The organism is Arthrobacter sp. CAN_A212, assembly GCF_015752345.1.
Lineage (GTDB): Bacteria > Actinomycetota > Actinomycetes > Actinomycetales > Micrococcaceae > Arthrobacter_D.
Genome location: NZ_JADOUT010000012.1, coordinates 55,731 through 110,158 on the forward strand (window position 1 = coordinate 55,731; position 54,428 = coordinate 110,158).

The 54,428-nt window shown below is 64.9% G+C and carries 59 protein-coding genes, 1 pseudogene and 2 riboswitches (2 of these 62 cut by a window edge); of the genes and pseudogenes, 22 read left to right on the forward strand and 38 right to left on the reverse strand.

Annotated elements, in window-relative coordinates:
* Positions 1-288: the 3' portion of an ROK family transcriptional regulator gene (locus IWX64_RS10620; RefSeq protein WP_196867094.1), read on the forward strand. 924 nt of this gene lie to the left of the window's left edge; the window shows 288 of its 1,212 coding nt (coding positions 925-1,212); its start codon lies beyond the left edge, outside the window; the stop codon is at positions 286-288.
* Between the two features lie 32 nt (positions 289-320).
* Here IWX64_RS10620 and IWX64_RS10625 read toward each other — a convergent pair whose 3' ends face one another.
* Positions 321-1,253, reverse strand: coding sequence for a DUF5996 family protein (locus IWX64_RS10625; RefSeq protein WP_196867095.1), 933 nt, complete (start codon positions 1,251-1,253; stop codon positions 321-323).
* A 160-nt stretch (positions 1,254-1,413) separates the two neighbouring features.
* Between IWX64_RS10625 and IWX64_RS10630 the strand changes: the two genes are divergently transcribed.
* A complete protein-coding gene (locus tag IWX64_RS10630) occupies positions 1,414-3,363 on the forward strand; it encodes a glycosyltransferase (RefSeq protein WP_196867096.1) in 1,950 nt (649 codons plus the stop codon).
* Between the two features lie 41 nt (positions 3,364-3,404).
* On the opposite strand, the gene IWX64_RS10635 is transcribed toward IWX64_RS10630, so the two are convergent.
* The 5 genes from IWX64_RS10635 to IWX64_RS10655 form a co-directional block, all read right to left on the reverse strand.
* Positions 3,405-4,667, reverse strand: coding sequence for a glycoside hydrolase family 26 protein (locus IWX64_RS10635; protein WP_334683249.1), 1,263 nt, complete (start codon positions 4,665-4,667; stop codon positions 3,405-3,407).
* Between the two features lie 20 nt (positions 4,668-4,687).
* Positions 4,688-4,763: riboswitch (cyclic di-GMP riboswitch) on the reverse strand.
* A gap of 149 nt (positions 4,764-4,912) precedes the next feature.
* Positions 4,913-5,335: an ATP-binding protein gene (locus IWX64_RS10640; protein ID WP_196867097.1), complete on the reverse strand. Its 423-nt coding sequence runs from the start codon at positions 5,333-5,335 to the stop codon at positions 4,913-4,915.
* Entirely contained in the window at positions 5,328-5,660 is a 333-nt protein-coding gene (locus tag IWX64_RS10645) for an STAS domain-containing protein (protein ID WP_196867098.1), read from the reverse strand. Before IWX64_RS10645 ends, IWX64_RS10640 begins: the two co-directional genes overlap by 8 nt.
* Before the next feature lie 71 nt (positions 5,661-5,731).
* A complete protein-coding gene (locus IWX64_RS10650) occupies positions 5,732-6,931 on the reverse strand; it encodes a GAF domain-containing SpoIIE family protein phosphatase (RefSeq protein WP_196867099.1) in 1,200 nt (399 codons plus the stop codon).
* Between the two features lie 77 nt (positions 6,932-7,008).
* Positions 7,009-8,319, reverse strand: coding sequence for a PP2C family protein-serine/threonine phosphatase (locus tag IWX64_RS10655; RefSeq protein ID WP_196867100.1), 1,311 nt, complete (start codon positions 8,317-8,319; stop codon positions 7,009-7,011).
* 164 nt (positions 8,320-8,483) lie between these two features.
* Between IWX64_RS10655 and pyrE the strand changes: the two genes are divergently transcribed.
* Entirely contained in the window at positions 8,484-9,047 is a 564-nt protein-coding gene (gene pyrE, locus IWX64_RS10660; protein ID WP_196867101.1) for an orotate phosphoribosyltransferase, read from the forward strand.
* Positions 9,048-9,062: 15 nt separating this feature from the next.
* On the forward strand, positions 9,063-10,064 hold the full coding sequence (locus IWX64_RS10665; RefSeq protein WP_196867102.1) for a thioesterase domain-containing protein: 1,002 nt from the start codon (positions 9,063-9,065) through the stop codon (positions 10,062-10,064).
* On the opposite strand, the gene IWX64_RS10670 is transcribed toward IWX64_RS10665, so the two are convergent.
* Both IWX64_RS10670 and IWX64_RS10675 read right to left on the reverse strand, forming a co-directional pair.
* The gene (locus IWX64_RS10670) at positions 10,058-10,792 is read right to left on the reverse strand and encodes a tyrosine-protein phosphatase (protein ID WP_196867103.1); all 735 of its coding nucleotides are present in this window, start codon (positions 10,790-10,792) and stop codon (positions 10,058-10,060) included. The genes IWX64_RS10665 and IWX64_RS10670 overlap by 7 nt on opposite strands.
* A 4-nt stretch (positions 10,793-10,796) precedes the next feature.
* Positions 10,797-11,576, reverse strand: a complete 780-nt coding sequence (locus IWX64_RS10675) for an HAD-IIA family hydrolase (protein WP_196867104.1) — start codon at positions 11,574-11,576, stop codon at positions 10,797-10,799.
* Positions 11,577-11,639: 63 nt separating this feature from the next.
* On the opposite strand from IWX64_RS10675, the gene IWX64_RS10680 reads away from it, so the two are divergent.
* From IWX64_RS10680 to IWX64_RS10690, 3 genes are all read left to right on the forward strand, one after another.
* Positions 11,640-12,275: a TrmH family RNA methyltransferase gene (locus tag IWX64_RS10680; protein ID WP_196867105.1), complete on the forward strand. Its 636-nt coding sequence runs from the start codon at positions 11,640-11,642 to the stop codon at positions 12,273-12,275.
* A gap of 172 nt (positions 12,276-12,447) precedes the next feature.
* The gene (fbaA, locus tag IWX64_RS10685; RefSeq protein ID WP_196867106.1) at positions 12,448-13,467 is read left to right on the forward strand and encodes a class II fructose-bisphosphate aldolase; all 1,020 of its coding nucleotides are present in this window, start codon (positions 12,448-12,450) and stop codon (positions 13,465-13,467) included.
* A gap of 1 nt (position 13,468) precedes the next feature.
* On the forward strand, positions 13,469-13,888 hold the full coding sequence (locus IWX64_RS10690) for a DUF3151 domain-containing protein (RefSeq protein WP_196867107.1): 420 nt from the start codon (positions 13,469-13,471) through the stop codon (positions 13,886-13,888).
* Positions 13,889-13,907: 19 nt separating this feature from the next.
* Here IWX64_RS10690 and IWX64_RS10695 read toward each other — a convergent pair whose 3' ends face one another.
* Positions 13,908-14,504, reverse strand: coding sequence for a hypothetical protein (locus tag IWX64_RS10695; RefSeq protein ID WP_196867108.1), 597 nt, complete (start codon positions 14,502-14,504; stop codon positions 13,908-13,910).
* Positions 14,505-14,549: 45 nt separating this feature from the next.
* Here IWX64_RS10695 and IWX64_RS10700 point away from each other — a divergent pair, with 45 nt between their 5' ends.
* The 4 genes from IWX64_RS10700 (at position 14,550) to IWX64_RS10715 (ending at position 18,636) form a co-directional block, all read left to right on the forward strand.
* Positions 14,550-14,936, forward strand: a complete 387-nt coding sequence (locus IWX64_RS10700; protein ID WP_196867109.1) for a DoxX family protein — start codon at positions 14,550-14,552, stop codon at positions 14,934-14,936.
* Between the two features lie 220 nt (positions 14,937-15,156).
* Positions 15,157-16,443 (forward strand): adenylosuccinate synthase, encoded by a 1,287-nt coding sequence (locus IWX64_RS10705; protein WP_196867110.1) that lies wholly within the window; start codon positions 15,157-15,159, stop codon positions 16,441-16,443.
* An 8-nt stretch (positions 16,444-16,451) separates the two neighbouring features.
* Positions 16,452-16,718, forward strand: a complete 267-nt coding sequence (locus IWX64_RS10710; protein ID WP_196867111.1) for a DUF3253 domain-containing protein — start codon at positions 16,452-16,454, stop codon at positions 16,716-16,718.
* A gap of 136 nt (positions 16,719-16,854) precedes the next feature.
* Positions 16,855-18,636 carry a putative bifunctional diguanylate cyclase/phosphodiesterase gene (locus tag IWX64_RS10715; RefSeq protein WP_196867112.1) on the forward strand — a complete coding sequence of 594 codons (1,782 nt, stop codon included), beginning with the start codon at positions 16,855-16,857 and terminating at the stop codon, positions 18,634-18,636.
* Positions 18,637-18,666: 30 nt separating this feature from the next.
* Here the strand turns inward: IWX64_RS10715 and IWX64_RS10720 are convergent, their stop codons facing one another.
* Positions 18,667-19,443, reverse strand: a complete 777-nt coding sequence (locus IWX64_RS10720; protein WP_196867113.1) for a SurA N-terminal domain-containing protein — start codon at positions 19,441-19,443, stop codon at positions 18,667-18,669.
* 108 nt (positions 19,444-19,551) lie between these two features.
* On the reverse strand, positions 19,552-20,046 hold the full coding sequence (locus IWX64_RS10725) for a DUF427 domain-containing protein (protein ID WP_196867114.1): 495 nt from the start codon (positions 20,044-20,046) through the stop codon (positions 19,552-19,554).
* Positions 20,047-20,118: 72 nt separating this feature from the next.
* Here IWX64_RS10725 and IWX64_RS10730 point away from each other — a divergent pair, with 72 nt between their 5' ends.
* The gene (locus tag IWX64_RS10730) at positions 20,119-20,925 is read left to right on the forward strand and encodes a carbon-nitrogen hydrolase family protein (RefSeq protein ID WP_196867115.1); all 807 of its coding nucleotides are present in this window, start codon (positions 20,119-20,121) and stop codon (positions 20,923-20,925) included.
* Between the two features lie 43 nt (positions 20,926-20,968).
* Positions 20,969-21,257: pseudogene (locus IWX64_RS10735) on the forward strand (ribulokinase); the annotation flags it as partial.
* A 135-nt stretch (positions 21,258-21,392) separates the two neighbouring features.
* Here IWX64_RS10735 and IWX64_RS10740 read toward each other — a convergent pair.
* The 9 genes from IWX64_RS10740 to IWX64_RS10780 form a co-directional block, all read right to left on the reverse strand.
* Complete coding sequence (locus IWX64_RS10740) at positions 21,393-21,671, reverse strand: hypothetical protein (RefSeq protein ID WP_196867116.1); 279 nt, start codon at positions 21,669-21,671, stop codon at positions 21,393-21,395.
* Positions 21,672-21,865: 194 nt separating this feature from the next.
* Positions 21,866-22,369, reverse strand: coding sequence for a CoA-binding protein (locus tag IWX64_RS10745; RefSeq protein ID WP_196867117.1), 504 nt, complete (start codon positions 22,367-22,369; stop codon positions 21,866-21,868).
* Positions 22,366-23,700 carry an O-acetylhomoserine aminocarboxypropyltransferase/cysteine synthase family protein gene (locus IWX64_RS10750; RefSeq protein WP_196867118.1) on the reverse strand — a complete coding sequence of 445 codons (1,335 nt, stop codon included), beginning with the start codon at positions 23,698-23,700 and terminating at the stop codon, positions 22,366-22,368. The genes IWX64_RS10745 and IWX64_RS10750 overlap by 4 nt, the downstream gene beginning before the upstream one ends.
* A complete protein-coding gene (gene sfnG, locus IWX64_RS10755) occupies positions 23,700-24,857 on the reverse strand; it encodes a dimethylsulfone monooxygenase SfnG (RefSeq protein ID WP_196867119.1) in 1,158 nt (385 codons plus the stop codon). The genes IWX64_RS10750 and sfnG overlap by 1 nt, the downstream gene beginning before the upstream one ends.
* Positions 24,858-24,863: 6 nt before the next feature.
* Positions 24,864-24,968, reverse strand: a riboswitch (SAM riboswitch).
* A gap of 75 nt (positions 24,969-25,043) precedes the next feature.
* The gene (locus IWX64_RS10760) at positions 25,044-25,739 is read right to left on the reverse strand and encodes a hypothetical protein (RefSeq protein ID WP_196867120.1); all 696 of its coding nucleotides are present in this window, start codon (positions 25,737-25,739) and stop codon (positions 25,044-25,046) included.
* Between the two features lie 163 nt (positions 25,740-25,902).
* Positions 25,903-27,879: an acetate--CoA ligase gene (acs, locus tag IWX64_RS10765; protein ID WP_196867160.1), complete on the reverse strand. Its 1,977-nt coding sequence runs from the start codon at positions 27,877-27,879 to the stop codon at positions 25,903-25,905.
* Positions 27,870-28,784 carry an ABC transporter permease gene (locus tag IWX64_RS10770; RefSeq protein WP_196867121.1) on the reverse strand — a complete coding sequence of 305 codons (915 nt, stop codon included), beginning with the start codon at positions 28,782-28,784 and terminating at the stop codon, positions 27,870-27,872. The genes acs and IWX64_RS10770 overlap by 10 nt, the downstream gene beginning before the upstream one ends.
* Positions 28,781-29,815 (reverse strand): aliphatic sulfonate ABC transporter substrate-binding protein, encoded by a 1,035-nt coding sequence (locus IWX64_RS10775; protein ID WP_196867122.1) that lies wholly within the window; start codon positions 29,813-29,815, stop codon positions 28,781-28,783. The genes IWX64_RS10770 and IWX64_RS10775 overlap by 4 nt, the downstream gene beginning before the upstream one ends.
* 155 nt (positions 29,816-29,970) lie before the next feature.
* On the reverse strand, positions 29,971-30,783 hold the full coding sequence (locus tag IWX64_RS10780) for an ABC transporter ATP-binding protein (protein WP_196867123.1): 813 nt from the start codon (positions 30,781-30,783) through the stop codon (positions 29,971-29,973).
* 224 nt (positions 30,784-31,007) lie between these two features.
* Here IWX64_RS10780 and IWX64_RS10785 point away from each other — a divergent pair, with 224 nt between their 5' ends.
* Positions 31,008-31,424, forward strand: a complete 417-nt coding sequence (locus IWX64_RS10785) for a CoA-binding protein (RefSeq protein WP_196867124.1) — start codon at positions 31,008-31,010, stop codon at positions 31,422-31,424.
* A 17-nt stretch (positions 31,425-31,441) separates the two neighbouring features.
* Here the strand turns inward: IWX64_RS10785 and IWX64_RS10790 are convergent, their stop codons facing one another.
* Positions 31,442-32,269, reverse strand: coding sequence for a DUF1206 domain-containing protein (locus IWX64_RS10790; protein WP_196867125.1), 828 nt, complete (start codon positions 32,267-32,269; stop codon positions 31,442-31,444).
* A 60-nt stretch (positions 32,270-32,329) separates the two neighbouring features.
* Here IWX64_RS10790 and IWX64_RS10795 point away from each other — a divergent pair, with 60 nt between their 5' ends.
* Together IWX64_RS10795 and IWX64_RS10800 are read left to right on the forward strand one after the other, a co-directional pair.
* Positions 32,330-32,725: an MmcQ/YjbR family DNA-binding protein gene (locus IWX64_RS10795; protein WP_196867126.1), complete on the forward strand. Its 396-nt coding sequence runs from the start codon at positions 32,330-32,332 to the stop codon at positions 32,723-32,725.
* Complete coding sequence (locus IWX64_RS10800; protein ID WP_196867127.1) at positions 32,712-33,266, forward strand: DUF1990 family protein; 555 nt, start codon at positions 32,712-32,714, stop codon at positions 33,264-33,266. The genes IWX64_RS10795 and IWX64_RS10800 overlap by 14 nt, the downstream gene beginning before the upstream one ends.
* Here IWX64_RS10800 and IWX64_RS10805 read toward each other — a convergent pair.
* From IWX64_RS10805 to IWX64_RS10835, 7 genes are all read right to left on the reverse strand, one after another.
* Positions 33,196-33,885: an ABC transporter ATP-binding protein gene (locus IWX64_RS10805; RefSeq protein WP_196867128.1), complete on the reverse strand. Its 690-nt coding sequence runs from the start codon at positions 33,883-33,885 to the stop codon at positions 33,196-33,198. The genes IWX64_RS10800 and IWX64_RS10805 overlap by 71 nt on opposite strands.
* Entirely contained in the window at positions 33,852-35,429 is a 1,578-nt protein-coding gene (locus tag IWX64_RS10810) for a hypothetical protein (RefSeq protein ID WP_196867129.1), read from the reverse strand. The genes IWX64_RS10805 and IWX64_RS10810 overlap by 34 nt, the downstream gene beginning before the upstream one ends.
* 8 nt (positions 35,430-35,437) lie before the next feature.
* The gene (locus IWX64_RS10815; RefSeq protein ID WP_196867130.1) at positions 35,438-35,860 is read right to left on the reverse strand and encodes a DUF2530 domain-containing protein; all 423 of its coding nucleotides are present in this window, start codon (positions 35,858-35,860) and stop codon (positions 35,438-35,440) included.
* 62 nt (positions 35,861-35,922) lie between these two features.
* Complete coding sequence (locus IWX64_RS10820; RefSeq protein ID WP_196867131.1) at positions 35,923-36,480, reverse strand: hypothetical protein; 558 nt, start codon at positions 36,478-36,480, stop codon at positions 35,923-35,925.
* A 4-nt stretch (positions 36,481-36,484) separates the two neighbouring features.
* Positions 36,485-37,036, reverse strand: a complete 552-nt coding sequence (locus IWX64_RS10825) for a hypothetical protein (protein ID WP_196867132.1) — start codon at positions 37,034-37,036, stop codon at positions 36,485-36,487.
* A 29-nt stretch (positions 37,037-37,065) separates the two neighbouring features.
* Positions 37,066-37,338, reverse strand: a complete 273-nt coding sequence (locus IWX64_RS10830) for a hypothetical protein (RefSeq protein WP_196867133.1) — start codon at positions 37,336-37,338, stop codon at positions 37,066-37,068.
* A gap of 160 nt (positions 37,339-37,498) precedes the next feature.
* Positions 37,499-38,257: a response regulator gene (locus IWX64_RS10835; RefSeq protein ID WP_196867134.1), complete on the reverse strand. Its 759-nt coding sequence runs from the start codon at positions 38,255-38,257 to the stop codon at positions 37,499-37,501.
* Positions 38,258-38,296: 39 nt separating this feature from the next.
* Between IWX64_RS10835 and IWX64_RS10840 the strand changes: the two genes are divergently transcribed.
* Positions 38,297-38,476 (forward strand): hypothetical protein, encoded by a 180-nt coding sequence (locus IWX64_RS10840; RefSeq protein ID WP_196867135.1) that lies wholly within the window; start codon positions 38,297-38,299, stop codon positions 38,474-38,476.
* 53 nt (positions 38,477-38,529) lie between these two features.
* A complete protein-coding gene (locus tag IWX64_RS10845; protein ID WP_196867136.1) occupies positions 38,530-39,816 on the forward strand; it encodes a sensor histidine kinase in 1,287 nt (428 codons plus the stop codon).
* 56 nt (positions 39,817-39,872) lie between these two features.
* On the opposite strand, the gene purL is transcribed toward IWX64_RS10845, so the two are convergent.
* The 5 genes from purL to IWX64_RS10870 form a co-directional block, all read right to left on the reverse strand.
* A complete protein-coding gene (gene purL / locus IWX64_RS10850) occupies positions 39,873-42,185 on the reverse strand; it encodes a phosphoribosylformylglycinamidine synthase subunit PurL (RefSeq protein WP_196867137.1) in 2,313 nt (770 codons plus the stop codon).
* Complete coding sequence (gene purQ / locus IWX64_RS10855) at positions 42,186-42,941, reverse strand: phosphoribosylformylglycinamidine synthase subunit PurQ (RefSeq protein WP_196867161.1); 756 nt, start codon at positions 42,939-42,941, stop codon at positions 42,186-42,188.
* A gap of 2 nt (positions 42,942-42,943) precedes the next feature.
* Positions 42,944-43,216, reverse strand: a complete 273-nt coding sequence (purS, locus tag IWX64_RS10860; protein WP_196867138.1) for a phosphoribosylformylglycinamidine synthase subunit PurS — start codon at positions 43,214-43,216, stop codon at positions 42,944-42,946.
* A gap of 158 nt (positions 43,217-43,374) precedes the next feature.
* Positions 43,375-43,935: a hypothetical protein gene (locus IWX64_RS10865; protein ID WP_196867139.1), complete on the reverse strand. Its 561-nt coding sequence runs from the start codon at positions 43,933-43,935 to the stop codon at positions 43,375-43,377.
* A gap of 76 nt (positions 43,936-44,011) precedes the next feature.
* Positions 44,012-44,986 (reverse strand): 3-methyladenine DNA glycosylase, encoded by a 975-nt coding sequence (locus IWX64_RS10870; protein ID WP_334683250.1) that lies wholly within the window; start codon positions 44,984-44,986, stop codon positions 44,012-44,014.
* Positions 44,987-45,125: 139 nt separating this feature from the next.
* Between IWX64_RS10870 and IWX64_RS10875 the strand changes: the two genes are divergently transcribed.
* Positions 45,126-45,329: a hypothetical protein gene (locus IWX64_RS10875; protein ID WP_196867140.1), complete on the forward strand. Its 204-nt coding sequence runs from the start codon at positions 45,126-45,128 to the stop codon at positions 45,327-45,329.
* Here IWX64_RS10875 and IWX64_RS10880 read toward each other — a convergent pair.
* Positions 45,326-45,970, reverse strand: a complete 645-nt coding sequence (locus tag IWX64_RS10880) for a maleylpyruvate isomerase family mycothiol-dependent enzyme (RefSeq protein WP_196867141.1) — start codon at positions 45,968-45,970, stop codon at positions 45,326-45,328. The two genes, IWX64_RS10875 and IWX64_RS10880, sit on opposite strands and share 4 nt — an antisense overlap.
* 157 nt (positions 45,971-46,127) lie before the next feature.
* Here IWX64_RS10880 and IWX64_RS10885 point away from each other — a divergent pair, with 157 nt between their 5' ends.
* Positions 46,128-46,409 carry a hypothetical protein gene (locus IWX64_RS10885; protein WP_196867164.1) on the forward strand — a complete coding sequence of 94 codons (282 nt, stop codon included), beginning with the start codon at positions 46,128-46,130 and terminating at the stop codon, positions 46,407-46,409.
* On the opposite strand, the gene IWX64_RS10890 is transcribed toward IWX64_RS10885, so the two are convergent.
* The gene (locus tag IWX64_RS10890) at positions 46,406-47,698 is read right to left on the reverse strand and encodes an aspartate kinase (protein WP_196867142.1); all 1,293 of its coding nucleotides are present in this window, start codon (positions 47,696-47,698) and stop codon (positions 46,406-46,408) included. The two genes, IWX64_RS10885 and IWX64_RS10890, sit on opposite strands and share 4 nt — an antisense overlap.
* 162 nt (positions 47,699-47,860) lie before the next feature.
* On the opposite strand from IWX64_RS10890, the gene IWX64_RS10895 reads away from it, so the two are divergent.
* Positions 47,861-48,793: an ABC transporter ATP-binding protein gene (locus IWX64_RS10895; RefSeq protein ID WP_196867143.1), complete on the forward strand. Its 933-nt coding sequence runs from the start codon at positions 47,861-47,863 to the stop codon at positions 48,791-48,793.
* Between the two features lie 8 nt (positions 48,794-48,801).
* On the forward strand, positions 48,802-49,926 hold the full coding sequence (locus IWX64_RS10900) for an ABC transporter permease (protein WP_196867144.1): 1,125 nt from the start codon (positions 48,802-48,804) through the stop codon (positions 49,924-49,926).
* Positions 49,927-50,068: 142 nt separating this feature from the next.
* Here IWX64_RS10900 and recR read toward each other — a convergent pair whose 3' ends face one another.
* The 3 genes in view from recR to gluQRS are tightly spaced (at most 44 nt apart) and all read right to left on the reverse strand, a layout consistent with a single transcriptional unit that may run on beyond the window.
* A complete protein-coding gene (gene recR, locus IWX64_RS10905) occupies positions 50,069-50,665 on the reverse strand; it encodes a recombination mediator RecR (protein WP_196867145.1) in 597 nt (198 codons plus the stop codon).
* A gap of 38 nt (positions 50,666-50,703) precedes the next feature.
* Positions 50,704-53,631, reverse strand: coding sequence for a DNA polymerase III subunit gamma and tau (locus IWX64_RS10910; protein ID WP_196867146.1), 2,928 nt, complete (start codon positions 53,629-53,631; stop codon positions 50,704-50,706).
* Between the two features lie 44 nt (positions 53,632-53,675).
* A protein-coding gene (gluQRS, locus tag IWX64_RS10915; RefSeq protein WP_196867147.1) for a tRNA glutamyl-Q(34) synthetase GluQRS crosses the window boundary here: on the reverse strand, positions 53,676-54,428 show its 3' portion. Its footprint extends 153 nt past the window's final position; only the last 753 of its 906 coding nucleotides appear in the window; its start codon lies beyond the right edge, outside the window; it ends in the stop codon at positions 53,676-53,678.

Here is a 54,428-nt window from a genome sequence, read left to right on the forward strand (position 1 = left end):
ATCCGTCAGGCCGGCCGTGATATCGGCGACGTGCTGGCGACCTGCGTGAACCTGATCAACCCCGCGGTGGTGGTGATTGGCGGAAGTCTGGCGCAGGCCGGTGAACACCTGTTGGCGGGGATCCGCGAAGTGGTCTATCGCCGCTCCCTGCCGTTGGCCACGGAGCACTTGCGGATTGTCCCCTCGGTTGCCGGGCAGAATGCTGGGGTCAGGGGTGCCTCGGTGATGGCCATCTCCCATGTCCTGTCTCCGGAGTCGATCGAGACCGCGAGCCTGGCCGCACCCTGACCCGTGCCGCGCCACGGCTCATCCCGACCGGCTCAGCCCCACCGGGCGGGGTCGGTTTCCAGCTGGGTCCTGTCCCAGCGGCCGGTCGTCGCGGCGGCGGCGTAGGTGGCCTGCAGGAATTCGAGCAGCACCCGGTCGGGGTCCGCAGCGGACCGCACCCTTTCATACGGCAGGAGAAACTGCCCATTCTCGGCCGAATAGAACGCCCCCGGCGGTCCCGGTGGCTGGTCGGCAAAACCGGACGGCTCCGGATAGGCGTACGCGTAGAACGCCCCCTCCTCCCCACCGCCAGGCCAAAATCCGCAGCTGCTGAGCTCCTTGGAATAGCCCTCCTCCATCACCCAGTCACCGCAGTTCGGGGCCCCGCCGGGGTGGACTGGCGCGTCCCGACCGGAGAAGCGGGTGCACGCCAGGTCCATTGCGCCCCAGAAAAAGTGGACAGGGCTGACCTTGCCGATGAAGTGGGCCCGAAATTGATTCATCACCCGGTCCGCCTGGACAAGCTGGCGCCAGAACAGGTGGGCGGCCACCGAGTCGTAGGAGGCGTGCACGGTGTCTTCCGCGAACGGGATCGCCGGGTCCACCTCGTTGGGTTGTGACTGGATGACCGTCTCGATGCCCAGTTCGGTGAGCGCCCCCATAATCCAGGAATGAAAATCCTTGACCGGCATGGACGCCAGGGCGAGCTCCCGGGTCTGCCCATCCCCGCTGCGGAGCCGGAGCCGATGGTCGCAGAAATCGAATTCGATGTCGAAGACGGTGTCCCGGTGGGGGATTGCCGACGTCCTCAACCCGCGGGCACTCACGTACAACGTGACCTGCCACCAGTGGTTGACCAGCGGGGCGTGGGCGAGACGGATCTTGCCGATGATCTGCGTCCACATGTGCAGGGTGTCCCGCGTGTCAGACCAGTCGTCGACCCGGAGCCGGGGCCATGCTGTTGATGTTTCCTCGCGCTGCACCATGGGCTTACCTTCCGTCCGCTCTCCTTGTGATGCTGAGCCTAATCCAGACGGGATATTCAGCCCAGGGAGTGGGTGACAGACTCATCAAGGCTGCCGGGCACTCGGATAGGCTTGAGCGGCAGGGCGGCGCATCGACGCCAAAGCATAGAAATGGGGAAATGTGCATCGATTCCTGATCCGATTGCTGGTGGTTTTGACAGTGATTCTGGGGGTCAACTACATCGGATGGCGCTGGCTGGAGTCATTGAACTGGTCTGCCTGGTGGATCGCTATTCCGCTGGTCTTAGCCGAGACCTACAGCCTGATCGACGTCATGCTCTTTGGCCTGACCACCTGGCGGACCCGGGAACGGATACCCCCGCCCGCTCCCGAGGGCTTGACCGTCGACGTTTTCATCACCACCTACAACGAGCCGTTGGACATGGTGATGGACACTGCCGTGGCGGCCCAGCGGATCAGGTACCCACATCAGACCTGGATTCTCGACGACGGCGCGAGGGACGAACTCAGGTTGCTGGCCGAGGAACACGGGATCGGGTATCTCACCCGGGGAGACGAATGGGCGAATCGGCCCCGCCACGCAAAGGCAGGGAATCTCAACAATGCGCTGATGATGACTCAGGGTGAATTCATGCTGATCCTCGATGCGGACCAGATCCCCAGGCCGGAAATCCTGGACAGGACGCTGGGTTACTTCAATAACCGCAAGGTGTCCCTGGTGCAGACCCCCCAATGGTTCGTCAACGTTCCTGAGGATGACCCGCTAGGTAGTCAGGCACCCCTGTTTTACGGCCCGCTGCAGCAGGGCAAGGACGGCTGGAATGCCGCCTTTTTCTGTGGTTCGAACGCACTGCTGCGCCGTGAAGCGCTCATGCAACTGGGCCTGGTGGGCTACGTCGACGAGGTTGAGCGCAATATCCATTCCGCGTTGAAGGGCGCTCGGACGGCGGTGCGTAAGGCGCGCAAGTCCAAGGACTCCACCGCTCCAATGGTGGCCGGCCTGCTGGACGAGGTGGAGGTTGCAACGAGGAAAGCCAGCGCCGATCTCAAGGCCGGCAGGTCGTTCAGCGAGATCACCTACAACCTGCGCCGCACGGTGGATGGTGCCGTCCAGCAGCTCGTCGCGGCGGACTTCTCGGTACTCCAGGCTGACCTGGCTGAGATCTCGGCGATGGGCCTGGACGGCGGTGTCCCTCTCACCCCTGACGACGTCGATGCTGCCGTAGCGCACCTGTCGTCGAGGCATTGGTCCCCTCTGGGCGCCCTGGAATCAGTGCAGGCGGTGCTTGAGGCCATCTCGGTGGAGCGTAATGACGAGGCCCAGCCGGTGATGCCTTTGGCCACGATTTCCGTGACGGAGGACATGGCCACTTCTATGCGGATGCACTCTCTCGGCTGGAAGAGTGTCTACCACCATGAGATCCTCGCCGTTGGCCTCGCCCCGGAGGATCTCAAGACCATGCTTACCCAGCGGCTGCGCTGGGCGCAGGGCACGATCCAGGTGCTGCTGCGGGAGAACCCGCTTACGAAGCGGGGAATGAAATGGACCCAACGGTTGATGTACTTCGCGACGATGTGGAGCTACCTCTCAGGATTCGCCGCCGTGGTCTACATCGCCGCGCCGGTCATCTATCTCCTGCTCGGCATCCTGCCCGTCAACAGCCTCAGTACGGAATTCTTCATCCGTTTCATTCCCTTCATGGTGGCCAACCAACTCCTGTTCATCGTGGCCGGACGAGGCGCGAAGACGTGGCGGGGACAGCAATATAGCCTTGCTTTGTTCCCGATCTGGATCAAGGCATGCACCTCAGCGGCACGCAACGTGTGGTTCGGCCGCCCCTTGGATTTTGCCGTCACACCCAAGGTCAAGCAAGGCAACAGCCGCGACTGGCACCTGATCCGCCCGCAGCTGCTTGCGATGGCTCTGCTGGCTGGAGCAGCGGTGGTCGGGCTGGTGCGGCTCGGGGTAGGCCTGAATGAGCCGCTCGGCACAGCAGTCAACGTGTTCTGGGTTGTCTACGACCTGGTTGTGCTCAGCGTCCTGATTAAGGCGGTTCGCTATCAGGGGTTCGCCCCCAACGAGCAACCAGTTGGCGTCCTGAAACAGTGACCGACTCCAGCATCCCCGGAAGGATCAGCCGCTCTGGATGATCAACGCCGGCTCACGAGCGCCGCTTTGAATGCGTTGGCGGATGCTTCGCTGCTGTTGATCCGCCAGTCGGCTTCCTTTGCCAGGTGGAACCAGACCAGAGCAACGATGTCTGGTTGGTTGGAGAGGTAGTCGAAAAGGGCCGTATTCCACGCTGCTTTTGACCCGCCGAGTTCCGAGGATGCTGTCTCGGCGATCATGATGGGCTTCCCCGGTGCCAACCGCCTCAGTTCTGCGAGACCCTCACCGAATAGCAGCCCAGGCTCTTGCCAGGCGCTCCAGATCTGGGAAGTGCCCCAGTTGTAGCCGTCCAGTGCGGTCACGTCGACATAGGCTGCTCCCGGGAAAAGCTCTTCCAGTGGGGTGGAACCCGCATAGGGGACATTCGGGTTCCAGATCCAGCGGATGTTCGTCGCCCCGGTGGCGGTGACGACGTCGTGGACGTGCCGGTAGGCGACCACATAGTCACCCGGCCCGTTCCCGTTGACTCCCTCAGCCCACGGGTACCAGTCACCGTTCATTTCATGACCAAACCGCAAATAAACCGGGTGACCCCACTGGCCGAGAGCCGTTCCCCATTGCCGCAGGTAACCGTCGAAATCGCCGGCGGCGATGCGGTCCAGCGAATAGGCGGGCTGTTCCACGCCGCCACCCCAGGACCACGGTTCCCAGGTCAGGATTGTCTCTGCGCCACGGGACCTCACCGCGTCAAGTTCGGTCAGCGGTGGTGGTTGACGGAAGTCCTTGTAGGAGAGCACCAGCGAGGGTGCCTCTCCGGCAATGGCTGCGACCTCGTCGAGCTCTGCCGTTGCTGCCGGACCACCATTCGTTCCGACACCGAAGCGGATAGCTTTGGGGTTTGACGAATCGGGGCTGGTGGAATGAACAGGGTCCGTGACGGTGAAGATGGAGGTGGCCGATGCAGAGCCTGCAGTCGCCCTGATCTCCACACTCGATGCCCCGGCAGGGATGATCACTGAGGCCTGGAACGAGCCAGCTCCGTTCACCCGCATCCCGACACTCGTCGACGCGGCAACTATCGAACCCTTCGTGTTCTTGGGGAAACCCAGGCCGGTAATGGTCACTGACGTCCCGGCTGGCCCCTGGGAACTGCTAAGGCTTATTGCTGCGCCTGCCTGGGCGGCGGGAAGAATCCCCGTCGATAACAGCGCAACGGCGCACATCATCAGGAGCACCCTGGTGGTAGTCCTCCGCGCATGTCTTAATGCTGGTGCGAATGAGCGAAGCGGCACGGGGAAGACCATGGCTGGCACCTTTTTTGAGAATCAGTAGCCCGGCTGACCCGTGCGGGCCCCGTGGCTTTGCGTCGCCGGCTTGCACCGGTTTGGCCCTTTACATCATGACGGTCGCCCTAATGTGCCGGCTCGGTGGCTCGATCCGGCTCCTCATTGTCCCGTGGATGCGGTCGTGAGAACCGGTGAAAACAACAAGTATTTGTGCAGGTTTTCCACAGGGTGGACTGATCCCCCGCGGGCTCTCATCATCAGACTCAGCTCTGCGGGGTCCGGGACAGTACCCAGGTATTGGTCGCATCCTGCCGCTCGAATGTGACAGTTGTGACCAGAGCCTCGATGAGCGCAAGTCCCCGGCCAGACTCCGCGTCCTCACCAGGCATGTGCGGATTCATCATGCCGAGGGGAGGCTTGGCGTGGTAGGCGCTGATCTCAGCTTTCAGCTGGGTGGTTCGGACCTCGACGTGAACGCTCAGCTCCACCGGTCCCCGACCTTCCGGCTCGGCGTGCTGGACAATGTTCGACACGGACTCGATGACCGCCGTTGTGAAAGTCATCTGGTCCATTTCCTGGACAAAAGGGGCATCGGTCCAGAGCTCGTCCAGATCGGTGTGGACCTCATCGATGACGCTTCCTACCGCCAGCCCCCGATACCGTCGGGAGGCGAGAACGTCACTCATTGCTGAACGCATCATCGGCAGATGCATAGGGTGTGAGGACCTTGTCCATACTGGTCAATTGAAGAACCATCTTCACCTGGGGTTGGACACCTGCGATCCGCAAATCACCGCCGGCCTGACGGGCCGCTTTCAGGCAACCAATCAGCGCGCCGAGCCCGGAGGAGTCCATAAACACCGCCTGTTCCAGGTTGATGACAATCCGGGAGGACCCCTCGGTAATCAAGCCGGACACGAATTCGCGCAGCTCTGGGGCGGAAACCATGTTCAGGCGTCCATCCGCCTTGACCTCGGTGTACGTACCTTTGGGCATATGACTGAACTTCATTCAATTCCTTTCGAAAACATTCAAGCTGCACACCGACCAATGCTCGTCAAAGCATCGCATGTACTGGGTTGCTAAAGACCATCTAAACCGACTGTGAGCTCGTTCCTGCGCAGGATGAGAACGGTGGTGTCGTCGGCGCCGGTGACCGCTTCGCTGGAGAGTCTGTCAATGAAGTCTCTGGGGTCGTCAGCGGAGGAAAGCTGCGCCAGGACATGCGCGAGTTCTTCCAGGTCGTCGTTGACCAGTTCAAGGACCCCGTCGCTGGGAATCATCAGGGCGTCGCCGGGGCCCAGGGTCAGAGACTCGGTGTGCCATTGCATGCCAGGAAAGATCCCCAGCGGGCCGCTGGAGGTGGGAAGCCGGATCGGTCGCCCGCCCGCAGGCAGATAGTGCGCCAACCCGTGTCCCGCATCCGAATACGACACGGTGCCCGTGTCCGGGTCCAGGTCGCCGTGGAATGCGGTCACGAAGGAATCGGTCCGCTCCAGGTTGCAGGTCAACTCGGTTGAGACTGCTGCGAACGCGCCGGCGGGATCCAGGTTTGCGTTGGCTCGCAGGCCAGCTCTCACGGTGGCAGCCAGAATGGCCGGGCCAGTTCCCTTGCCCATGACATCGGCCAGTGTGAACCGGAACCGCCCTTGTACAAGGTCCCAGTCATAGAAGTCACCTGATAATTCGCCCGCCGGACGAAAAGCCGCGGTTACCCTGTAGCCGGGGAGGGATGGTGCGTGCTGAATTCGTGCGCCGTTCTGGAGATCCGTGCGAACGTTAATCTCGCGCTGCACGACGGCGGCAAGGTCGCGGAGGACTTTTTCCTGTTCACCGTTGAACGTGCGTGGCTGCTGATCGCTGATGCAGAGAGTGCCGATATTGTGTCCCCCTGGGCCCTGCAGGGGCTGCCCGGCGTAGAAGCGGATATTGGGGATGCCCAGGACATAGGGGTTGGAGCTGAAGCGGTCATCTTCCCCGGCATCCTCGACCACCAGGGTGTCCGGGGTCATGATGGTGTGGGTGCAGAAGGACGCCTTTCGGGGGCTGTTGACGTCGAGGGTGCCGGCGACTGATTTGAGGAACTGTCGGTCTTCCGCGATCAGCGACACCGAGGCGGAGCTGACCCCGAAGAGCTTCTGAGCCAATCGGGTGATCCGGTCAAACCCCTCCTCGGGCGGGGTGTCGAGCAGTGCTGTCTCTGCGAGGGACTTGAGCCTCTCGGTTTCGTTGTGAGCAGACCCGGCAGATTCGTTGAAGAGGTTAGGCGATGGTTCGTTCATGCGTACACCTGTTCTTTCACTTGCCAGTCTGTGCTGGCGGTTGAGCTGGGACTCACGCCGGTGAGTTCCCCTCCGTGTCAGGCAGCGCCTACCTGGAGGGTTTCGCTGTGGGCCGCGTTAGGCGATGCTGTCTGGTGCGCGGACCTTCGGACCGCGAGGATGGTCACGTCATCAGGGTTGACAGATCCTGACGCGAGGACCTGAACAGTTTCCACGATATCTTTCGCCGAAGAGGCTGAGATGGCCAGCAGGGCGAGCTCGTCGATGGCGCTCAGAGTTCCGTCATAAAGGTCCAGCACTCCATCGCTGAAACTGACGATCATATCGCCGGGCTCAAGCCTGATTTCGAACGAATGCCAGGTGGATTCCGGGAGGAGGCCTACCGGCAGTTCCCGGGAGGCGAGCCTTTCCCAGCTCCCATCTGCTCTGATGCAAAGCGTTAGCCCATGTCCCGCATCACAGAAGGAAAGGCGACCATCCGCTGCGCGGAGTCTTGCGTGGAAGAGGGTTGCAAAGGATGCGGCCTGGCTTAGCTCCGACGTAAGACAATCTGAGGTTAATCTGAGCGCTACCGCCGGGTCCTCGTTGTTTCGGGCGCTGCGGATCACCGCCCGGGTAGTGGCGGCGATCATGCCCGCCCCCGCGCCCTTGCCCATCACGTCGCCCAGGGTGAACCCAAGACCCCCGTCGATTTCGTACCAGTCGAAGAAGTCGCCACCGACAGCTTTCGATGGCACACAGGCCCCGGCAGTTTCGTATCCAGGTAGTGGAGCTGCTTCCTGGGGGAGGAGATAGCGCTGAATTTCGGCGGCCCGGCTGAGCTCCTCTGCTGAAGCCGCTGCCTGCGCACGCGCCGAAGACAGTCGTCGTCGTGACCTCGAGGCGAGCTCATTGACAATTCCGGCGGCCAGGGCGAACACGAGGAGGCTGTACATGCCTCGGAGCAGTTCGTTGGGATTTTCGTCCGTCCCGGCGCCCAGGGCGAACGGCACCAGGATGGCCACTACGCCACCGAGGATGGCGTAGAGCACATGACGTCGCCCTTCGATTGTTGCCAGCCACAGAATGGGTAACAGCACCAGGGAAGCGTAGATCGACTGGCTTTCGCCGGTCGCGTATCGAAGCATACCCGCAGCGAGCAGATCAACGGCCGGGATGAGTACCGAGAAGCGCGATAGCGTTGGTCGCGAAAAAGCTAAGGCAAACAGGGTTGCGGCAATGGTTAGACAGACGCCGATAATCAATACTGGTCTGCTGCTGACCGTCAGAGTAGGTACCAGGCTGCTCATCACCGCTGCGGCAACGAAGAGGACAGCGATCGGAAGCTGTTTGACGAGGGGTGAAATGTCATCCGGTCCCGTCAAACGTCGAACGGGACCGAAAGTCATGGTGGTTCCTCTCTAGGGCTGCTCGTTATTGCTCCGGGGGCAAGACCAGGTGCTCTTTCTGCAATGGTATCCGGCGGCCGGTGGACGCGCCGGACCTCCGCTGTCGGCCCGGTGGGTCGCATGCAGCGCAGGTCGCCACCGGAGGAGAGATTAGGATTGCAACCATGACCGTCGATACCGCCGCCCGCGACCGCCTGCGTGAACTCATCCAGGAACTGGCCATCGTTCACGAGAAGGTGACCCTGTCCAGCGGTAAGGAAGCCGACTACTACATCGACCTGCGCCGGATCACGCTCCACCACGAGGCGTCGCAGCTGGTGGGCCGGGTCATGCTGCAGATGCTCGACGACGCCGGCATCGCCTTTGAGTGCGCTGGTGGGCTGACCATGGGCGCCGACCCGGTGGGAACCGCCGTCATGCACGCCGCGGCCCGCGACAATCGGGGCATTGACGCGTTCGTGGTGCGCAAGACCCAGAAAGCCCACGGCATGGCGCGACAGGTGGAGGGCCCCGACGTCGCCGGCCGGACCGTCGTCGTCCTTGAGGACACCTCAACCACTGGCGGGTCGGCACTGACCGCCGTGGAAGGTGTCCGGCGGGCGGGTGGCAACGTGCAGGCCGTGGCGGTCATCGTCGACCGGGACACCGGGTCCAGGGAACGCATCGAGTCGGAAGCAGGGGTGCCCTACCTCTACGCGTTCGGTAAAGATGAGCTCGGCCTGAGCTAGCACCTGAGCAGACCGATGACTGAGGACGCCGAACGGCTGCTTCGCTATGCGCACGGGATCAAAGGCATGTCCCGCCGCTCCTTCATCGCTGGCTCAGCGTTTGGGCTCACCCTTGCTGCCGACCTGTTCCTGACCCGGCAGGTCCAGGAGGAACGCGAGGAACTGCAGATCCTTCCGGTCGAGGACGCGGAAGCCGCACGCCGGTTCCCGCGAACACGGTGGATCATCTTCCCTGGCTACAAGACTGGCTGGGAAGAGGGCGGCTGGATCGCGAACTCACTCCAGCCAGCCCTGAGCCAGCGTGGGCAGATCGCGGTGATGGGATATTCGAACCGTGGGCTGAACATCGCGAGCATCGTCGCAGCGCTGAACCGGTACGTGAGGATCTTCCAGGTTCAGACCCTCTACTTCTACGGCCACAGCTTCGGCGGGATGGTGGCGGTCGAGGTGGCTTCGCAGTTGCGCGGGCTGGGGATCGCGGTGGAGCTGATCATCCTCGATTCCAGTCCGCACTCCCGTGATGATGTGCTGGACCAGGCCGTGTTCGAGGGCGTGGTGTTCCTGTATGACGCCGGCTACCGGGTCCCCACCGTGCTGCGCGGCGGCTATGAACTGGGGGAGCGGATTGTCAACAAGAACGAGCGCACTTGGCGGCAGGTCCTGAACCAGAGCCTTGAGCAACTCTCCCCGTTCGCACCATCGAGCGTCCTGATCCAGTCGCAGTCTTCGTACATCTACCACTACAACGTCACCCGCTTCCAGGGGACGCTGGGCGATACGCAGATCGCTTTCATCGGCAACCCCAACGACGGTACGGTCAACTACGCCCGGGCCAGGCCCGGCTGGGCGGAAGCCTTCCCGGACAACCTGGTGTCGGCCGACTACGTCACCGACGGCGCCCTGCCCGCGCACGCCAGCCCGCAGTGGAACCCGCTGATTTACCAGAGCATCGTCGTCGCGCTGCAGGACGAATTCCTGCCCGTGCCGCGGGGCGGTTCCCGGCGAAGCGCCTACTGACCCCTGAGGGTTCTCCGGAGTTGACCCAGGTCGCGGCGGTCCATCCCGGCGCCCTCCAGGAACGAGTCGACGGTGCCGAACTGGCGGCGCATCCCCTCAATGAACGTGGCCATGGCGCCCGCCGGTGAGGTCAGGATCACCGGCGGGTTCTCGATCGACAGCCGGCCCGACCCCGCGGGCGCGTCACCCATCCATAGTTTCGCCAGTGCCGGCAGAATCTCCGGCAGGGCGCCTGTCGTGTGGGCGTAGTCCTTGATGATCAGGTCATCGGAGACCCCGGCAGCCAGGAGAATCACCGCGGTGATCACTCCCGTGCGGTCCTTGCCTGCGGCGCAGTGCACCAGTGTGGTCCGGCCCGCCACAATCGGCTCGAGCGCGTCGACCACCACCGCGGGCCGACTGTGCAGCCAGCCCAGGTAGTAGTTCCCCAGGTCCGCAGCGGTCAGTAACCCCATGGTCGACGCCGGGTTGGCCTCGGAGGGGTCCAGCGGGGCGGCAACGACGTCGATTCCCGTATCGGCGGCCACCTGCCAGGGTGCCATTCCGGCCTCGCGTTGACTGCGCAGGTCAACGATCGATTGGATCCCTTGACCCGTGAGGAAGTTCATGGTCGACTCACGGTCCCAATCGAACGGCTGGCTGGAGCGGAACACCTTGCCCGGCACCGGGGCCCGGGGGTCGGCGGCGGTGAGCTCCGCGATGTCGCGCAGGTTGAGCACCCCCGGCACGGGACTAGACCTGGTCGATCAGGTCCGCCACTGACTCCATGATTTGGGCGGGCCGGAACGGGTAGGCGTCGATGTCGGCGCGCTGGGTGATGCCGCTGAGCACCAGCACCGTGTGCAGGCCCGCTTCCATCCCCGCAATAATGTCGGTGTCCATCCGGTCGCCGATCATCGCGGTGGTTTCGGAGTGGGCGTCGATCTGGTTCATGGCCGAGCGGAACATCATGGGATTGGGTTTACCCACAATGTAGGGAACACGGCTGGTAGCAGCGGTGATCAGGGCCGCGACTGCCCCCGTCGCAGGCAGCGGTCCTTCCTTCGACGGCCCGGTAACATCAGGGTTCGTTGCAATGAACCGGGCCCCGCCCTCTACCAACCGGATGGCCTTGGTGATCGCCTCAAACGAGTAGGTGCGGGTTTCCCCGAGCACCACATAGTCGGGCGCCTGGTCCGTGAGTACAAAACCGGCCTCATGCAACGCCGTCGTCAGGCCGGCCTCCCCGATCACGTACGCCCGGCCCCCCGGCAACTGCTCCTTAAGGAATTGCGCGGTGGCCAGGGCCGAGGTCCACAGGTTCTCCTCGGGGACTTCCAGGCCGGAGGCCTTCAGCCGGGCTGCAAGGTCCCGCGGAGTGTAGATGGAGTTGTTGGTCAGCACCAGGAACCGCTTGGACGTGGCTACCCAGCGGTCAATCAGCTCTGCTGCGCCCGGGATCGCCTGGTTTTCATGCACCAGGACGCCATCCATGTCCGTCAGCCAGCACTCGATATGTTCGTTCTCACCCATGTGATATCTCCCTGCCGTCCGGCGGTGCTCTAGGACCCCAGTCTTTCACCTTAGGCTGGGAGCGTGAAAGAAAATCCCGAAATCCCGCTGGTCCCGGTCGGCGTGGGCCCCTGGGAGGGGCAACTTCCAGAGGGAGAGCACTGGGATGCCGACCTCCTTGCTGCTGGGGACACCCGCAACGTCGTCGACCGGTACCGGTACTGGACCCACGATGCGATCGTCGCGGACCTCGACTCCCGCCGCCACAACTTTCACGTCGCCATCGAGAACTGGCAGCATGACCTGAACATCGGTTCGGTGGTGCGCACGGCGAACGCCTTCATGGCCAGGGAAGTCCACATCATCGGACGACGGCGGTGGAACCGTCGGGGTGCGATGGTGACCGACCGCTACCAGCACGTCCGGCACCATCCCACGGTCGAGGAATTCGTCACGTGGGCGGCAGGGGAGGGGCTGCGGATCATCGGGATCGACAACTTTCCGGATTCAGTGCCCCTGGAAACCTATGAACTGCCGGAGAACTGCGTGCTGGTCTTCGGCCAGGAGGGGCCGGGCCTGACACCCGAGGTGCATGCCGCCGCCGACGCCACCCTCTCCATCGCCCAGTTTGGGTCCACCCGGTCCATCAACGCATCTGCCGCTGCCGCGATCGCCATGCACGGATGGGTCCGCCGGCACGTCTTCGGGCAGGGGATCTGACCAGCAGTGCACCTGCCTGGGTCAGAAACGTCTGGACAGTCAGAACTGCCGCGCGCAACCGGCGAACCCGACCCCGGGGGCCGTTTCTGCTGATCGAGCAGTCGAATAGGATGGCTTAAGCGGTCAGTTTTCATCCCGCCTGTTTACGCACGCATTCCACAAAGGAGTCCTTATGCCTATCGCAACACCTGAGATCTATTCAGAAATGATCGACCGTGCCAAGGCTGGGGGCTTCGCGTATCCGGCCGTGAACGTGACCTCCTCCCAGACCCTCAACGCTGCGATGCGTGGGTTCGCCGAGGCCGGTTCCGACGGCATCGTGCAGGTGTCCACGGGCGGCGCTGCCTACTGGTCGGGCGCATCGGTGAAGGACATGGTGGTCGGTTCTCTTGGCTTCGCCGCCTTCGCCCACGAGGTGGCCAAGAAGTATGACGTGAATATTGCGCTGCACACCGACCACTGCCCCAAGGACAAGCTGGACGAGTTTGTCCTGCCGCTCCTCGCAGCATCGGAAGAGGCGGTCAAGCGCGGCAACAACCCGATCTTCCAGTCCCACATGTGGGACGGCTCAGCGGAAACCCTTGAGGAAAACCTGCGGATCGCCAAGGACATCCTGCCCCGCGCAGCCGCAGCGAAGATCATCCTTGAGGTTGAGATCGGCACCGTCGGCGGTGAGGAGGACGGCGTCGAGAACGCCATCAACGACAAGTTGTACACCACCGTCGAAGACGCGCTGGCCACTGTCGAGGCGCTGGGCTCCGGCGAGCACGGCCGCTACCTGACCGCCCTGACCTTCGGGAATGTGCACGGCGTGTACAAGCCCGGCGGCGTCAAGCTCCGCCCCGAGATCCTCAAGGACATCCAGGACCAGATCGGCTCACGGCTCGGCAAGGACAAGCCCTTCGACCTCGTGTTCCACGGTGGATCAGGATCCTCGGACCAGGAAATCTCCGACGCCGTCTCGTACGGTGTCATCAAGATGAACATCGACACCGATACGCAGTACGCGTTCACCCGCCCGGTGGTTGACCACATGCTGAAGAACTACGACGGCGTGCTCAAGGTCGACAACGAGGTAGGCAACAAGAAGGTTTATGACCCCCGCGTGTGGGGTGCAGCCGCCGAAGCCGGACTGGCCGCCCGCGTGGTGGAAGCCGCAGCATCCCTGGGCTCCGCCGGAAAGAAGCTCTAACATGTCCGATGAATTCCGCCGGAACCTTCTGGGCCCCGAGCCCACCCTCCTTCCCGAGGAGACGGACCTCGGCGTCCGGATCGACGCCGGTGACGAAGCGGTAGATCTCGCCGCCAAGTACCCGACGTCGTCGTTGGTGTGGGCCATCCTGGCCGACGAAGCCTACGCCGATGGCCGCACCATCGAGTCCTATGCGTACGCCAGGACCGGCTACCACCGTGGTCTTGACGCGTTGCGGCGCAACGGCTGGCGCGGCACCGGGCCCGTGCCCTACTCGCACGAACCCAACCGTGGATTCCTCCGCTCGCTTTATGCGCTGGGCAGGGCAGCGGCCTCGATCGGCGAAATCGACGAGGCCGAGCGGATCGCGAAGTTCCTCGGCGAATCCGACCCGGAAGCCAGTAAGCAACTGGGCAATTAGGTCCAGGTAGGCAACTGGCTCAAGGACGCCTGATGCTGGTCACCACGGTGACCAGCATCGGCGCGGCAGGGGCAGAGCTGAACCCAAACCGCACTGGCGGTGTCAACGGTGCCAGGATCCCCAGGTCCTTGCCGTGCCAACGCACCGACGCGGCGGTGATTTTCACCGCCGTCGTCACCCCGTAATATTCAGTGCGGCCATTGCCAGCCGATCCCGCCGTGCTGACCCCGGGCATGAGCAGCCCAGCCACCGGATTGATGAGGCTCAGCCAGCGCGGCGACGTCGCGAGCCGCGCCGGAATGAGGCGCAACATCCGCCCCAGCCCGGTTACCGCGCCGAGCTGCGCGGTGACTGCCAGCCCTCCCGCGGTCACGGTCAGTTGCCGGTCGTCGAGCGTTGAGTCCACATCCACCACCCGGACCACATCGAAGCTGTAGGTAGAGCTGACGTAGTCGGCAACCGCCTGCGACGGGGCGAGCAGGGTCCGCTCACCGTTGGCATCCTCCATCATGACGTCGGTGAACGCCCCCAACGGCGACGTGTCCCACCTGCCGATCACCAGCCGTGTTCCCGACGCCGTGCCCAGCCCTGCAATGTTGCCCGCGAAACGATCCATGAGGACATTCTCTCCTCCTTGGGGGCCCCATGGCATCATGGCGGTATGCAGAAGAGCCGGAGTGAACTGGTGTGGTTGGGGCTGGCAGCGATCCTGGCGTTCTTTTTTGTGCGGGCCGGGATCGAGAAGGTGATCGGCGAGCCTGCTGCGCTGCTTCCCTTCCAGAAGTCGGGGCTGCCGGAGTGGACGGTGTACTTGACTGCGGCCGGCGAGTTCCTGGGCAGTGCCGCGCTCTTCGTTCCCCGGCTGCGCACCCTGGGAGCACTGGTGCTGGTGCTGGTCATGCTGGGTGCCGCAGTGACCAACATTGTCAACGGCGACGTCGGATACGTGTGGACCAACGTGCTGCTGGGCTCCGGTGCACTGCTGCTGGCCTGGCAGGGTCGTGGCCACCTACCGGGCCGTGGCCGGCGAGGCTTACCCCGCGACTGAGGTGGAGGCGAATCCCACACCGGCAGGGTCCCTCGAGGAGCCTCCCGTCCACACCGATTGGTCACCAAGCTGAGGGTCGGCGGGATCTCTTGCTAAACTTGGCTGGTAAGAGCCCCAGATCTCTTGCGCGCACGCACTCGCAGGTCTTGGGGCATTCTCATGCACTTCTGGCGGCATCGCGTGTTGTGCGGGTGCTGCCGCAACGATGGGGGAGGATCCCATGCCAGCGATCGTTATTGTCGGAGCCCAGTGGGGCGACGAAGGTAAAGGCAAAGCAACCGACCTGCTCGGCGGACGGGTTGACTACGTCGTCAAGCCGAACGGCGGAAACAACGCGGGGCACACCGTGGTCGTCGGCGGTGAAAAATACGAGCTGAAGCTGCTGCCCGCAGGCATCCTGAGCCCCAACGCGATCCCGATTATCGGTAACGGGTGCGTCATCAACCTCGAAGCACTGTTCGAAGAGATCGAAGGGCTTGAAGCCCGCGGCGCCGACACCTCAAAGCTGCGCATTTCGGCGAATGCCCACCTGGTGGCGCCGTACCACCAGGTACTGGACAAGGTCACCGAACGATTCCTCGGCAAGCGGGCGATCGGCACCACCGGGCGCGGTATCGGCCCCGCCTACATGGACAAGGTGGCCCGGCTCGGTATCCGCGTCCAGGACGTTTTCGACGAATCGATCCTGCGGCAGAAGGTTGAAGGCTCCCTCGCCCAGAAGAACGAACTCCTGGTCAAGGTATACAACCGCCGCGACGTGGAGGTGGAGGAGGTGGTCGAGTACTTCCTCGGCTTCGCCGACCGCCTCCGGCCGTTGGTCATTGACTCCACCTACGTGCTCAATGAAGCGCTCGACGCCGGCAAGGTGGTCCTCATGGAGGGCGGCCAGGCCACCTTCCTCGACGTGGACCACGGCACCTACCCGTTCGTGACGTCGTCGAACCCCACCGCCGGTGGCGCGTCGGTCGGCTCGGGCATCGGCCCCACCCGGATCAGCCGCGCCGTGGGCATCATCAAGGCCTACACCACGCGGGTGGGAGCCGGACCGTTCCCCACCGAACTGTTCGACGACATGGGCATGTACCTGCAGACGAAGGGCGGCGAGTTCGGTGTCAACACCGGCCGTCCCCGCCGCTGTGGCTGGTACGACGCCGTTCTTGCCCGCCACGCTGCCCGGGTCAATGGCTTCACCGACTACTTCGTGACCAAGCTTGACGTACTTACTGGGATCGAACAGATTCCGGTGTGCGTGGCGTACGACGTCGACGGCGTCCGGCACGACGAGATGCCGATGACCCAGACCGACTTCCACCACGCCAAGCCCATCTTCGAGTACTTCGAGGGCTGGACCGAGGACATCACCACAGCACGCACCATCGACGACCTGCCGGAGAACGCGCAGGTCTACGTGAGGGCGCTGGAGAAGATGTCGGGCGCACGGTTCTCGGCCATCGGGGTCGGCCCGGACCGCGACCAGACCATCGTCATCAACGACCTGATCTGGTAAAACGGCCAGTGGACCCCGCCAGCGCCAGCACTGGCCTGCTCCTTGAGGCCGCCATCCGGCGGTTGCTCGACGAGCGCGCGCCGGAGGCGACGATCTGCCCGTCGGAGGCTGCCCGTGCCGTCTCTGACGGGCAGTGGCGCGACCTGATGGACGCGTCCCGCGACGCCGCCAGGCGGTTGGTGGCGGCGGGCGAAGTGGAGATCACCCAGGGCGGGAGGGTCATCGACCCGACGACGATCAAGGGTCCCATCCGGATTCGGCGCCGGCACCCGTAGGCCCCTTACATTTCCAGCGCACCCGCCGACAGTTCAGTGAGGAGCCGACGGCCACAGACCGACCGTCGCACACACTTTCCTAGGTGGCAGCAATGGCGTTTCATGAGCGGGCACAGCCCGCGCCCCGGCGCTCGCCGTGAACGGCGACGGGCTGGACTACGAGGCGTTGTTCCAACAGGCTCCCTGTGGGTATCTGCTAACCGACGACGACGGCACCATCACCGCCGTCAACGACACCTTCCTCTCCTGGTCGGGTTATGCCCGCGCGGACCTGCTCGCCACACCGCTGCACCAGTTGCTGCCCGCCAGCGACCAGTTCCTGTACACCATGCACTGCGTCCCGCAGCTGCACCTGATCGGTTCGGTCGAGGAACAGGCACTGGAGGTGATCGGCAGGGACGGAGTGCGGCGTGCTGCACTGCTGTCCGCCACCCGGGTGGCCCCGACCGGGTGCACTCCGGCCCTGGTGCGGGTCGGGATCTTCGGGGCGCACCAGCGGCGCCGCTACGAAGAACACCTTCTCGAAGCGAGGCGTCAGGCTGAAGAGTCGGAGGCGCGGTGCGTTGCGACCGAGGCAGTAATGCGGCGTCTGGCCTCCCATGACCCCCTGACCGGGCTGCTGAACCGCCCCGCGTTGATCACCGCGTTGGATGCCGCTCTCTCCGGCGTCGCACCTGGACGGCGCACCGTGGTGTTCTTCGTCGACCTGGACCATTTCAAGGCGGTCAATGACAGCCTCGGCCATGCCGCGGGCGACGAACTACTCAGCTCGGTGGCGCGACGGCTCCAGGACGCTGCCAGTGATCCCCTGTGCGTAGCCCGGCTGTCGGGGGACGAGTTCGTCGTCGTCGCGGCCGTCAGTGGCGCGACCGCGGTCGACGAGGTGGGTCAAATGGCAGAACGGCTGCTGGGCGCCCTCCAGGAACCGCTGGTGATTGAGGGCCTTGAGGTGGTGGTGAGCGCCAGCATTGGTGCGGCGGTCTGCGAGGACGGTGACGCCGCGGAACGCTTGCTGCGCCGGTCCGACATCGCTATGTACCAGGCAAAGGCCAGTGGGCGGAACACCTGGGAACTGCACGATCCCTCTCAATCGGATCCCGCGGTGGATCGGTTGCAGCTCGTGGGGGAGCTCCGCCACGCAATCAGCGATGGCGAGTTGCGCGTGTACTACCAGCCCCGGGTGAACCTGCGGGACGGACGGCTGACGGGAGTCGAGGCACTCGTCCGGTGGGAGCATCCCCGCCGGGGACTGTTGCCGCCGTCGGAGTTCATCGGCCTCGCGGAGGAGTCGGGTTTGATTCGCGAACTGGGGGCGTGGGTGCTCAACGAGGCGGTCGCCCAGGCAGCGCGCTGGGCCGACGAGGATCCCAACCGTGGGCCGGTGGAGATGGCCGTAAACCTCTCCACCCGTCAGCTGGCCGACCCGGAACTGCCACGACGGGTCGCCTCGGTGTTGGGCCGCCATGGCTTCGACCCGTCGCTGCTGACCCTGGAATTGACCGAGACCTCGCTGATGGTGGGACCGGAGGCAGCCCTGCGGGCGCTCTGCGCGTTGAAGGCTCTCGGTGTCGGGTTGGCTGTCGATGACTTCGGGACCGGTTACTCAAGCCTCACCTACCTGAGGCAGTTCCCCATTGATGAGCTGAAAATCGACCGATCCTTCGTTTCGGGGTTGGGCATCAACAGTGGCGACTCGGCAATCGTGGCCAGCTGCGTCCAGTTGGCCCACGCCGTCGGTATCAAGGCGGTGGCTGAGGGCGTCGAGACCGAGGGGCAACGAGAGGCCCTGATCGGCCTCGACTGCGACCTCGCGCAGGGCTACCACTACGCCAGGCCGCTACCAGCCGAAGAGCTGGCGTCCTGGTTCGCGATGGAGTCAGTCGTACCGGTGCAAGCTGTCGGCGGCGCCGCGGGCTGAGTGCCTTGGCGCCGCCTGACGGTCCCTGGGCTACAGGTTGACCGTCACATCAGCAGCCTCACGGAGGCTGGAGACCAGGGACTCGGCGGCAGCCGACTGCTTCTGCGTCTGGAGCTGCTCCTCGAGAGCGGTGCGCACCTCTTCAAACGGGGGAATCTCGGTGTCCTGTTCGCTGGCGGCGTTCTGCTCCTCCTGCTGTGCCACTGCCTCGTCGTAGGCGGCGGTGAGCTCCTCCTCGGTGGGCGCGGTGTCGCCGGCCTCTTCCTCTATCAGCTGCTCCACCTGAACCTGGGTGGCGAGCTGCTCGTTGACGGTTTCCTCGTCGGTGCCCTGTTCAGCCAGGGTCGCGTAGAACTCGTCGGCTGAACTGAGCTGGTAGGTCGCAACGAGCTCGTCGAGTGCGGTGGCGATCGCTTCGTCGGTTGCCTCGATACCCCGCTCGGACGCTTCCTGGATCAGCAGTTCGGTACCGATCATGCCCTCGATGGTCTGGCTCTTCAGCGCGTCCTGATCGACGGGCTCACCTGACATCTGGGACTGTGTTGCTGCCGTCTCGTACTGGGCGGTGTACACAGCCTCGAAGTCGGTCTTTGGAATATCGGTCCCGTTGACCACCGCCACCACGTCGGGCACACCTTCCAGGTCAGGGTCGGCTACCTCTGGTGCTGCCTCGGGTGCCGCGCTCTCATTGGCGGGCGCCTGCGACGTCTCGGATCCCGACTCACTACCGTCATCCGCGGTGCCGCATGCCGACACCACCGAGACAATCCCGGCCAAAGCAATACTCAGTAACAACTTCTTCCGCACAACGATCTCCTGCCAGTTGGTTAACCAACCTGCGAAGCTATCAGGCTTGAATGGGTGTTAGCTGGGCGTCGCCCGGCCAGCGCCGCAACGACACGCTGCACCGGCGGTTCACCACCCCCAGGTGCCGGGCGCTCCCTTGAAGGGCCCGACAATGCGCTGGGTAATCCAGCCACCGTAGAAGTCCCCTTCCTGCGCCTGGACCTCCTCGCCGTCGATCAGGCATTTGTCCATGGCACCCGGGTAGATGGCTATCCGGGTGCGTAGGGGTTCGAACCCTGCGGTCGGGATGGGATAGGTCCACCCGGCCCGCGGTGCCCGGTGGCGCCGGCTGACGACGTCGTAATAGGCGGCCATCCCCTTGTACTCACACAGGGATGAGCCTTCCGCGGGGACCAGCGCGCCACCCTCAAAATCGGAGATCGGCACGTAGTACACCGGCGGGTGGCTGGTTTCCAGGACTCGGACCGCGTTGGTGGTGTCAGCGATGACCACCCCACCAAACTCGATCACCACCCGCTCGGAGGTGGTTTCCAACCGTGGCGGTCGCGGGTAGTCCCAGACGGATTCCTGGTCAGGGCCAGGGACAATACGTTGCAGTCTCATAACCCAACGATAGGACCTGGCGGCATTCGGTACGCTGTGAGGGCACCTGTTTCTTAACTGAAAGCGGAAACGATGAAGATCAGTGTTGGGCAGTTCCGCCCGAGTGGGGACGTTTCGGAGAACTTGTTGACCATGCGCAGGCTTTCCGAGCAGGCCCGCTCGGAGTCCTCGGAGCTGATCGTCTTTCCGGAGGAATCCATGTTCTCCATTGGGAAGGTGGAAGGGTCTCTCGCTGCCGCCGTCGACGAAAACTGGTCCAAGTTCGTGCAGCAACTTTCCTTCATGGCCGTCGAACTGGGGATCGCGGTGGTTGCTGGCGGGTACGAAGCCAGCGGCGAGGATCGCCCCTACAACACGCTCGTCCTGGTCGATGCCACCGGCCGGATTGTCGATACGTACCGCAAGCTGCACCTCTACGACGCGTTCAGCTATCAGGAATCCACCCGGATCAAACCGGGCGACGGCGGCATCAAGGTGGTCCAGATCGGCGACCTGTCGGTCGGGCTGATGACCTGTTACGACATCCGCTTCCCCGAACATGCCCGCGCGCTCGCCGACCGTGGCGCGGACCTGATCCTGGTGCCGGCGGCCTGGTTCAAGGGCGATCACAAGGTGGACCACTGGGAGACCCTGCTGAAAGCACGTGCCATCGAGAACACCGTGTGGATCGCTGCTGCCGGTACCTCCAGCGGACACACTATCGGCCACTCGGCCATCATTGATCCGATGGGCATCCCCCAGGTCTTCCTGACCGACGAGGATGAGTCGGTGGTGACCACTGACGTATCCCGACGGCGGATCGCCGACGTCCGGGAGTTCCTGCCGGTCCTGAAGAACCGCCGCTTCGCTCGCAACGAGGAGATCGTCGAGTCGCACTGAGGCGGATCCCGGTGTAGCCGCGTCAAGACGGTGGCCGTGGGTAGTCCTGGAGTACCCGCACGCGGTCATGGACCGGGTGCTCGCCGCCACCGGTGAGCGGCTGCCACCGCAGTGGGCGCTCCAGGTACCCTCTGACTACGTGGACGTGCTCCGCACCGCAGTGCCCGAGGCCGTGCGGGCCGCAGGAATCGACCCCGGGACGTTATCGGATCGTCACCGACTTCACCGCCTGCACCATGGTCACGACGACGACGACGACGACGACGGCGGCACGCCCGCTCAACGAACTTCCCGGTCTTGAGACCCGGCCGCATGCCTACGTCAAACTTTGGACGCCGGGAACGCGCTGAAATAGCTGCGGTCGCATCTGACCCCACGCACAAAAGGCCCTGAGGCCAAGGATCGCCGGTTCCTACCGGCGTTCCTTGGCCTCAGGGCCGTTTCTGTGAGGGATGGAGTCGAGTGGTTTACCTGGCCCGCGTTGCCCGGACGGCGTCCATGATGGTGGCGTCGGGATGTTCCTCACGGTATTGACGCACCTTCGCGGTGTCGGCTGGTCCGGTGCCGGTTGGTCCGGCGTTGGCGCCGCCCGGTGTGGCGCGTCCGGCGGTGGTGGCCGAATAGGCCCAAAGCCCGAGCGCCAGGGCGACCCAAGCAAGGCCGGTGAGAAGGTTCGAGAAGACCACGCCAACGGTGATCCCCGCGGCGGCAAGCACCAGAATGGCGATCGGTAAGAGCTTCTTCATGGATTGCCCTTTCGCGTCGGTAGCCAAGGTAGTTTTCGCTCCGGTGATCAGGCTAGTTGAAGCACGTCGACGGGTTCAGCCTGGATACGCAAAAACGGCCCTAAGGCCAAGGAGTGCCGGTTCCTACCGGCGTTCCTTGGCCTCGGGGCCGTTTCTGTGAGTCGCTAACCGAGCTAGCGGCGTGTTTGCGGGAGTTAGGCGGTGACCTGCCGCTTCGAGGAAATCACGCCGGTGTTGAAGCCGGCCAGGTTCAGCCCGCCGTGGAACCGGGCGTGTTCAATCTTGATGCACCGGTCCATCACCACGTTCAGGCCAGCCTCCTCGGCGTCGTGAGCGACGTCCTCGTGCCAGGAACCGAGCTGTAGCCACAGGGTCTTCGCGCCGACGGCTTTCGCCTCCGTGAGGACACCTGGCAGGTCGTCGTGCTTCCGGAACACGTCAACAATGTCGGGCACCTCCGGCAGGTCCGCCAGTGACGCGTATACGGGCTGGCCCAGAATCTCCTTCGCCACCGGGTTCACGAAGTACAAGCGGTACGGCGATGACGACTGCAGGTAGGTCGCCACGAAGTAGGACGCGCGGGACGGCTTGTCGGACGCCCCGACAATCGCCACCGACTTGGCATTACGCAACAGGGAGAGCCGCTCAGGGGCTGATGGGCCCTCCCAGGTACGTGCCGTTTCCAGGTCAGCGCTCACGCCTTCACTCCATCAACATTCGGGTCCAATTTATCCTCCAGGTTCGGTGCCGTAGCGAGGTCCAGGGCTTGGTCGAGGTCCCACAGGATGTCCTCCAGATCCTCCAGGCCGATCGAAATCCTCACCAGATCCTCGGGGATGCCTGCCGTGACCAGCTGCTCGGCGGAGAGCTGCTGATGCGTCGTCGACCCGGGGTGGATAACCAGCGTCCGTGCGTCGCCGACATTCGCCAGGTGGGAGGCCAGCTGCAGCGACTCGATGAACGTCTGCCCCGCAACGCGGCCGCCCTTCACCCCGAAGCTGAACACCGAGCCGGGGCCCTGCGGCAAATACTTGGCGGCCCGCTCGAAGTGCCGGTGGGAGGGCAGCCCCGCATAGTTGACGTACTCCACCCGGGGATCGTTCTCCAGCCACTCGGCGACTGCCTGCGCGTTGGAGAGGTGTTCATCCATCCGCTGGGCCAGCGTCTCGACCCCCTGGAGCAGCTGGAACGCGGACATGGGGGACAGCGACGGGCCGATGTCCCGGAGCTGCTCGGTGCGCAGCTTGGTCAGGAACCCGTACTCCCCGAAGTTCGCCCACCACTGAATGTTGCCGTAGGAGGGCACCGGTTCGGTCATGGTGGGGAACCGGCCGTTACCCCAGTTGAAGGTGCCGGCCTCGACGACGACGCCGCCCAGGGTGGTCCCGTGCCCGCCGATGAACTTCGTCGCCGAGTGGATCACAATGTCGGCGCCGTGCTCGATCGGACGAATCAGGTAGGGGGTGCTCAGGGTGGAGTCGATGATCAACGGCACACCGGCGTCGTGAGCGATCTTCGCCAGCCCCTGAATGTCGGCCACCTCGCCCGATGGGTTGGCGATCACCTCGGCGTAGACGGCCTTCGTGTTGTCCTGGATGGCGGCCGCATAGTCGGCTGGGTCGGTGCCCGGGACGAAGGTGGTGTCGATGCCAAACCGGCGCAACGTCACGTCGAGCTGGGTGACGGTGCCGCCGTACAGCTGCGACGCGGCGACGATATGGTCCCCGGCCTGGCAGAGCGCAGCGAAGGTGATAAATTCGGCGCTCATGCCCGACGCCGTCGCGACCGCCCCGATGCCACCCTCCAGCGACGCGATCCGCTCCTCGAAGGCCGCGACCGTGGGGTTGCCGATCCGTGAGTAGATGTTGCCGTACTTTTGCAGCGCAAAGAGGTTTGCGGCGTCGGCCGTGTCCTTGAACACGAACGATGTCGTCTGGTAGATGGGGACGGCCCGGGCACCATGTGCCGAGTCGGGGGTGCCCCCTGCATGGAGTGCACGCGTACGGAATCCGAAGCTGCGGTCAGCCATTAGACACCTGCCTTAATGTTCTCGTGAGTGACGTCGTTGACGATGAAATCCAGGCCCTCTTTGCGGGCGAGGTCCGCTTCAAGTTCGCGGACGATGGGGAGGACGTCTTGGCCGAAGGCTTCGACTTCCTCCTGGAAGTGGAGGTAGCAGGTCAGCATCAGGTTGACGCCGATCTTCTTGTACTCGACGATCCGCTCGGCAATCTGCTCGGGCGTGCCGATCAGCTGGGTCTTGAAACCGTCGTTGTACTGGATCAGGTCCTCAAAGGAGGAATCTGCCCACATGCCCTTGCCGTCCTTGGTGGAGGCACCGGCTTCCTGGACGGCGCCACGGAACCCCTCGACCGCTGGCTTGTGTGCCTTGGCCACAATCTCGCGGAGGGTTTCGCGGGCTTCCTTCTCGGTGTCGCGGGCAATCACGAACCCGTTGAGTCCGAACCGTGGCTTGCGCCCGGCCTCGGCGGCGGAGGCCTGCACGCCGGCGATGTTCTCCTTGAACCCCTCAAGGTCCTTGCCGTTGGAGAAGTACCAGTCGGCCACCCGGCCAGCGGTGGCCTGTGCCGCGGTGGAGTTCCCACCGAAGAAGACCTCCGGGTGCGGCCGCCCGGGCACGTCAACGGGTGGTGGGTTGAGGGTGAAGTCGGTGATGTTGTAGTACTTGCCGGACTGGGAGAAGTTCTGCTCTGTCCAGAGGCCGCGGAGGATTCTGATGAATTCCTCGGTGCGGACGTAGCGTTCGTCGTGCTCCAACCAGGGGAGGCCGAAGCCCGTAAACTCGCTCTTCAACCAGCCCGAGACAATGTTCACGGCCGCCCGGCCCTGCGAGATGTGATCAGCGGTGATGATGAACTTCGCGAGGACACCGGGCTGCCACATGCCGGGGTGGACGGCGGCAATCACCTTCAGCTTCTCGGTCGCGCCGAGCAGGGCCAGCGAGAACGCCGTCGCCTCGTGCTGCTTGTCTGCCCCGTAGCTTGCCGCATACCGGGTTTGCGAGAGGGCGTACTCGAACCCAGCGTTCTCCGCGATGCGGGCCAGCTTCTTGTTGTACTCAAAGTCCCAGCCGGTGCGCTGCTCAATAGTGGAGACCACCAGGCCGCCGCTCACATTGGGAACCCAGTACGCAAACTTCAGGGGTTGGGAAAGGTCAATAGCCATATTTGTCCTCCATCGTGCCTGGCATTAGCACCCTAATGTCACTGCCGTGGGCAGTGGCCAGGGTTGCTGCGGTGTCAATGAGCCAGATCTCTCAACCGCTCGGGATGGTCCCCACCAGTGTGACAGCACGATCGCGGTGCACCAACATTGTTGCTCTCCGTTGCAGTGGTTGGCGGAGTGGCGACCTCACAGCTGGCGGCGGACGCCCGCCTCCCGGGCTATCCCTTCGACCTGCTCGCCCATGTCGTCGGCCAGCGGCTTGGTCCCCGATCCGCGGCGCAGCAGCGGGACATGGAACGGCCCGCCTGCTTCCTCCGTTTCGAAGCCGATCGCTGCGTAGATCGCCAGGGCGCCGAGCGCGAACCCAAAGATCCCGGCGGCGGTCTCCCAGCCATCCGCACCCGTCAGGTGGGCGACGCCGGTGAAAGCGAACCGCAGCGCGGAACCAGCGAGCACGGCGGCGGCCACCAGCTTGCCCTTCGCGCCCAGGATCGGTGCCAGCATAGCTACCGCCGCGGTAATCAGGAGCACCCCGAGCGCGGAAATCGATGCGCCCCCCGGGGTGACCAGCATCGCCACCGCGATCAGCGCCCAGGTACCGGCAACCATGGCCATCCCTGTCCCGGCAATCGGATCACGGGCGCCGAAGCCAATGACGGAGGAGAACAGTTGCAGCGGTACCGTGAGCACCAGGATCCCCAGCGCAACGATCTGTTCCTCTTGAGCCGGAATGATCCCCAGTTGCAGCGCGCTGACGCCGATGGTCGCCACTGCCAGCGCCATGAACGCCAGCGGGAGGGGTGTTCCGGTGGGCCGAAGCACGATCCGGGTAATTGCCAGCCGTTCCTCGCGCCGCTTCTGTTCATCCTTGTCAATGCTCATGGCACAACCCGATCACACGCGCGTAACAACCGACAAACGCTGCGTCGGGGCGGCCCGATGCCCGGGAAGGGTGAGCAACCTGGACCGGATGGGTCAACCTGGACATCCGTGAGGGACATGGTGATCACCGATGTCCAGGTTGCTCACCGGAAGGAGGTGCGGGTCACCGGACCGGGCGCGCGGCGAGCACTGCCGCGATGCCGGGCACGCACCCCTCGTTCTGGAGCGACGTGGTGTCGCCGAGCGCCGTGTTCTCGAACAGCTGGGTCAGGAGCCGCCGCATGATCTTCCCGGACCGGGTCTTCGGCACGTCGTCGACGACGACGACGGCGGTCGGTTTCGCGATCGGCCCGATCACTGCGGCGACATGGTTCCGCAGCACCCGGTCCACGTCCTCCCCGACGGCGGGACCGGTGCCCTCCGAGGGTGACAGGACCACGAACGCGGCGATTGCGTGACCGGTCCGCGGATCAGCAACAGGGCAGACACCGGCCTCGACCACCCAGGGGTGGGCCACGAGGGCCGATTCGATCTCGATGGTCGAGAGCCGGTGCCCTGACACGTTGAGCACGTCGTCCACCCGCCCGAGGATCCAGGTGTCGCCGTCGTCGTCGTACCTCGCGCCGTCCCCGGCGAGGAACCAGCCCTGCGCAGCGAACTTCCGCCAGTAGGAATCGAGGTAGCGCTGGGGGTCGCCCCACACGGTGCGGGCCATCGCCGGTCCGGTCCGGTCCACGACGATCAGGCCTTGTTCGCCGACGGGCACGGGGTGGCCGGCGTCGTCGACAATCCGGGTGCTGACACCGGGCAGCGCACGTGTTGCGCAGCCAGGCTTGAACGAGGGGTCGGTCGGTCGGGGGGAAAGGATGGTCGCGCCGGTCTCGGACTGCCACCAGGTGTCCACCACAGGTGCGGTGCCCGCCCCGAGGTGTTCCCTGAACCAGCGCCACGCCTCGGGGTTGGTGGCCTCGCCGACGGTGCCGAGAAGCCGGATCGAGGACAGGTTGTAGTCGTTGGGCACCCCGTCCGGGAACCAGCCCATCAGCGACCGGATCAGCGTGGGCGCCGTGTAGTAGCTGGTGACGCCGTAGCGTTCGATGATCTCGAAGTGCCGGCCCGGGTGCGGCGTGTTGGGGGTGCCCTCGAAGATCACCTGGGTGACGCCGTTGGAGAGCGGACCGTAGATCTCGTAGGTGTGGGCGGTGACCCAGGCCAGGTCGGCGGTGCACCAGTGGACGTCGTGCTCCCGCAGCTCCGGGTCGGGGTGGCTGAACAGGTACTCGAAGCTCCAGGACGCCTGGGTGAGGTAGCCGCCGGAGGTGTGGACCAGACCCTTGGGCTTACCGGTCGTCCCGGAGGTGTACATGATAAACAGGGGGGTCTCGGCGTCGAACGCCTCAGGAGTGTGGTGCGGGGAGGCGGAGCCGACGACGTCGTGCCACCAGACGTCGCGCCCCTCGGTCCACTCGACGTCGTCGCCGGTGCGGCGGATCACGAGGACGTGCTCGATGCTGGGTGAACCGGACACGGCCTGGTCAGCATTGGCCTTCACGGGGACCGCAGCGCCGCGACGATACTGCCCGTCGGTGGTCACCAGGAGCTTGGCGCCGGTGTCTTCGACGCGGAAACGGAGGGCTTCGGCCGAGAAACCGCCGAACACCAGCGAGTGGACCGCCCCGATTCGGGCGCACGCCAGGGTGATCACCACCGTTTCCACGAGGACCGGGAGGTAGATCACCACCCGGTCGCCCTTGCCGACTCCGAGGGACAGCAGCGCGTTGGCGGCCCGTGACACCTCGTCCTGCAGGTCCGCGTAAGTGACGGTGCGCCGGTCTCCCGGCTCGCCCTCGAAGTGCAGGGCCACCTTCTTCCCCAACCCGGCATCGACGTGCCGGTCCACGCAGTTGTGAGCCACGTTCAGGCGGCCGCCGGCGAACCATTCGATGACCGGGACGGTCAGTTCGACGTCGTCCCCACCGTCGTCCCCACCGTCGGCCCCTCCCGGAAGCGGGCGGGCGGGGTCGAAGCTGTGCACGGCCGACCACTCGGTGTCCCAATCCAGCCGGCGGGCCTGCCGGTCCCAGAAGTCGAGATGCTCTGCCTCGGTGAGCGGGTCGGCGTCCTGCAGGCTTAGGCCCATCGTCGTACCGCCCACTTCTCGGCGATCCCCAGCAAGGCGTCGGTGGTCTTGCCAATGATGGCCAGCAGGATGATGGCCAGGAAGATCCTGTCCACCCGTCCATTGTTCTGTGAATCACTGAGCAGATAGCCGAGCCCCAGGGAGGAGGCAATCAGTTCCGCGGCGACCAGGAACAGCCACGCCTGGGCGAGCCCCAGCCGCAGGCCCGAGAAAACGGCGGGAATCACCGCCGGGAGTTGCACGGTGGTCAGCAGCTTCAGGCCCTTGAGGCCGAACGCCCGGCCGGCTTCGACCAGGTTCCGGTCCACGTGGCGCAACGCAATGTAGACGGTGGTGAACACCGGGAAGAAGGCGCCGATGAGAATCAGGGTGATTTTCGAGTCTTCACCGATTTTCATCCACAGGATCAGCAGCGGTACCCAGGCCAGGGAAGGGACGGCCCGGAGCGCGCCGATGGTCGGTGCCAGCAGGGCGTCGGCGATCCGGGACAACCCCACCAGTGAGCCGACCACCAGTCCCAGGGCCGCGCCGAACGTGAAGCCCAGCAGCACCCGTTGGGTGGAGATACCGATGTGGGTCCACAGCTCGCCGCGCTGAATGAGTTCGACGGCGGCGTTGAACACCGCAGCCGGCGGCGGGACCTGGACGGAGCTGAACAGGCCGGTGACCGAGTTCAGCTGCCAGACGGTGATGATCAGCGCCGGCAGGAGCAACCCGAGGAGCAGACGCACCCAGCCACGCCGCAGCGGGCCGGTCTGGGACCATCCATGTGCCGGCCCGCCCCGTTCGGGCGGCGGCTGGGTGGCGTCTGCCGTTGTCACGGTGGAGCCTGAGGCCTCTAAACCGGCCTTGCTCGCTGCCGTAACACTGTTCCCGGTCACGTACGGGTTCCCCAGATGGGTCATGAGGAGGCCTCAATCGCCGCGGGGTCCGCGTTGCGCACCAGGGAGTCATCAAAGAGGGTGTCCAGCGCTTCATCGACCTGTTCCTGGCTGGAAACATCACCGGATTCGACGAATACCGGCCCGATCTTTTCCAGCACGGCACGCTGCGCATCCCCCGGGGCGGGGTCGACGGACAGGTTGGTGCGGTCGATGATGACGGCGTTGGCGATCTCGACGTCGATTCCAGCGACTTCGGCGAGGATTTCCGCTGTCTCTTCGGGGTTCTCGGTAGCCCATTCGCGGGCCTTTTCGTAGGCATTCACGACGGTCTGGGCCAGTTCGGGGGATTCTTCAAGGAACTCCTCGGTGGCGTTGAGGAAACCGTAGGTATTGAAGTCGATGTCCCTGAAGAAGAGGGTGGCGCCATCCTGCTCGGCGGAGGCCATGATCGGGTCGAGTCCGGACCATGCATCGACCGACCCGTTGGCCAGCGCAGCCCGCCCATCGGCGTGCTGCAGGTTCTGCACCGTCACCTCGGAGGGATCTACCCCGCCGGCCTCCAAGGCCTGCAACAGGAAGAAGTACGGGTCAGTCCCTTTGGTGGCGGCGATTGACTTGCCGCGCAGGTCCCCGATTTCCTCGATCCCGGAATCCGCGTTGGTTACCAGGGCAGACCATTCCGGCTGGGAGTAGATGTCGATGGTCTTGATGGGTGAGCCGTTGGAACGGGCGAGCAACGCGGCCGAGCCGGCGGTGGACCCGACGTCGATCGCCCCGGCACGCAGGGCCTCGTTGGCTTTGTTGGACCCGGCGGACTGGATCCAGTTGACGGTGACGTTCTCCTCGGCCAGTTCAGCCTCGAGCCAGCCCTGTTCCTTGATGACCAGGGACAGGGGGTTGTAGGTAGCAAAGTCGATGTTCAGTTCCCCGCCCGCCGGACCGGCGGCGTCCTCGCCGGCCATGCACCCGGTCAGGGCGAAGGAGGCGACGACGGCGAGGGAGGCCGCGCCCAGGGCGGTGCGGCGGGGGAGGTGCGATGGGTGGCGGTTCATGGGGGTCCTTTGGTGAGACACGTCGTGGGGGACGGGGTGGGTGGGAATGGGAAAAAACTGGGTGGTTCTGGGTGTGGCGCGGGTGCCGGGGGTGCAGGAAACTACTGCAGCGCCGGGAGGTGGGTGGCCGCGGAAGAAGGACAGGAAGGCGCGGCCTAGTGGCCGGTCACTCCCAGGGAAGTCAGCAGGGAACTGCGCATTCGGCCGAGATCGGCCGAGTTGCGGTCGCGTGGCCGGTCCCCGGGGACGGTGAGGACCTCGGTGATGGTGGCGCCGGGTTGGTCGCCGTCGGCGCCCAGGACAATGATCCGGTCGGCGAGCTGCAGCGCTTCATCGACGTCGTGGGTGACCAGCAATACCGTGGTCGGTTGGGCCTTGTGGATGTCGAGCAGGAGGTCCTGCATTTTGATCCGGGTGAGGGCGTCCAGGGCACCAAACGGCTCGTCGAGGAGGAGGACCCCGGGGTTCCGGGCCAGCGCCCGGGCCAGGGAGGCCCGCTGTGCCATTCCGCCGGAGACCTCCCTCGGGCGGTGCTTGGCGAACTGGTCGAGCTCGACCAGCTGCAGCAGCTCAGCCACTTTCGCCTTGCCCTCACTGGCGCTGGACGCCTTGGGCAGGCCGATCGCGACATTGGCCTGAAGGGTGTGCCAGGGCAGCAGTCGTGGCTCCTGGAAAGCCACCGCGCAGCGTTCGTCGATGCCACGGACCTCGGTGCCGTCGATCACCACCGAGCCGGCGTTGAGGGCGTCCAGGCCCGCTGCGGCCCGCAGGAGGGTGGATTTTCCGCACCCGCTGGGCCCGAGGATGGCGAGGACTTCCCCCGCAGCGACGTCGAAGTTGATGTCGCGGAGGACGGTGCGCCGGTCAGCGGCGGGTCCGAAACTGCGGCCCAGGCCGGTGAACCTCACGTTGAGCGCCTGCTTGGCGGACACGGTGGTAGGGGACTGTGGTGATGCCAGAACGGTCATAGGATTAACTCCATCGATCCTGGCGGTAGCACCCTACTGTCACCGGCTGCCCTCTGCACTGATGCTCTGCAAATGGTCAGCCGGATGGCCAGGGTTGCTGCGGCTTCATCGATCCAGGTCTCTCGGCCGCTCGGGATGGTCAACCACTACTAAACTCCTGTGCAGGGGTTCCCCGCAAGTGGTGGCGTAACAATCCGACCGATTGCAGCGAAAGGCATAGCACCGTGACTCACAGCAACGATCCTGAAGTGATCCGCAAACTCCTGACCACGCCTGGACGCTGGGCGGTGGTGGGGCTCTCCAACAACCCCCGGCGTGCGGCGCTCGGGGTCTCCCGGTTTCTGATCGACAACCTCGGCCTGGACGTGGTTCCGGTCAGTCTCAAGGGCGACGACGTGCACGGGCGCACCGGGTACCAGCGGCTCGCTGACATCCCCGGAGCTATCGACGTCGTCGACTGTTTCGTGAACTCGTCGAAGGTTGGAGCGGTGGTGGACCAGGCCATCGAGGTGGGCGCCAAGGCGGTCTGGCTGCAACTCGGGGTCATTGACGAGGCCGCGGCGGAGCGGGCCAAGGCGGCAGGGCTCGACGTCGTCATGAATACCTGCCCGGCCATCGAGGCCCCGGGAATGCGTCGCTAAGTGGTGGCCTGTAACCGCTACATCTTCTGGTAGCGGGACCGGATCACCATAAACACGCCGTAAGCAATCAACCCGAGAGCCACTACGCCCAGGATCCAGGCGCCGTACGGCTGACCCTGCAGCGACTTCAGCGCGCCGTCCAGGCCGGTGGATTCCTCGGGGTCATTCTGCACCGTCGCGACGATGAACAGCAGGCCCAGCACTAGGAGGGCAACCCCCTTGGCAATGTAGCCCACCACGCCAAGATTGACGACGGCGGCCCCGGCACCCTTTCCGGGCAGCGCCTTGAGGTTCTCCTTGAACTTCTTCGTGGCACCGCTGTAGACGAAGTAGCCGCCGACCACCATGACACCGGCGCCGACCGCCATCAGCAGCACCGAACCCGCCGGGTTGGACATCAGGGAAGCGCTCACGTTCTGGGTGCTCTCGCTGCTGTCGCTGCTGCCACCCGCAGCATAGGTGGCGAACGTTCCACCAATCACGCCGTAGGTCACGGCCTTGGCCGCATTTTTGGCGCGGAACTTGAGCTTGTCGGAGTCCTTCATGCCGCGGGCACCGAAGAACACCTCACTGAGCATGAACAGTGCCAGGGCGATCGACCCGATCGAGCACGCCCACAGGAGGAGCGAACCGCCGGGGCCGTCGCCGAGGGCGCTGATCGCACCGCTCTGGTCCGCGCTGCCGGAGCCACCCACGGCGACGCGGAGGGCGATCACCCCGATCAGGATGTGCAGGAGCCCGGCAGCGATGTAGCCGGCCCGTGCAGCGACCTCGAATGCCTTGGAATCCGATACGTCCTCGGCGGCATCTGCTGCCTTGCCAGCCTGGCGTTTTGCCTCGCCCATGGTGTGCTCCTGCGGTTGGTTTTCTCCTATCCTGCCACCTTTTGGCGGTAGGCTCGGCCCATGGATCCAGTTGTTCTGCGGGAGTTCTGTCTTGCGCTGCCTGGAACCTACGAGGACTTCCCGTTCGGTCCGGACGCCTCGGTGTTCAAGGTGAAGGCGCCGGGCGGCGCCGCGAAGATGTACGCCCTGTCAGACCTTTCCGCCCCTGACCTATCGGTGAGCCTCAAGTGCGACCCCCTCCTCGCCGAACAGCTGCGTGCCGCGCACCCCGAGATCGTGGGTGCCTACCATCTGAACAAGACCCACTGGAACGGTGTCTCGTGCACCGGGGAGCTTCCGGATCCGATGATCCGGGACATGATTGAGGATTCATACGACCTGGTGGTGGCGTCCTTGCCCCTCCGGGACCGCGTAATGCTCGGCTGGAGCAGATTGGCAGCAGATGACGACTCCTGAATTCACCTATCCGACCGTTGGCCTGAGCCAGAGGGGCGAATCTCCGGCGGGGTTCCGCCTGGTGACCCGGCGGGTCCGGGTCGGAGCGGGTTACGCCGCCTACGCCCGGCTCGCCGAGGGGATCCTGTCCTGGCAGCTGCACCGGGGGGCCGGGTTGAGCGTCCCGGCGGGCCAGGCCAGGGCCGCCGTCGGCGTTGAGGTGGTACCAGCGTTTGGGATCGGCCCAGTCCGGCTACCCGCCCCGTGCCGGGTGGTGTGGGTCGAGGAACCGGGCGACGACGACGGCGGACCGCAGCGTGCCGGGTTCGGGTACGGCACGCTGCCGGGCCACCCGGAACGGGGTGAGGAGGCGTTCATCGCCGTTCTCGATCCGGAGGGTGCGGTGTATTTCGAGGTCTTTGCCTTCAGCCGGCACGCCAACTGGTTCTTCACCCTCGGCGCCCCGGTGGCCCGTTTCTGCCAGGAGCTGGTCACCCGCCGGTACCTGGCCACGGCCCGGGCGCTGGCACTCCAGCCTGGACCGGGGGTACACCCGGTCTGAGGGCTACCCGGTGGGAACGAGGGAGACCATCGGGTGGGCGGTGGGCCACCACCAGCACCGAACGGGACCCGGACCAGGCCGTGAGCTCCTCCAGCAGAAGGGCTGTTCCGTCGCCGTCGAGCCCGTTGAAGGGCTCATCAAGCATGACCAGGCTGAAGTCACCAAGGGTGCAGAGAATCAACCACAGTTTCCTGCGGTTGCCGGTTGAAAGCGAACCGGCCTCTGTCTCCAACCACTGGCCCATCCCGTAGTTTTCGGCCCGAATCACCCCTGCAACGGGATCGGCTCCGGCCCACCGGGCTGCGAACACCAGATGATCCCGAGCGGTCATGGCGGGGTAAAGAGCGGGTTCAGTCCGACAGATCCGGCGCACCTGCGACGCCCTGGGAGACGAAGCATTTAGGCCGCAGACGGTTACTGAGCCTGACAGGACGGGGAGGTAACCGCTGATCACTTCCACCAGGGTCGATTTCCCGACGCCGTTTCCCCCCTCGACCAAGGTGATGCCGGGGCGGCGGATGTCCAGGCTCAGGTCCGTGATCACCGGGTCCGATGCGTGGTATCCGGCGCTGACGCTGTCAAGAGTCAGGAAAGGCTGGTGATGTGCTTGCGCAGACATACTGTGGCACCTCCTAGAAGGGCCGCTACCCCCAGTGGCATGAACCAGGGATCTGCGGCAGGGAACGAAAGGGGTATTGCTGCGGGGAGCGCGGCAAGAACAAGTGTTGCGAGGCCGGTGAAGATGCTTTCGGCTGCCGTACCGTCAGCGGCGCGGGGCGGGGGGAAAAGCGTTTCGGCGATCAAGGCTGCCGCTACGGCCCCCACCCCGAGGACAAATGGCGAAAAGACGGCGAAGCCGAGCAGCAGCGAAGTTCCGCCAGCGAGAAGAGCCGATAGGGCTGCCACCGGTGCCACCACAGCCAATAGCTGGGCTGTCACAGCTGTCCGTACCTCGGCACCGGATTCGACCGCCGTGCGCAGGTGACGACCGTACGCGTGCGGGCCAATATCGTTGATCGTCAGATCGGCCAGGGTCACGCCGAAGAGGACTGCTGAGAATGCGATGGTGGGCAGAACGAGGTCCTCAAACAGCCCGGGCTCGAGCAAAGATGTTGTGCTGAGGGTGGGAGCCCCGGAAAGCAGTGCTGCACCAAGTGCCGCAATCCCGCCGAGGAGAGCAGCTGTGATCCGTACTTGCACCAGATAACGCCATCCGGACAACCTTTGGTCACTGAGGATTCGGGCCCACCTCATCCCCGCCGGCCCGAACCTGGGGAACTTGTGGGATTGGGCGGGGTGCGCCTCGGCGGGAAACGAGATCCGACGAAGTCTGCCCCAGAGCGGAATCATCGCCGAAGCGCACGTTGCCAGCAGGATCAGCGCCGGGAAGGTCAGTGCGGGCAAGGACAGTGGGCCAGAGCCTTGGGAGGCTGCTGTGGACTGCAGCAACGGCAGAATGAGCCAGGTGACGGCGGCCCCCAGCGTGAGTCCCGCGGGGATGGTCAGGGCTGCGGCCTTCCACAACCGAGGTTGTGTTGAGCCGCGGTGGCTCGCAGCGTAGAGTCCAGCCGCGGAGGTGGCCAGGCCCAGCGCCACCGGTACACAAAGGAGGGCGGTCCAGATCATCGCCGGCGCATTGCTGCTGCCGTCATAGGCATCGGACAGCGAGAACCCGGCACCGACGCCTGCCCCGACCAGGAGCCAGAGCAGGCCCGGGCCGGCAGTCCGGGGCAAGGCATAGACCAGGTAGATGGTGGTGGCAGGAATGTCCAGGGCACGGAAGAAGGACCGGTTGGGGTGGCCTGACACCGAGTGTCGAAACCGGCCCAGCGTTTCTGCGAGAAGTGAAGCGACCCCGGTATAGACCATGAGCAGCAAAACCGGGCCCAGCACATACCTCTCCAGCTTTACTGTGTCCAAGGAATTGCCCGCCAGGACGGCGCCGGCGGCAGCGGCTGCGGGAACAACCAAAGTTCCCACCAGGACCGCCAATGCTGTGCCCCGGCGGAGCATCGTGAGACTCATCGTCAACCCGAGAGCGTTGGCGAACTCGATCAGACGGAGGTCGATCACCAGTCTGAGCCGCCGTCGGGCAGGAACGTGGTCGGCTCCGCTCGTCGGCAGGGAGTCCCGCCGGATTACGGGAGTAATCTCACGGGACACTTGAGGGATCATTGACCCATGCGGCTTTGGCTAGGGCGGCGTCCCTGCCGGGCTTCCAACGCGTCGAACAGCGTGACGATCGTGCCCAACAGCCCCACGATGATGCCCACGACGCATAGGAACTGGACAGGGAAGGCGCTCAGCCGTGGGTCAAGGAAGACGGCGAAGGTCAGGGCGGGAACGACGAAGAACAATGCTGTGCGGAGCGCGTGGACGGGTGCCACCCCGGGGAGGGCTCCCAGTAGCGGTATGAGGATACCGCCTACCGCCAGGCCAACCATGAGGATCAGCCAGAAGGTGTCCGGGTTTTGAATGCCGGACTCCGGGACGCCGCGGGTCAGGAGAGTGACTAGAGTGAGTGCGCCGCATGCTGCGAGGACAGTAAATCCTGCCAGCACATAGGCTGGTTTCAGAGCAAGGTTGCTGGCCATGGTGGTCCTCCTGGAATTGATGGTGGAGCGGGTAACGAGTTCACGTAAATCTTCAGGCACGGTCAGACTAGTGACACGAGGGAAGCAAGACCGATTGATGTGGCGAACAGCAGCGAGATCTGCCTGGTGCTGTTGTTCTTCCAATGCCGCCGGTAAAGGAACGGCAGGGAAACGGCTGTGATCAGGACGAATGCGTACTTCCCTGGACCGGACGGCAAGGATCCGTTGAGAAGGGCGAAGACCTGTGGGACGAGGGTCAGGGTGCCGACCAGTAGGCAGAAAAGGCCAATGCCCTGACTCGCGGGAAGCTGCAGGCGGTAGGGAGCCAGCCGCCTCTCAAGGAAGGATGCGAACCCCAGGTAGACGATCATGATCACAGCAAAGAGGATCACTCCGAGGTACGCTGCAATCCGCACCGAAAGTGTCAACAGCTCGGGGTCCAGATCCTCTCCAGTCGGCTGGACAGCGATAGTCTCATTCATCATGTCGACGGTGGCTGGAAGCCTGAAGAGGATCACCGTGACGCACGCGATGCAGGTCACCCACCACACCGGGCGGGACGTCGGGAGGATGGGTGTGGAAGTTTCGGCACGGGCGGTTGGGTAGGCCGGGATGGGCATTGGATTACCTCACTTGCTGCGAAATGACGAGGATCTCCGCGCCAGCGCCGATCGCAATGAGGGCGGCGGCAACCGCGAACAGCATCAGCGAATGCGGGACGGCGTGAAGATAGGATTTGAGGGGTCCGCCGTGCTGCCGTTGATGCTTCTCGGACAGTGCAGCGATAGCCGGGTAGAGGCCGGCGCAGGCGGCCGCCATGCAGCCGAGGAACTCGATCGGGGCGTACCACGCTACACCGCCGGCGACGGCACCAAGGCCGACGGTCATGCTGCCGATCTTCGCTGTGGCGCCGACGTACACCGCCACAGCTGCCATTGTGATCACTGACAGCACCCCACCGCTCACGATTCCGGCGTACATCAGGGCGGCTGCACCCAGGTTCCTGGTGAGAATTCCCAGGAAGGACCATTCGGTGGCACCGGCCGCGTCCAGGTGGGTGAGGGCCGCGGGCAATTGTTCGATGCTGGTGTAGCCGATGAGGAGCCCCACGATGAAGATCGTGGCACTGACGCTGGCCGCTGTTAAGGTTGTGGAAAGCGTTGGGTATCTGCTCATGTGGGGCTCCTCTCCTTCTGGTGGGCGGATCAGGCGATTGCGATTCCCTTGCCTTTTCGGGTGATGTACCAGCGGATGGTCGCTACCAGGGCGCTTCCCACGCCGAAGCCGAAGGCGGCTCCTACGAGTGTCAGCGCCAGGCCACCGACCTGGACCGCGTTGACGATCTGGGTTGCCGCGGCAGTTGAAATGCTCAGGGAGCCGGCCACCCAGGCGACTGCCAGTGTTCCCAGCACCACACCGACGACGGCAATGCTGCCGGCGGCTGCCAGGGTTGAGTACTTTCGGACTTGTGTTTTCATGATTTCCTCGTGATTCTCTAGGTTTGGGTTTGATCCGATCGCCAGAAGATCCTGACGGGTCAAACGCTAGTGATCACAAAGTGGGCGCGCATTGGCCCTCAGTTGGGGATTGGCTTAAGACTTTGGTCTCATGGGCGGGGCTGGCCCGCCGGAACCGTCTTTAGGAATAGTCGATGGTGATCAGTCCATGGCGTGCCGCCGCGACCACCGCCTGCACCCTGTTTTTCACCTGCAACTTAGCCATCGTGCGTCCGACGTGTGCTTTGACAGTGGCTTCGGTGATGAACAGATCCCGCGCAATATCGCTGTTGTTCATTCCCCGCCCCACTAGTTTCAGCACCTCCAGTTCCCGTCCTGTCAGGGGATCAGCCAACCGCTGCTGTGCTGCGGTGGACGGCGCGGCTTTGTCGGCAATGGCAGCTTTAATCAGGTTGCCGGCGATCGCGGGGCTGATGACTGTCGCGCCCGCATGCGCATCGCGGATGGCCTGAACGACTTCTTCCGGACGGGCGTCCTTCACCAGGAAGCCGCGTGCCCCGGCTTTCAGCACCGGAATCAGATATTCGTCGGGGTCGAAGGTGGTCATCGCAATGACCACTACCTCAGGCAGGGCGCCGGCGATGGCCTGGGTTGCCTGGACTCCGTTTAATCCCGGCATTTGCATGTCCATGAGGACGACGTCGGGCCGCAGTTCCTGAACCATTGCCACTCCCGCTTTTCCACCCGAAGCTACTCCGGTGCACACCATGTCCTCCGCCGCTTCGATGAAGATCGCGAGTGCCTGACTCATTATGGGCTGGTCGTCAACGACCACCACGCGGATGTCCTTCATGCTGCTAGCTTGCCATACCGCCGGGGGAGGTCGACTTTGGTCGAAGAAATTCTGTTGACCTTCGGTGCTGGCGGCCTTTGCCGCCACATCACAGACTGGGAAACATCCAACAGAAAGTAAGCAACCATGAGGTCTCGCAACCGCACCAGCGCCCTGTCCCTAGCCCTTCTGATCGCTCTGTCTGCGACCGCGTCGCCCGCGGCCGCCGCCGCTGAGCCCGAACTGAGTATCGACGTGTCGGCGGAACCATCGGGGGTGAACGACTGGCTCAACGCGGTCTACTGCAAGATCACCAAGAAGTGTTGAACCTGAGGTTCTGAAGCGCCCGCGCCACAATGCCTACCGCTACGCTGAGCAATATGAAGTATTGGGTGAGCGGGGCCGCCATAGGGCGCGAGGACAGCCATCCCCGTGAGCGCGAGAACGAGCCGACCCGGTTCTGGCACGCGCGGCCATTGTCCCGGTGGTTACTGATTGCCATCGCGGTCATAGTGATCTGGTCCTTCAGTACTGACCTGTTATCCCTGGTCACGGAGCGCGACGGTGGCGGGGGTCAACCGCCGCTGCCTATCGCCATCACCAGCCTTGCAGCGCTGAGCTTCGGCCCGCTTGTGGCGGCCGTCCGAAGTACCTACGGATCGGTGATCGTCTTTATTGGCGCGGGCATGCAGATCTTCTACGAGCTACCACTTCTCGCGATCGTCGTGGTGCTGGCCACTACCTTCATTGTGGCGTTGACGGCGTCGAAGGTTTTCGCCAGGGCCCAGGTCATCGTGTCGGCTGCCTGGATACTCGTCCACATCCTGCTGGTGCCAGGCAACCAGCTCCTCTTCTGGGGATTCATTCCAACCTTGCTCGTATTGCATGCCGTGGGAACCCATCTTGCTGGCCTTCGGCGGGAGAACCTGCGGGCACGGCGCCACGCGGAGCAGCTTGCAGGGCACCAGCTCGCTGCTATCGAATCGGAACGCAGGAATATTGCCAGGGATCTTCACGACATAGTTGCTCATGACATGACCATTGTCGCGATGCAGGCCGACGCTGCCCGGGTCTCGAAGGACCCGAACCAGGTCAGTGCGTCCCTCGACGCCATCGCTGACGCCACCCATCAATCCCTGCACGACCTACGGGTGATGATGAAGGTGCTTGCGGCGTCCAGTCCTGATCAGCAACGGTCTGTCACCCCAGTATCGGATCAGTCGCTGCACCGTGAACTTGAAGCTGCTTCCGAGCGGCTGGCGGGTCTGGGTTACGACGTCGAGCTGGTCATCACTGGTGAGCCGGACAGTCTTCTGCGGGCAGTGCAGATCGCTTTGGTGCCGGTGATCAGGGAATGTGCCACCAACGTAATCAAACACACTTCAGATTCCGGACCGAAGGCTGTTACCTTCGCGGTTTCAGTAGGCGCCAATATTTTAGTCGAGGTGACAAGCGGCCCTGTGGCCGAGGTTGGTATTGATGGCTCCGGTGTACCATCCGGAGGGTTTGGGATGGTGTGCCTGGCCGAGCGGCTCCAGCTCCTTGGCGGCACCTTCCAGGCGGGCCGCGACGGCGACACCTGGACGGTCCGCGCCTCACTTGATGCCGGGGCCAGCCGGCACACGCAGGAACCGGTCCAGTCCCGCGTCCTCCCGGACGGGCGGTGACCGTAGCCGCCAACCCTGGCACCCCTCACGCTACGGGGAGCCAGAGCTGGATTCGGCTACGCGAAGTGCTCCGGCAGGGTCGCCTCGTGAGCTTTCCGCAGTTCCTCCAACGGCAGGGTGAAGTGGCCCTGCACGTCCAGGGCGCCATTTTCCACATCGACCACACCGATCCGCAGGTGCGGGTAGTTGCGCGCCGTGCACATGTCGTTGAACCGAACCTCTTCAGAGCGGGCGACGCTGACGACGGCGCGACCCTGGCTCTCGGAGAACAGGGCGGTGAACGGGTCGATGCCGTCGCGCTCGCAGAGTTCGTCGATCCCGATCCGCGCGCCCACGCCGAAGCGGAGCGCCGACTCGGAGAGTGCAGCCGCGAGGCCTCCCTCGGAGAGGTCGTGGGCGGCGTCGATCATCCCGTCCCGGGAGGAATTGATCAGGATGGCGGCGAGGGTTTTTTCAGCGGTCAGGTCTGCGGCCGGGGGCTGCCCGCCGAGGTGCCCGCGGAGGTTGGCCCATTCCGAGCCGTCCAGCTCGTCCCGGGTGGTGCCGAGCAGGTAGATGGCCTGCCCGTCGTCGCGCCATCCTGAGGGGGTGCGGCGGGCGACGTCGTCAAACACGCCGAGCACGCCGACCACCGGGGTCGGGTGGATGGGAACGCCACCGGTCTGGTTGTACAGGGACACGTTGCCGCCGGTGACCGGGACGCCGAGTTCCTGGCAGGCGTCGGCGAGGCCGCGCACGGTCTCAGCGAACTGCCACATCACCTCGGGGTCCTCGGGGGAGCCGAAGTTCAGGCAGTCGGTGACGGCCAGCGGCTTGGCGCCGGTGGTGGCAACGTTCCGGTAGGCCTCGGCGAGGGCCAGCCGGGCACCCTCGTAGGGGTTGAGGTAGGAGTAGCGGCCATTCGCGTCCGTGGAGATGGCGACGCCGAGACCGGTTTCCTCATCCACCCGAACCACGCCGGCGTCGTCGGGCATGGCCAGGGCCGTGTTGCCCTGCACAAACCTGTCGTACTGGTTGGTGATCCAGTCCTTGGAGCACATGTTCGGCGCGGCCATCAGCTCCAACACCGCGGCGCGGAGGGCGTCGCCGTCCGCCGGCCGGTCGCCGTCGAAGGTGTTCTCCTGCAGCGCGTCGAGCCACTCGGGGCGGTGGAACGGCCGGTGGTAGACGGGCCCGTCGTGGGCGACGGTCCGCGGGTCGACGTCGACAATCTTCTCGCCGTCCCACTCGATGATGAGCCTGCCGGTGTCGGTGACCTCGCCGAGCCAGGAGTATTCGACGTTCCACTTGTCCATGATGGCTTCAAACGCGGCGGCGTTGGCCGGGGTGACGACGGCCATCATGCGTTCCTGCGACTCGGACATCAGGATCTCGCCGGGGGTCAGCGACGGATCGCGGAGCAGCACGTCGGTCAGCTCGACGTGCATGCCGCCGTCGCCGTTGGACGCCAGTTCGGACGTGGCACAGGAGATGCCAGCGGCACCCAGGTCCTGGATACCCTCCACCACCGAGGCCTTGAACAGCTCGAGGCAGCACTCGATGAGGACCTTCTCGGCAAACGGGTCGCCCACTTGGACGGCGGGGCGCTTGGACGGCTTGTCGGCGTCAAAAGATTCGGAGGCGAGCACCGATGCGCCGCCGATACCGTCGCCGCCGGTGCGGGCTCCGAAGAGCACCACCTTGTTACCGACGCCGGAGGCGTTGGCCAGGCGGATGTCCTCGTGGCGCAGAACCCCGACAGCCAATGCGTTGACCAGCGGGTTGCCCTGGTAGACGGAGTCGAAAACCACCTCGCCGCCGATGTTCGGCAGCCCGAGGGAGTTGCCGTACCCGCCGATACCCGAGACGATCCCGTGCACCAGGCGCGGGGTATCCGGGTGGTCGATGGCGCCGAACCGCAGCGGATCCATGATCGCCACCGGGCGGGCGCCCATGGAAATAATGTCGCGGACAATGCCGCCGACGCCGGTCGCAGCGCCCTGGTAAGGCTCCACGAAGGAGGGGTGGTTGTGGGATTCCACCTTGAACGTCACGGCCCAGCCGTCACCGATGTCGACGACGCCGGCGTTCTCGCCAATGCCCACCAGAAGATGCTCCTTCATGGCGTCGGTGACCTTGTCGCCGAACTGCGCCAGGTGCACCTTTGAGGACTTGTAGGAGCAGTGCTCGCTCCACATCACCGAGTACATCGCCAACTCGGCGGCGGTGGGGCGGCGTCCAAGGATCTCGACAACCCGGTCGAACTCGTTTTCCTTCAGGCCGAGGGCGGCCCAGGGCAGTTCGACGTCGGGAGTCTCGGCGGCGTGGGCCACGGTGTCAATGTTGAACTTACGGGCCTCGGCGGGCGCGGAGGAGCTATTGATCGTCACTTACTTAACCAGCTTCTTCAGTACAGAGGTGAATATTCCGAGTCCGTCGGTGCCACCGCGGACACCAACCAGCCCTGCAGCAGAGGAATCCGGGCCAAAACCCGCCTCGACCGCGTGCTCGGGGTGCGGCATTAGGCCCACCACGTTGCCGGCGGCGTTGGAGATCCCGGCGATGTCGCGGCGTGAACCGTTGGGGTTGGCGCCGACGTAGCGGAACACCACCCGGCCCTCACCCTCCAGCTCGTCGAGGGTGCGCTCGTCGGCGACGAACTGTCCATCCTGGTTCTTCAGGGGGACCACAATCTCGTCACCGGCCGCGTAGGAAGCGGTCCATGCCGTGTCGGCGTTCTCAACCCGGAGACGCTGGTCACGGCACAGGAAGTGCAGGTGGTTGTTCTTGATCATTGAACCGGGCAACAGGTGGGCCTCGGTGAGGACCTGGAACCCGTTGCAGATACCCAGGACGGGCAGCGCGCGCTCGCCGCCGGACGCGGCAGCGGTGATCTGTTCCATCAGCGGTGCGAACCGGGAAATGGCGCCAGCACGCAGGTAGTCGCCGTAGGAGAAACCACCGGGGACGACGACGGCGTCCACACCCTGCAGGTCGTGGTCCCCGTGCCAGAGCGGGACTGCGGTGCCGCCGGCGAGGCGTACTGCGCGTGCCGCGTCGCGGTCATCGAGCGAGCCGGGGAAGGTGACAATGCCGACCCGGACGGAGTCCAGGGCTGGAGCGCCGAACGGTGCGTCGGTTTTCAGGGTCACTGCTCGCCCTCGGCGGTGTCGTCGGCAAGGACCTCCACACGGGTGACGTCCTCGATGACCGGGTTCGACAGCAGGGTGCTGGCGGCGGTCCGTGCCTGCTCCAGCAGTTCCTCGGTCACCTCGCCGTCAACGGTAAGTTCGAACCGCTTGCCCTGCCGGACTCCGGAGAAACCGGTAAAGCCCAGCCGGGGCAGTGCACCGGCAATGGCCTTGCCCTGCGGGTCAAGGATCTCGGGTTTGGGCATGACGTCGACAACTATCCGGGGCATCCGGTAACTCCTGGGCTCAAGGTGCGTTAAATGCAGTGGCTCCGGAGGTGCCGTCTCACGCTGAAAAGTATGGTGAATCCAGCGCTCCGCGAGCTTGCCCTACCAGTCTAGCGGCGATCGCCCATCACCCGTCATTTGCCGGCGATTCCACGGCGGAGCTACTGGACGCCCCCGGGGGAGCCGAGCAGCGGCTCGAACATGTCCCACCGGTCGATGGCGCACCCATTGTCCCGGGAGAAGGTGGCGTTTACCTGGGTTTCGTTGAGGGTACCGGTCACGACGGCGGTCTCCGGTCCGCCGTACAGCTGGGTGCACATCATCCCGGGATCAGGCTCGGCCATGATCAGGTCTCCGTTCGACGCCAGCACGTCGCAGGCCGCCGCCGGATCCGGGAGCGCAGATTCCCCGACCGGCTCGCCGGCCTCGCAGGCGAGTTCGTAGGTGACCGGTTCGACGCCTTCCCCGGCGGTGAGCACAACCGAGAGTTGGGACTCGGCGGCGGCGTTGCCAATCGCTGGGTCCGGGGTTTCGGGCGTCGGCTGCCCGGAAGGCGCGGGCGTCTCACTCTGGGGGACGGTGGTCGGGGAACCTGGCGTGGTGTTTGGTGCCGTGCCGCCACTTTCGGCGCCACACCCGGCAAGCACCAGTAGTGCAAGGCCGGAACCCACCAGAAAACTGCTGGTCGAGAGCTGTCGACGTGCCAGACGGTCGCGGATCATTGAAACTCCTTCACCAGCCAACGGCGACTCTGCCGTGGCTATCGGATGCTGCTCTGGACTGGAACCGTTCCTTCACCTAGCTCAACGCTGGCTCGTTTGTGAGCAGTTCCACGCTTTCCAAAGCGGTACCCAATCGTTGCCGGAGCACCTGGGACTCTTCGGAGAATCCGCGCTGAAGGCGCGCGTATTCGGCACGCCCCTCAGGCGTTTCGATACGGATCGGCGCATACCCCCAGGCTCCCAGGTCATACGGCGAGGCACGCATGTCCATGGCACGGATCCGCCAGGCCAGTTCAAAACAGTCCATCACCAGGTCGCTGGGAAGCAGGGGAGTGAGCTTGTACGCCCACTTGTACAGATCCATATTGGCGTGAAGGCAGCCAGGCTGTTCCAGGTCGCGCTGTGCCTCCCGGGTGGGCTGAAGGGTGTTCAGGGGTGTCGCCTGCGGGGTGTAGAAGCGGAACGCATCAAAGTGGGTGCACGTGATCCTGCTGTCCTGAACCAGTTGGTCGGTACCGGCAGCACCGAGCCGCAGTTCAAGGTACTCATGCCGGATGCCGTTTACCTGCGACCGGTAGGCCATGGCCCACTCGTGCAGCCCGAAGCAACCCAACTGGGCTCGCCGGGCCTGGGTACGCCGGACGATGATCGCAGCGAAGTCCAGTGCCTCGGCCCGGTCGCGCCGGAACCCCTCAACGTCTCCGGTGACGGCGTCGACGTCGTCCGGCAGGTCGAGGGCTACGCGCTCCGCGGCGCTAATCGGCCGATAGTGCTTCCAGCTGGCCCGCTCGGCGGCCTCGGGCCCAATCAGGACGACGCCGGCGCCCGGGTGCCACCGCGCCAGCGGGCCAGGTTTCTGGGTGTAATAGGTGAACAGGAAATCCTCCACCGGGTGTTTCTTCCCAGCGGCGCGCCGCTGAAGGTAAGGCCGGGCAAACGGCTCCACCCGGTCCCGGTGTGCTGCCGCGGCGGCGAGCCATTCCTCACGCTGGAGCACCGTCAGGGTGGGAGCGCTGGGGGGTGCCGTCGCGCTGCTGGGTGGGCTGATCACCCTTCCAGTGTCTCACCGCGGCCTCCCGGGGGTCCCCGGGGGTTCACGGGATCCCGGGCGCAAACCCGGGGGATCCACCGGGAGGATAATGGGAAGGGACGGCACCATCTTGCCGATCAGGACGCGTGGAAGGAACGAGATGGCTAAGCCAAGTTTTGTACAGCGGTTCATGACGGCGACCGGCCGCGCGCGGGCCGTTTTCGGTCCCGCGCAGAGCAGCTCGCTGGATCACCCGATGACACGCGAGAATCAGGCGTTGCTGAAGGAGCGGGAGGCTGACGCGTCGCAGTGGGAAACGGTGAAGCGCCCCGACGGCAGCACCTATATCGTGCCGAAGAACTAGCCCGCTGCCGCATGACCGCTCAGGCGCGGGGCGCCGCCGCCCGTGAGGCGGGCGGCCTCCACCGTTCGCCCCGAGACGGCGAGGAGCAGATCGATGCCGTCGGCCTCGACGGTGTCCCCCTGGCCCCACGAGGCGCCGGTGTCCCGGTCAACCAGCCGGAGATTATGCGCGCGCTCCCGCCCTCCGCCATAGGAGACACGGGTTTTCAGCTGGTAGTCGAGGGCGGTGGCTACCGCGTCGTGGGGATACCTTGCCGGGATGCCGAGGGGCCGGCGGATGTCCTCACCGTGCACAAAGGCTTCGACCAGCCGGGTGGCCAGGTTCGCAGGCGGTGTCCGGGTGAGATACGCGTCGCGGCCGAGCGCGGCAAGGGTATCCCGCGGGTCGGAGTGTTTAGCCCTGGCGATACCGATCTCATTCAGCCGATCAAAATCAAGTCGGGCCGCCAGCAGGCCCCTGGCGAACGACGCACGGCCGGTGCGGGCTGTATCGACCAGGTGGGCCAGGACATCGTGGATATCCCAGCCCGGGCAAAGCGACGGGGTCAGCCATTCGTCGCCGCTCACCGACGACAGGTCTTCGACCAGCTCGCGTCTTGCGGCATGGACGGTCTGCCAGATTTTCGTCGTTGACTTCCGCATGAATGATCCTTCGGGTGGGTGGCGTTGATTGTCCTCCCGATTCTGGTGCATGCGGGCCGGAAGGAGAAGGAAAGACCCCCGAAAGCGGCGGCGCCTTTTCTGCGGTTCGGCAGTAAAATTAGCTTCAGGCGTATCGCACAGAGAGAAGGCGGTTCGAATGAGCAATTCCAAGAAGCGGTCCCCCCGGAAGTGGCTGAAGAACCCGGCCAGGGTGTTCATGGGCCCCGCCGAGCGCAGTGATCCTACCCTCCCGGTCGTTCACCGGCACGACGAGTTTGAGCAGGCATCGGAAGCGGACCTCGCTGGTTTTGAGGTGGAGGAGGATTCCGCGGGGCATCACTACGCCGTGCGGAAGGAGCACCCGCCGGTCCGCTCGCCGGAGCCACCGGTGAGATACACGGACTACACGGGCAAGAAGGCCCTACACACCGAGGTTTAGCGCCCGGTCCCCGCGTGGACCGTGGCCACCGACTCGCCGTCGAGGTCGAACGCGGCATGCACTGCGCGGACTGCGCGGTCCAGCAGGTCCGCGTCGGTCACCACCGAGATGCGGATCTCCGAGGTCGAGATCATGTCGATGTTCACGCCGGCGTCGGAGAGGGCCTTGAAGAACCGGTAGGAGACGCCCGGGTTGGATCGCATGCCCGCGCCGATCAGGGAGAGCTTCCCGATCTTTTCGTCGTAGTCGACGCTCTCGTATCCCACCCGTTCCTGCGCGGCCTTCAGCGCGGCCAGGGCGTCTGAGCCCTCGACGATCGGCAGCGTAAAGGAGATGTCAGTGCGGCCGGATCCGTGCGTGGAGACGTTCTGCACGATCATGTCGATGTTGGAGTGGGCGCCCGCGACGATACCGAAAATTTCGGCGGCCTTGCCCGGGATGTCGGGGACACCCACCACCGTGACCTTGGCTTCCGATCGGTCATGGGCCACGCCCGAGATGATGGGTTGTTCCATGGGATCTCCCTCTTGAATCTTGATCTGGTCGTCAGGGCTGGGAAGCACCCAGGTGCCAACGTGGTCACTGAACGATGAGCGCACGTGGAGCCGGACCCCGAACCGCCGCGCGTATTCCACGCTGCGCAGGTGCAGAATTTTCGCGCCCGAAGCAGCCATTTCGAGCATCTCCTCGCTGGAGATCTCCTCGATCTTCTTTGCGCTCGGGACAACCCGCGGGTCTGCGGTGTAGATGCCGTCGACGTCGGTGTAGATCTCGCACACGTCAGCGCCCAGCGCCGCGGCGAGGGCAACCGCCGTCGTATCGGAACCGCCCCGGCCCAGCGTGGTGATGTCGTTACTCTCCCGGCTCATGCCCTGGAAGCCGGCCACGATCGCGACATCGCCGCGGTCGATTGCGGTCCTGATCCGGTGGGGCGAAACGGAGATGATGCGGGCACGGCCGTGGATCGCGTCGGTGATCATGCCAGCCTGGCTGCCGGTGAACGACTGGGCGGATGCGCCCAGGCCGTGGATTCCCATCGCGAGCAGCGCCATCGAGATGCGTTCGCCGGCGCTCAGGAGCATGTCCATTTCGCGGGGGTTCGCGACGGCGTCGTTGGAGACCTGGGAGGCGAGGTCGAGGAGCTCGTCGGTGCTGTCGCCCATCGCCGATACCACCACCACCACCTGGTGGCCGGCGCGCTGGGTCTGGACAACTCGTTGCGCGACACGCTTGATTCCGGCGGCATCCCCAACTGAGGAGCCACCAAACTTCTGGACGATCAAGCTCATGCGCACGCTCGCTGACGGATGTTGGGGTTAGCCGTGCGACATCATTGGCGCCTCGGTAGACGGTCCAAGTTTAGCCCTGCGCGTTTTGCGACAGCCAATTGCGCGTCCGATTGTTCCGTCGATGTCCCCCACACGTGACGCACGTCGCATAGGGTTCACCCTATGAACAACGGGTATGGGGGAATCGTTGCCACGGGGATCGCACGGAGCTTCGGCACCGTCGCCGCGATCAGGCACATTGACTTTGCAGCGCCGGCCGGCGAGGTGACGGCTCTGATCGGGCCTAACGGGTCGGGTAAGACCACACTGCTGCTGATTTTGGCGTCCCTGTTGGCGCCCGATACTGGAACCCTGCGGGTCGGGGGCGTGGACCCTGCGCAGGATGCTGCGGCAGTGAGGCGCACCGTCGGCTGGATGCCCGACACCCTGGGTGTCTGGGAATCCCTGACTGCCGCCGAGATTCTGACCACGATGGGGTCTCTCTATGGAATGCCAGTAGCTCGGCGCCGGGAGCGGGCCGCCGAGCTGCTGGCTGCGGTCCGGCTGGAGGAGTTCGCTGACAAGCCCGCACGGGTGCTCTCCCGGGGGCAACAGCAGCGGCTGAGTCTCGCCCGTGCGTTGATCCACGATCCGGCGGTGCTGCTGCTGGACGAGCCGGCGTCAGGACTGGACCCGGGATCACGGGTGGAGCTCCGCGCGACCTTGCGCTCCCTGGCAGACCGGGGGAAGACGGTGGTGGTGTCCAGCCATGTGCTCTCCGAACTGGACGAGATTGCGGACCGCGCGGTGTTCATCAACCGGGGCGAATCGGTCAAGAACCAGACACTTGATGAGGCTGGCACCCAGATTCGCCGCTACTACATTCAGGCTGACCCAATGGAGCCGCTGGCGGAGGCGCTCGCCAGTCACGGAGTCACGTTCGAGGTGCGGGGTGACTCCCGCCGTGTCGAGTATCAAGTGATGGTCAGCAGTACTGATCAGGCGGCCTGGCTGCTCCGTACCCTGATCCTGGCCGACGTCGCGGTCACCGCCTTCGCGCCGGCGGGCGGGGCCCTCGAAGAAACCTACATGAGCCTCGATACGGACAGACAATGAGCACCTCAATGACTGAGCAGCCGGGCTCAACCGGCGCGTCGACCGACCTTACCCTTTCCTACTGGAGCGGGGTGAAAGCAGTGTTCGGCCTCGAAATGCGTCAACGGTTGCGGGCCCGGGCCTGGTACATCATGCTCGTCATCTGGTTCTTCGTCATCGGCCTGGTGTTTCTGTTGGCCTCGGTCACCACCTCGGCCACCGTTGGTTCGGGCGCCATCCTCTTTGACATGGTGGTGGGGTTTGTCTTGTTTTTCGGCCTGCTCGTGGCACCGGGGCTTTCGGCCAATGCCATCAACGGTGACCGCGCTGCCGGGACGCTCGCCATCCTGCAGATCACCCTCCTCACCCCGGGCCAGATCCTGTGGGGCAAATGGCTTGCCTCCTGGGTGGCTTCGCTGGCCTTCCTCCTGGTCAGCTCACCGTTCATCTTCTGGGCGCTGGCGCTGGGCGGGGTGAACCCGGCGGAGGCCTTCATCTCGCTGCTGATGCTCAGTGTGGAGTTAGGGATCGTGTCGGCGATCGGCATCGGCATCTCTGCCCTCGCCAACCGGCCGCTGTTCTCCATTGTCACCACCTACATGGTGGTGGCGCTGCTTGGCATCGGCACCCTGATCACGTTTGGTCTGAGCTACGCTCTGGTCGATGAGGAAAATGTGGAAGTGACGTACTCCTACCTGGATTACCCGCCGGGCACCGACTTTTCGGCCGAGATCCCTGCGTCGGTCCAGATGGAATGCATCACCCGTACAGAACTGCAGACCGTGCATCACACTGAACGGACCACCTGGCTGCTGGCCGCCAATCCCTTCGTGATCGTGGCCGACTCGGTGCCGTACTCCCGAGGTGGTGACTTCGGGCAGGTGGCCCAACCCGGTTACCCAGACGTGTACGTCCAGCCCGGCGTAATGGAAAGCATTAGTGAGGGGGTCCGCCTGTTGCAGGCCGGCCCAGACTACGAGACGACCTGCGAAGAAGCTCAGGGTTTTGGCCGGGAGCTGGCGGAGGACAGTTTTCCCATCTGGCCCCTGGGCCTCGTGCTGCAGTCGGCGCTCGCCGGTGGCCTGCTGTGGCTGGGACGCGGAAAACTTGCCACCCCCGCCAGGCGGCTCGCCCAGGGGACCCGGATCGCCTGAGTGGTTCGCTGGCGCAACCCTCGGGTCGCCCCGTTTCAGTGAGCAACCTGGACCGGAGGTGTGAACCTGGACATCCGTGAGTGAAAGGTTGCTCACCAATGTCCAGGTTCCTCACCGGATCACCGGATCACCGGAGCTGGGGTCAGGAGACGGTCCTGCGTCCTTCGAAGGCCCTACCGAGCGTCACTTCGTCGGCGTACTCAAGGTCGCCGCCGACCGGTAGCCCCGAGGCCAGACGGGTCACTTTGATCCCGATGGTCTTGAGCATCCGGGCGAGGTAGGTCGCGGTTGCCTCGCCCTCCAGGTTCGGGTCGGTGGCGATGATGATTTCTTCGATTTTGTCATCGGAGAGCCTGCTGAGCAGTTCGCGGATGCGGAGCTGGTCCGGCCCAATCCCGGCGATGGGGTTGATGGCCCCGCCGAGCACGTGGTAGCGCCCCCTGAACGAGCGGGTGCGTTCGACGGCGATCACGTCTTTTGACTCTTCGACGACGCAGATTGCCGTCGGGTCCCGCCGCGGATCACGGCAGATGCCACAGGTGTCCTGCTCGGCGACGTTACCGCAGACACTGCAGAATTTAACGCGCTCTTTCACCGTGACGATGGCTGTGACAAGGCGTTTGATATCTTCGCTGTCGCCTTCGAGGATGTAGAACGCCAGCCGTTGCGCTGACTTGGGCCCTACCCCGGGAAGCCGGCCCAGTTCGTCGATGAGCTCCTGGACTGCGCCTTCGTACACTGAACCTTCTTCTGGTTGCTGGTTTGCTGGGAGGAGAGCTAGGGGCTGTCGACGCCGCGTTCCTCTATCAGCCTTCCATTGAGGATGCGTTCGATTGCCGAACGGCCCACCAGCCCAGACTCCTCGATGGTGACATCGTCGGCGCTGGGCTCGTCCTCAACGTAGGTCAAGTCTAAGGCGCCCTTCCGGGGATTCGCCGCTTCCTCCTCCTGCCGTTTCCGCTCGGCTTCATCCAGGAGCCGCTGGTACCGGCTGAGCGGTTTAGCCGCGGACGCGGCTGCCTCCGGTGAAGGGGCTGCTGGATGCTGCACGGGCGGGGTGACTTCCGGGCGCTGCCCTGAATCCGCCCGGCGCGAGGGTGCACTCTCCTGCAGAGAGGTGGCGGGTGGCGTGGCTGGTGCAGGCTGAGCCGATTCGGGTGCCCAGGTTTCAGCTTCGGTTGGCTCCGGGGTCTGCCAGGCGGTGCTTTCCGGTCCCAGGTCGTACTCATCGGAGGGAGGTTCCACCGAGGCCCACGAGTCGTCCGGCGGGGGAGCGGTCCGCGTGGTCCGGGCGCGGCCGGGCGCCCCCGATCCATCGCGTGCGTCTGGTCCGGTGCTTGCGCGTGGTTTTTGGGCGGGGGACTGGTTCCCCGCAGTGGCTGGGCCCGTGTTCCACCGGGTTGTGGGGGCGTGCCCCGCCGTCGACGACGTAGCGGGGGGCCGACTCGTCGACTGCACGGCCTCCGGGGCGGATGCGGGTGGGACAGCTGCCGGGGTGGCAGGTGTTGCAGCCGACGGGGCCTGCCTCACGGTGGCAGGCTCGGGAGCTGCCGGTGCCACGGTGGCGAGGGAAGCGGCAGAGGGTGTCACGGTGGCGGGTAAGGCGGCAGAGGGGGCTTGCCGTGTTGGGTTGGGCTCGGCACGCGTCGGCGCAGCAGCCGGTACCGCAGCGACGGGAGCTGGGTTCGACTGGGGCTCGTCGGGGGAGTTGAGCGGTGCGGTGGCACCGGGTGGCTCGGTCGAACGCATATCCGGGGACGCCGATGCCGGTCGCGGGGTCGCGACGGCGGGCTCGACGCGACGTGTTTCGGGCGTTGAGCTGCTGGGCGGCTCCGTCGGCGCCTGCCGACTAGTGGGTACTTTTGGGTTTGGCTCACCCGCTGCCGCCGCTCCGTCGTGCACCACGTCGATGGTGACGTCGAGCGCAAGGATTTTGTGGATGGCCTGCTTCACATTGTCCATGTGGGTCCCACGCTGGAAGGCGATGGCGTTTCCCTGGGTGGCGAAGGCGAGCACCAGCTGGTTGCCGTTCATGGTGCGTGGCTTGGCGTCGGGGTTGACGTTGAGCCAGGTGGTGCGTTTGATTCTCGCCAGCTCGTCCATGATTTCGGGCCAGGCACGCCTTATCATCTCCACCTGGGGTGCACCCGCGGCGGTGGGGGCGGGCTCCGCCTGGGCTGACGTCCCCGCCGCCGGTGCGGGCGTGGTTGGGGCAGCCGGTGCTGATCCTGTTGAACCGGGTGCGGACCCAGCGAAGGAGGACTCATCGGGCCACGCGGCGTCGTCCTGAGCCGGACGCGCGTTGTCCTGGGTCGGGCCGGGGTCAACCGCGTCCGCTGCGGGCGGGGTGGTTGGCTCCCGGGGGGCCGCGCCGGCGCCCGGGGCAGTGACCGCAGGAACACCCCGCTCAGGGGCGCCACGTTCAGGAACACCTTGATCAGGGGCGCCGTGTTCAGGGGAGACACGATCCGCTGCACCGGGGTCCGGCTCACGTGCGGGCGCCGGCGCGGTGGGTGCCGCTGCGGGCACGGCGTCGGACCCGGCGTACTGCAGGCGACGTTCAATCCGGTCCACCCGGGCCAGTGTTCCCCGCTCGGTTTCATCGGCGGCTGGCAGCAGGATCCGCGCGCACAGCAGTTCAAGGTGAAGGCGCGGGGAGGTGGCGCCGGTCATTTCGGTCAGTGCCGTGTTGGTGATGTCGGCGGCGCGGGACAGCTCACCGCGGCCCATCTGATTGGCCTGGGTCCGCATGCGGTTCAGCTGGTCATCGGGGGTGCCGCGGAGGATCGCGGCGGCACTGTCTGGGACGGCATTCACGATGATCAGGTCACGGAATCGTTCCAGCAGGTCCTCGACGAACCGGCGGGGGTCGTGTCCGGTCTGGATGACCCGGTCGACGGCGCTGAAAACGGTGCCGGCGTCGCCCGCGGCGAAGGCGTCGACGACGTCGTCGAGCAGCGAAGCGTGGGTGTACCCGAGGAGGGACACCGCCAGTTCATAGTCGAGGCCGTCGGGACCGGCGCCGGCCATCAGCTGGTCGAGGACCGACAGGGAATCCCGTACCGATCCGCCGCCGGCGCGGATCACCAGGGACAGGACCCCGGGGGCAACCGGGATTCCTTCCTGCGTGCAGAGCAGATCCAGGTATCCCATCAGTGGCTCGGGTGGTACCAGCCGGAACGGATAGTGATGGGTGCGGGACCGGATGGTGCCGATCACCTTGTCCGGTTCAGTGGTGGCGAAGATGAACTTGATGTGCTCGGGCGGCTCCTCCACGATTTTCAGGAGCGCGTTGAAGCCCGCCGACGTGACCATGTGGGCCTCATCGATGATGAAAATCTTGTAGCGGTCACGGACGGGCGCGAACGTGGCACGCTCGCGGAGATCCCTCGCGTCGTCGACGCCACCGTGGCTGGCGGCATCAATTTCGATGACGTCGAGGCTGCCGGATCCGCCGCGGGCCAACTCAACGCAGCTGTCACAGACACCGCAGGGGACGGGGGTGGGGCCCTGCGCGCAGTTCAGGCAGCGGGCAAGAATGCGGGCAGAAGTGGTCTTTCCGCAACCGCGGGGACCGGAGAACAAGTAGGCGTGATTGACCCGGCCCTTCTCGATGGCAGCCATGAGGGGAGCGGTAACGTGCTCCTGGCCGATGACATCCGCGAAGGCTTCTGGACGGTATCGGCGGTAAAGGGCTGTGCTCACAGAAGAACCCTATCGGTTGGTGGTGACGTAGTGCAGTGGCGGAATCAGGACAGCTCGCCGGGCTCGACCACCCAGGCTTCCCGCGGTAACCCTGCGGGATCAAACGCCTCAAGCGCTCCTGCCAGCGTACCCGCAGGGAGGCCCGCCGAGCGAAGGATCAGGTCCCTCACCCGCTCCGGGCCCAGGCCCTTCCCGGCGAGCGATTCAAGGGTGACAGCACCGTCGCGTTTGGCCAGGCGTCGTCCGTCCTTGTTCAGGGCGAGAGGGACGTGGGCGTACCGGGGCGGGGTCAACCCCAGGAGGCCAGCCAGGTAGGCCTGCCGCGGCGTGGAGCTCAGCAGATCATCACCGCGGACCACCTGGTCGATGCCCTGCGCGGCGTCGTCGATGACCACCGCCAGGTTGTACGCGGGCACCCCGTCGCTGCGAACGATGACCAGGTCATCCACCGGGCCGGTGTAGCTTCCCTGCAGCTGATCTTCGATGGTCCAGCTGGTGACCTCGGACCGCAGGCGGAGCGCCGGCGGTCTGTCGTGGCGCTGGCCATCCTGCTCGGGAGTGGCCGCCTTCGACAGGTTGCGGCAGGTACCGGGGTAGGAGCCGGGGAGGGAGTGGGGTGCGGTGGCGGCCTCGGCAATGTCACGGCGGGTGCAGTAGCACTCGTACAACAGGCCGGCCGCCTGGAGCGACTCAATCGCCTGCTGATAGAGGGGGAGACGGTCGCTCTGGCGGACGGGTTCATGGTCCCAATCGATCCCGACGGCGGCAAGCTCAGCGAGTTGGGCGGCCTCGGCTCC

Excerpts from the sequence above, each read along its gene's own strand:
- IWX64_RS10665 (WP_196867102.1), top strand. The coding sequence starts at position 9,063 with ATGACTGAGGACGCCGAACGGCTGCTTCGCTATGCGCACGGGATCAAA.
- IWX64_RS10845 (WP_196867136.1), top strand. The coding sequence starts at position 38,530 with ATGAAGTATTGGGTGAGCGGGGCCGCCATAGGGCGCGAGGACAGCCAT.
- IWX64_RS10830 (WP_196867133.1), bottom strand. The coding sequence starts at position 37,338 with ATGAAAACACAAGTCCGAAAGTACTCAACCCTGGCAGCCGCCGGCAGC.
- IWX64_RS10885 (WP_196867164.1), top strand. The coding sequence starts at position 46,128 with ATGAGCAATTCCAAGAAGCGGTCCCCCCGGAAGTGGCTGAAGAACCCG.
- IWX64_RS10695 (WP_196867108.1), bottom strand. The coding sequence starts at position 14,504 with ATGGATCGTTTCGCGGGCAACATTGCAGGGCTGGGCACGGCGTCGGGA.
- IWX64_RS10775 (WP_196867122.1), bottom strand. The coding sequence starts at position 29,815 with ATGAACCGCCACCCATCGCACCTCCCCCGCCGCACCGCCCTGGGCGCG.
- IWX64_RS10840 (WP_196867135.1), top strand. The coding sequence starts at position 38,297 with ATGAGGTCTCGCAACCGCACCAGCGCCCTGTCCCTAGCCCTTCTGATC.
- IWX64_RS10635 (WP_334683249.1), bottom strand. The coding sequence starts at position 4,667 with ATGGTCTTCCCCGTGCCGCTTCGCTCATTCGCACCAGCATTAAGACAT.
- IWX64_RS10675 (WP_196867104.1), bottom strand. The coding sequence starts at position 11,576 with ATGGGTGAGAACGAACATATCGAGTGCTGGCTGACGGACATGGATGGC.
- pyrE (WP_196867101.1), top strand. The coding sequence starts at position 8,484 with ATGACCGTCGATACCGCCGCCCGCGACCGCCTGCGTGAACTCATCCAG.
- sfnG (WP_196867119.1), bottom strand. The coding sequence starts at position 24,857 with ATGGCTATTGACCTTTCCCAACCCCTGAAGTTTGCGTACTGGGTTCCC.
- IWX64_RS10795 (WP_196867126.1), top strand. The coding sequence starts at position 32,330 with ATGGATCCAGTTGTTCTGCGGGAGTTCTGTCTTGCGCTGCCTGGAACC.
- IWX64_RS10625 (WP_196867095.1), bottom strand. The coding sequence starts at position 1,253 with ATGGTGCAGCGCGAGGAAACATCAACAGCATGGCCCCGGCTCCGGGTC.
- purS (WP_196867138.1), bottom strand. The coding sequence starts at position 43,216 with ATGCCCCGGATAGTTGTCGACGTCATGCCCAAACCCGAGATCCTTGAC.
- IWX64_RS10825 (WP_196867132.1), bottom strand. The coding sequence starts at position 37,036 with ATGAGCAGATACCCAACGCTTTCCACAACCTTAACAGCGGCCAGCGTC.
- fbaA (WP_196867106.1), top strand. The coding sequence starts at position 12,448 with ATGCCTATCGCAACACCTGAGATCTATTCAGAAATGATCGACCGTGCC.
- IWX64_RS10805 (WP_196867128.1), bottom strand. The coding sequence starts at position 33,885 with ATGTCTGCGCAAGCACATCACCAGCCTTTCCTGACTCTTGACAGCGTC.
- IWX64_RS10800 (WP_196867127.1), top strand. The coding sequence starts at position 32,712 with ATGACGACTCCTGAATTCACCTATCCGACCGTTGGCCTGAGCCAGAGG.
- IWX64_RS10890 (WP_196867142.1), bottom strand. The coding sequence starts at position 47,698 with ATGAGCTTGATCGTCCAGAAGTTTGGTGGCTCCTCAGTTGGGGATGCC.
- IWX64_RS10770 (WP_196867121.1), bottom strand. The coding sequence starts at position 28,784 with ATGACCCATCTGGGGAACCCGTACGTGACCGGGAACAGTGTTACGGCA.
- IWX64_RS10750 (WP_196867118.1), bottom strand. The coding sequence starts at position 23,700 with ATGGCTGACCGCAGCTTCGGATTCCGTACGCGTGCACTCCATGCAGGG.
- IWX64_RS10900 (WP_196867144.1), top strand. The coding sequence starts at position 48,802 with ATGACTGAGCAGCCGGGCTCAACCGGCGCGTCGACCGACCTTACCCTT.
- IWX64_RS10640 (WP_196867097.1), bottom strand. The coding sequence starts at position 5,335 with ATGAGTGACGTTCTCGCCTCCCGACGGTATCGGGGGCTGGCGGTAGGA.
- IWX64_RS10650 (WP_196867099.1), bottom strand. The coding sequence starts at position 6,931 with ATGAACGAACCATCGCCTAACCTCTTCAACGAATCTGCCGGGTCTGCT.
- IWX64_RS10760 (WP_196867120.1), bottom strand. The coding sequence starts at position 25,739 with ATGAGCATTGACAAGGATGAACAGAAGCGGCGCGAGGAACGGCTGGCA.
- IWX64_RS10865 (WP_196867139.1), bottom strand. The coding sequence starts at position 43,935 with ATGATCCGCGACCGTCTGGCACGTCGACAGCTCTCGACCAGCAGTTTT.
- IWX64_RS10895 (WP_196867143.1), top strand. The coding sequence starts at position 47,861 with ATGAACAACGGGTATGGGGGAATCGTTGCCACGGGGATCGCACGGAGC.
- IWX64_RS10740 (WP_196867116.1), bottom strand. The coding sequence starts at position 21,671 with ATGAAGAAGCTCTTACCGATCGCCATTCTGGTGCTTGCCGCCGCGGGG.
- IWX64_RS10645 (WP_196867098.1), bottom strand. The coding sequence starts at position 5,660 with ATGAAGTTCAGTCATATGCCCAAAGGTACGTACACCGAGGTCAAGGCG.
- IWX64_RS10690 (WP_196867107.1), top strand. The coding sequence starts at position 13,469 with ATGTCCGATGAATTCCGCCGGAACCTTCTGGGCCCCGAGCCCACCCTC.
- IWX64_RS10880 (WP_196867141.1), bottom strand. The coding sequence starts at position 45,970 with ATGCGGAAGTCAACGACGAAAATCTGGCAGACCGTCCATGCCGCAAGA.
- IWX64_RS10875 (WP_196867140.1), top strand. The coding sequence starts at position 45,126 with ATGGCTAAGCCAAGTTTTGTACAGCGGTTCATGACGGCGACCGGCCGC.
- IWX64_RS10820 (WP_196867131.1), bottom strand. The coding sequence starts at position 36,480 with ATGCCCATCCCGGCCTACCCAACCGCCCGTGCCGAAACTTCCACACCC.
- IWX64_RS10725 (WP_196867114.1), bottom strand. The coding sequence starts at position 20,046 with ATGAGACTGCAACGTATTGTCCCTGGCCCTGACCAGGAATCCGTCTGG.
- IWX64_RS10700 (WP_196867109.1), top strand. The coding sequence starts at position 14,550 with ATGCAGAAGAGCCGGAGTGAACTGGTGTGGTTGGGGCTGGCAGCGATC.
- IWX64_RS10705 (WP_196867110.1), top strand. The coding sequence starts at position 15,157 with ATGCCAGCGATCGTTATTGTCGGAGCCCAGTGGGGCGACGAAGGTAAA.
- IWX64_RS10780 (WP_196867123.1), bottom strand. The coding sequence starts at position 30,783 with ATGACCGTTCTGGCATCACCACAGTCCCCTACCACCGTGTCCGCCAAG.
- IWX64_RS10655 (WP_196867100.1), bottom strand. The coding sequence starts at position 8,319 with ATGACTTTCGGTCCCGTTCGACGTTTGACGGGACCGGATGACATTTCA.
- IWX64_RS10815 (WP_196867130.1), bottom strand. The coding sequence starts at position 35,860 with ATGGCCAGCAACCTTGCTCTGAAACCAGCCTATGTGCTGGCAGGATTT.
- acs (WP_196867160.1), bottom strand. The coding sequence starts at position 27,879 with ATGGGCCTAAGCCTGCAGGACGCCGACCCGCTCACCGAGGCAGAGCAT.
- IWX64_RS10730 (WP_196867115.1), top strand. The coding sequence starts at position 20,119 with ATGAAGATCAGTGTTGGGCAGTTCCGCCCGAGTGGGGACGTTTCGGAG.
- IWX64_RS10790 (WP_196867125.1), bottom strand. The coding sequence starts at position 32,269 with ATGGGCGAGGCAAAACGCCAGGCTGGCAAGGCAGCAGATGCCGCCGAG.